Here is a 51,486-nt window from a genome sequence, read left to right on the forward strand (position 1 = left end):
CACCTGCTTCAGCGTGGCGACAATCTGGCTCTCGGTGAACTTGCTCTTGCGCATCGTTGGTCTCCTTGGTGGCTAGTGTGCCGGAGACCTCTAACTATGGATGGATCAATTTTACGGGGAGTCGACAATCTCTTTGGGGGTCTGTCCAAATAGAGAAAAGAGTGGTGCGGTCGATTCCGAGGTGGGCTTTTGAGGATTGGCGTTAAATTCCATAGCCGTACCGCCAATATGCCGGTGCGTCGGTCGCGCGAGTGTTGCTTTTTTTCGCCCTGCATGGAGCAGGGCTTTCGTTTTTAGGGCGTCTACAACTCCCGGCGTCCTTAAACTTCCAGCGACGCCAGATCGCCCTTGGCTTCCAGCCACTGCTTGCGGTCGCTTGCGCGCTTTTTGGCCAGCAGCATGTCCATCAACGAACGCGTCTGCTCGCCATCATCGATGGTCAGCTGCACCAGCCGGCGCGTGTCCGGGTGGATGGTGGATTCGCGCAGCTGCTGCGGATTCATTTCGCCCAGGCCCTTGAAGCGGGTGACGCTGATCTGCCCCTTCATCTTCTCGCGCGCGATCTTGTCCAGCAGCGTGGTCTTTTCTTCTTCGTCCAGCGCGTAGAACACCTGCTTGCCCACGTCCACGCGGAACAGCGGCGGCATCGCGACGAACACGTGGCCGGCGGCCACAAGCGCAGGGAAGTGCTGCAGGAACAGCGCAGTCAGCAGCGTGGCGATGTGCAGGCCGTCGGAGTCGGCGTCGGCCAGGATCACCACCTTGCCGTAGCGCAGCCCGGTGATGTCGTCCTTGCCCGGGTCGCAACCGATCGCGATCGCCAGGTTATGCACTTCCTCGGAGGCCAATACGCTGCCCGAAGCCACTTCCCACGTATTGAGGATCTTGCCGCGCAGCGGCAGGATCGCCTGGAAATCCTTGTCGCGCGCCTGCTTGGCCGAGCCGCCGGCCGAATCGCCTTCGACCAGGAACAGCTCGGTGCGCGACAGATCCTGGCTGATGCAATCGGCCAACTTGCCGGGCAGGGCAGGGCCCTGGGTGACCTTCTTGCGGACGATCTGCTTTTCGGTCTTCAAGCGTGCGCTGGCGCGGTCGATGGCAATCTGCGCAATCTTCTCGCCGATCTCCACGTTCTGATTCAGATACAGGCTGAAGGCATCGTGTGCAGCGCCTTCGATGAAACCGGCGGCCTGGCGCGAGGACAGACGTTCCTTGGTCTGCCCGGAAAATTGCGGGTCGGTCATCTTCAGGCTGAGCACGAAGGTGACCCGGTCCCACACGTCTTCTGGCGCCAGCTTGACGCCGCGCGGCAGCAGATTGCGGAAGTCGCAGAACTCGCGCAGCGCATCGGTCAGGCCCGAGCGCAGGCCGTTGACGTGGGTGCCGTGCTGCGCAGTGGGGATCAGGTTGACGTAGCTTTCCTGCACCAGCTCGCCTTCCGGCACCCAGGCGGCGGCCCAGTCGACGATCTCTGTGTCTTTTTTCAGGCTACCGACGAACAGCTCGGCCGGCAGCATCTCGTGCTCGGCCATCTCGCCTTTCAAGTAATCGCGCAGGCCGTTTTCGAAATACCAGCTGTCCTGCTCGCCGGTGGCTTCGTCGTGCAGCTTCACGGTCAGGCCGGGGCACAGCACCGCCTTGGCGCGCAGCAGATGCCGCAACGCGCGCACGTTGAATTTCGGCGTATCGAAATACTTGGGGTCGGCCCAGAACCGCAGCCGCGTGCCGGTGTTCTTCTTGCCGACGGTGCCAACCACTTCCAGTTTGGAAGCAGCATTGCCGTCGCGGAACTCCATGCGGTGCTCGCTGCCTTCGCGCTTGATGAACAGCTCGACCTTGGTCGACAGCGCGTTGACCACGCTCACGCCCACGCCGTGCAAGCCGCCGGAAAAGGTGTAATTGCGGTTGTTGAACTTACCGCCGGCATGCAGCCGGGTCAGGATCAGCTCCACGCCCGGAATCTTCTCTTCCGGATGGATGTCCACCGGCATGCCACGGCCGTCGTCGGACACCTCGCAGCTGCCGTCCTTATACAAGGTGACTTCGACCTGCTTGGCGTGACCGGCCAGCGCCTCGTCGACCGAGTTATCGATCACTTCCTGCGCCAGATGGTTCGGGCGCGCAGTGTCCGTGTACATGCCAGGACGGCGTTTGACCGGGTCCAGGCCCGACAGCACTTCAATATCGGCGGCGTTATAACGGGTGTTCATGCATCTCGTTGGCACGTGAAACGACGCGCAGTGTGGGGGCTGGGACGATTTTTTGCACGCGACAGGCGTTCAGTGCAGGGCTGGGTGCCACTGGATACCCTGGCGTTGGTTTCGGAACCAAACGTCCCCACCTGAGGATGTCACCGAAGCTAAAGAGGACGCCATGAAGTTCAAGCATATCCTGATGCTCACCCTCGGTGCGGCCGCAGTCGCAGCGCTTCCCGCCATGGCCCAGGCCGCTCCGCAGCAGACCGGGCAGGGCGCCACCGCGCAAAAAGCAGGCGACGCGAAGGCCAAGAGCGAAGCCGAGCGCAAGGCCGAACGCCGTGCCGCTGCTGCCGCGCAGAAGCCCAAGAGCGACGTGTCACCGCGCGAGGAAGAGGAAGAAGAGAAGCCGGCGCGCTGATTCTGCGCATCGATTGAGTGACACGCAGACGCCCTGGCTCCGGCCGGGGCGTCTGCATTTGCGGCTCGCGCAGCATGCACTTTTTCAGCGTGGAATGACTTGGCCGCCACGCAACCCTTGGGCATTCGCCCGTCAACCGCTAAACTATGGCTTTCCGGGAGGCTTCAAGCCCCATGACCCCCCTGATTTTTGTTACCGGCGGCGTAGTGTCCTCGCTAGGCAAGGGCATTGCCGCCGCTTCGCTTGCGTCCATTCTTGAAGCGCGTGGCCTGAAGGTCACGATGATGAAGCTGGACCCGTATATCAATGTGGACCCGGGCACGATGAGCCCGTTCCAGCATGGCGAGGTCTACGTTACCGACGACGGTGCCGAAACCGACCTGGATCTGGGTCACTACGAGCGCTACGTGCGCACGCGCCTGTCGCGCAAGAACTCGGTGACCACCGGCCGCATCTACGAGAACGTGATCCGCAAGGAGCGTCGCGGCGATTATCTGGGCGCCACCGTGCAGGTGATCCCGCATATCACCGATGAAATCCGCCGTTGCATCGATGAAGCCACGGCCGGCTTCGATGTCGCGCTGATCGAGATCGGCGGCACCGTTGGCGACATCGAATCGCTGCCGTTCTTGGAAGCGATCCGCCAGGTGCGCACCGAGCGCGGCGCCGAGAAAGCCATGTTCATGCATCTCACGCTGGTGCCGTACATCGCGGCGGCCGGTGAGTTGAAGACCAAGCCGACCCAGCATTCGGTCAAGGAATTGCGCTCGATCGGCATCCAGCCGGACGTGCTGCTGTGCCGTTCCGAGCAGGCGGTGCCGGATTCGGAACGCCGCAAGATTGCGTTGTTCACCAATGTCTCCGAGCGCGCAGTGATCAGTTGCCCGGATATCGACGTGCTGTACGGCATGCCGCTGGAGTTGCTGCGCCAGGGGTTGGATGAGTTGGTTATCGAGCAGTTCAAGCTGCGCGACAAGGTGGCTGCGGCGGATCTGTCCGAATGGGCGGCCGTGGTAGATGCGGTCAAGCATCCGCTGGACGAAGTCACCATCGCCGTGGTCGGCAAATACGTCGATCACCAGGACGCCTATAAGTCGGTGGCTGAAGCGCTGCGTCACGGCGGCCTGCGTCAGCGCACCAAGGTCAATTTGAAGTGGCTGGAAGCGCAGGATCTGGAAGGTAGCGACATGGCGGCGTTGCAGGACATCGACGGCATCCTGGTGCCGGGCGGGTTTGGCGACCGCGGTTTCGAAGGCAAGGTGCAGACCTCCAAGTTCGCGCGTGAGCACAAGGTGCCGTATTTCGGTATCTGCTACGGCATGCAGGCGGCGGTGGTGGACTATGCTCGGCATGTTGCCGATCTGGATGCGGCCAACAGCACCGAGAACGATCGCCAGTCGCCGCACCCGGTGATCGGCCTGATCACCGAATGGCGCACCGCGACCGGCGAAGTCGAAAAGCGCGACGAAAAATCCGATCTGGGTGGCACCATGCGCCTGGGCCTGCAGGAGCAGCGCCTGAAGCCGGGCACGCTGGCGCGCGAGGTGTACGGCAAGGACGTGGTAGCTGAGCGGCATCGTCATCGCTACGAATTCAACAACCGCTACCGCACGCAGCTGGAAGACGCTGGGTTGGTGATCTCCGGCAAGTCGATGGACGACACGTTGGTGGAAGTGGTGGAACTGCCGCGCGACACGCACCCTTGGTTCCTGGCCTGCCAGGCGCATCCGGAATTCCTGTCCACTCCGCGCGACGGCCACCCGCTGTTTATCGGCTTCGTGCGTGCGGCGCGCGAAAAGAAGGCGGGCGGGAAGTTGTTGAAGGAAGCGCGTGCGTGAGTATTGGCGAAGATGAATTCAAGGCTCTGCTTCGGAAGATTCTTGCGGATCCGGAAACCGAAGCCTTTGTTAAAAATATCGTTCTGAATCGGCCGCTGATTTTTGAGTCGGCCAACGGTTCCAATACGCTCCATATTGCGCCCACGGCGGTAGTGAATAACGCAACATTCAATCTTTCGTCAGGCAATATCCAAGTGCAAGACTGGGCTTTTTTCGGGCATGAGGTGAAACTGCTCACTGGTAGTCACGATGCGCGCGTGCTTAACCGAGATCGGCAGACCGCGGTTCCGAAAAGTGGGCGCGACATCGTGGTAGGGCAGGGTGCTTGGATTTGCACTGGAGCCATTATTTTAGGTCCGTGCACCATTGGCGAACATGCGGTCGTCGCAGCTGGTGCGGTTGTCAATCGCGATGTTCCGTCATTTGCGGTGGTTGGAGGCGTTCCTGCCAAGATCATCAAGATGGTTGATTCGCATCTCACGATAAATGGTGGAATTGATGAAACTGTGTGACTTTGAAGTTGGCCTGGATCAGCCGTTGTTCCTGATCGCCGGCCCCTGCGTGATCGAGTCGATGCAGCTGCAGCTCGACGTGGCCGGCAAGCTCAAGGAAATCACCGGCAAGCTCGGTGTCAACTTCATTTTCAAGTCGAGTTTCGACAAGGCCAACCGCACCTCCGGTACCAGCTTCCGTGGCCCGGGCCTGGAAGAGGGCCTGAAGGTGCTGGATGCGGTGAAGCAGCAGATCGGCGTGCCGGTGCTCACCGACGTCCACGAATACACCCCGATGAATGAGGTCGCGGCCGTCGTCGACGTGCTGCAGACCCCGGCATTTCTGGTGCGCCAGACCGACTTCATCAAGAACGTCTGCGCCGCCGGCAAGCCGGTCAATATCAAAAAGGGTCAGTTCCTGGCACCGTGGGACATGAAGCCGGTGGTGGACAAGGCCAAGTCGACCGGCAACGAGCAGATCATGGTCTGCGAGCGTGGTGCCTCGTTCGGCTACAACAATTTGGTCAGCGACATGCGCTCGCTGAGCGTCATGCGCGACACCGGCTGCCCGGTGGTGTTCGATGCCACCCATTCGGTGCAGTTGCCGGGCGGGCAGGGCAGCAGCTCCGGTGGCCAGCGCGAGTTCGTGCCGGTGCTGGCGCGTGCGGCGGTGGCGGTCGGTATTTCCGGCCTGTTTGCCGAGACCCACCCGGATCCGTCCAAGGCGCTGTCCGATGGCCCTAACGCGTGGCCGCTGGATCGCATGGAAGAACTGCTCGAAACCCTGATGGAACTGGATGCCGTCACCAAGAAGCACGGGTTCGCGCGCTTCGCATGAATTGCGATCCCTGGGTGGTGGCAGCGTTGCACCGCCCGAGTCGGCAATGGCGCCACTGCCCGTGGGGCTGGTTGGCGTTGGCTGCATCGATCGCGGCGTGGGCCTGCATGGCAGTGATGGTGGTGCTGTTCACCGTAAGCGTCGGTGTGCCCAGCGACGGCGACCATGTGATGCAGGCCACGCGGGTGCCGATGCTGATCACGCTGGTGGTGGCCGCGATCGCAACAGTCAGTTGCCTGGTCGCCGGCCCGGTCGCGTTGCGGTTGGCGCGCCAAACCGGCGCAGCGGTCCTTGCGCTGATCTTGCTGTTGCTCTTGCTGCTGCTGTTTGGTTTGTCGCTGCCGGGCTTGATGGCTTAGCAGCGCGCTCGCCTGCCTGTTGCATGCACCAGCTGTCTGCGATTTGGCAATGGGCCGGTGTGCAGCGATAATCCTGCAGCTTGTCTCCGGTGTCCTTCCCCCTCTACTGGTAACCGATCGACCTATGACCACTATTGCCAAGATCCTCGCCCGCGAAATCCTCGACTCCCGCGGAAATCCCACGCTGGAGGCCGAAGTCACGCTGGACGACGGCTCGTTCGGTCGCGCTGCTGTGCCCTCGGGCGCTTCGACCGGCACCAAGGAAGCGGTGGAACTGCGCGATGGCGACAAGACCCGCTACCTGGGCAAGGGTGTGCGTCACGCAGTGGACAACGTCAACGGCACGATTGCCGAGACGCTGAAGAACTTCGACGCTGCCGACCAGCAGGGCCTGGACCGTCGCCTGATCGATCTGGATGGCACCGATAACAAGGGCCGCCTGGGCGCCAACGCGCTTCTGGGTGTTTCGCTGGCTGCCGCGCATGCCGTGGCCGCTTCGCGCAAGCAGCCGCTGTGGCAGTACCTGTCCACCATCACCGAATCCGATGTGGCGCTGCCGGTGCCGATGATGAACATCATTAACGGCGGCGCACATGCCGACAACAACGTCGATTTCCAGGAGTTCATGGTGCTGCCGGTTGGCTGCAGCTCGTTCTCCGAAGCGCTGCGCGCCGGTACCGAAATCTTTCATTCGCTCAAGTCGGTGCTCAAGGGCCACGGCCTGAGCACCGCGGTGGGCGACGAAGGTGGCTTTGCGCCGGACTTCCGCAGCAACGTCGAGGCACTGGACACCATTCTCGAAGCGATCGGTAAGGCCGGTTACACCGCTGGCGAAGACATCCTGCTGGGCCTGGACGTAGCCTCCTCGGAGTTCTACGACAACGGCAAGTACAACCTGGTGGGCGAGAACAAGCGCCTGACCAGCGAGCAGTTCGTCGACTTCCTGGCCGACTGGGTGGCCCAGTACCCGATCATCAGCATCGAAGACGGCCTGGCCGAAGACGACTGGACCGGCTGGAAGCTGCTGACCGAGCGTGTCGGCAAGAAGGTGCAGCTGGTGGGCGACGATCTGTTCGTCACCAACCCGAAGATCTTCAAGCAGGGCATCGATTCGGGCACCGCCAATGCGATCCTGATCAAGGTCAACCAGATCGGCACGCTGACCGAAACGCTGGAAGCCATCGCGATGGCGCACGCGGCCAATTACGCGTCGATCGTTTCGCACCGTTCGGGCGAAACCGAAGACACCACCATCGCTGACATCGCCGTGGCCACTACCGCTACGCAGATCAAGACCGGCTCGCTGTGCCGCAGCGACCGCGTCGCCAAGTACAACCAGTTGCTGCGTATCGAGCAGGCGCTGGGCTCCGGCGCGCGTTACGCCGGTCGCGACGCGTTCGTTTCGATCAAGCGATAAGACGTGCGTAACTGGCGCTGGCTACTGCTGGTGCTGGCGGTATTGCTGGCTTGGCTGCAGTACCGCTTCTGGTTCGGGCCTGGGAATTCTGGCGAAGTCATGATGCTGGAAGCCCAGGTCGCGCATCAGACACAGGACAACGAAGGTCTGCGCCAACGCAACCAGGCGTTGGCAGCAGAAGTCAAGGACTTGAAGGATGGCGAGGCGGCAATCGAAGAGCGTGCACGCAGCGAGTTGGGCATGATCAAGCCGGGCGAAACGTTTTATCGCGTGGTCGAAGATGCGCCATTGCCGTCACCTGCATCGCCTGAAACAGCGGCTCCCGCACAGCAAACGCCTGCCTCCACCGATCCGGTGGATCACCCATGACCGGTTCAATCTGGGCAATCGTGCCGGCCGCAGGGCGCGGCACGCGTTTTGGCGGTCCGCTGCCCAAACAATATCTGCAGGCCGGCGCTCAGCCCTTGATGGCGTACACGCTGGCGGCATTGGCCGCGCATCCGGCGCTGGCCGGCATCATGGTGGCGATCGCCCCCGGCGATGCCGATTGGCCGGGCTGGACCGCGGTGCAGGCCAAGCCGGTGCTCACCTGCCTGGGTGGCGCAACGCGTGCTGCCTCGGTGCTGGCTGGCTTGCTGGCCTTGCCTGAGAGCGTGCGTGCCGACGATTTCGTGCTGGTGCACGATGCCGCACGGCCGAATCTGGCCCTGGCCGATCTGGACCGCCTGCTGGAAATCGGCCGCGGCGACCCGGTCGGCGCAATCCTGGCCGCACCTGTACGCGACACGCTCAAACGTGCCGGCGACGATGGCGGCATCGACGGCACCGAACCGCGCGAGCGTCTGTGGCGTGCACTCACGCCGCAGTTGTTTCGCCGGCATCAACTGATCCGCGGACTCACCGAAGCCTCGGCGGCCGGTGTGGACGTCACCGATGAGGCGATGGCGATGGAACGGATGGGGCTGCGCCCATTGCTGGTGGAAGGCGCCGAAGACAACTTCAAGGTGACCACGCCGGCGGATCTGGCGCGCTTCGAATTCGAATTGGCACGCCGCGGCATTACGGTCGACGCCGATGCGCTGGATGCGCAGGCCGACGATGCGCCGACCAATGCGCGCGACGCTGCAGCGCAGCTCACCACAGTCGGTCACGGCAACGGCAACGACGCCACTTAACAACGACAGGCTCTCCATGTCCTTCAATTTCCGAATCGGCCAAGGCTACGACGTGCATGCGTTCGGCCCTGGTGACCATGTGATGCTCGGTGGCGTGCGCGTGACGCACAGCCATGGCGTGCTCGCGCATAGCGATGGCGATGTGGTGTTGCACGCACTTTGCGATGCGATGCTGGGCGCGCTGGCGCTGGGTGACATCGGCCGGCATTTTCCGCCGTCCGACGAACGCTGGAAGGACGCCGACAGCGCGCAGTTCCTGCAGCATTGCGATAGCTTGCTGCGCGAGCGCGGCTGGCGCGTCGGCAATGCCGACATCACCGTGATCTGCGAGCGGCCCAAGGTCGGTCCGCATGCGGTGGCCATGCGCGAACGCATCGCCGGCCTGTTGGCGATCGAGCTGGACGCGGTCAGCGTCAAGGCCACCACGAGCGAACAATTGGGCTTCACCGGTCGCGGCGAAGGCATTGCCGCACAGGCCGCAGTACTGCTGGGCAGGATCGCTGCATAAGCTGCAGCAACACACGCACCGCTGCGCGCCGGGACCGGCGCTGATACAGCGAGATGTAATCATCACGCCGAGCGATTCGGCGCACAGCGCGCCACCTCCGGCGCGAAGGCGGCCACACCATGAGCGAGACCTCTTTGCTGCCACGTGCGCATGGCGCTGCCGTGCTCAGCGCGGCAATGCGCAGCACGCCGGACGACTTTCAGGTCGACGAACTCCCGGCATTCGAGCCATCCGGTGAAGGTGAGCATTTGCTGCTCACCGTGCGCAAGCGAGGTCAGAACACCGCCTATATCGCCAAAAAGCTCGCGCACTGGGCCGGCATCGCCGAAATGGGCGTCAGTTATGCAGGTTTGAAAGATCGCCATGCAGTGACCACCCAGCGCTTCAGTGTGCATCTGCCCAAGCGCATCGCGCCGTATATCGCCGCGCTGGATGACGCCGAGATGCAGGTGGTCGATAGCACCTGGCACAACCGCAAGCTGCAACGCGGTGCGCTGCATGGGAACCGTTTTGTGTTGACGCTGCGCCAGGTACAGGGCGAACGCGATGCGGTCGATCACCGCTTGCAGGCGATCGCCGCACGCGGCATTCCGAATTGGTTTGGCGAACAACGCTTCGGTCGCGATGGCGGCAACGTGGCGGGCGCGTTGGCGATGTTCGGCTATACGCAAGCTGCCGACGGCACATTGGCGCCGGCGCCAACATCCAAGCGGCGGCTGCGCAACGATCAGCGCTCGATGCTGCTGTCGGCGGCGCGCTCGGCCTTGTTCAATCGTGTCCTCGCTGCACGGGTGGCGCAGGGCAGCTGGGATAGGGCGCTGGAGGGCGAGGCATGGATGCTGGACGGCTCGCGCAGCGTCTTCGGCCCGGAGCCGTGGAGCGATGTGCTGGCCGAGCGCCTGGCGCGTTTCGATATTCATTCCAGTGGCCCGTTGTGGGGCGTTGGTGATTTGCGTTCGACCGATCAGGCCGCAACGGTGGAGCAGGGCGCGTTGTCCGATCCGCAATCTGAAGCGCTGCGCCAAGGCCTGGAAGCAGCAGGGCTGAAGCAGGAACGCCGCGCGCTGCGTTTGCGTCCACAAGGCCTGGACTATCGATGGCTGGAGGCGCAGACCCTGCAATTGGAGTTCGCGCTGCCGCCTGGTTGTTATGCCACCGCGGTGCTGTGGGAATTGGGTGAGGTCACCGACGCAGGCCGTTTCAACGTCGGTGTGCGTTCTGACGAGTGACTGCGTGCGGCCACCGGTCGGTCGCATTGCACAGCGTCGATCGCGATCTAATGCCGTTGCTCGCGTAGGAGCGGCCTTGGCCGCGACGGGTGCCATCGTGAGGCGGATAGCAGCGGCACTGACCAGGCTTCAACGGTACAAGGTTGCCAAACACTCATCACCTCGCGTCGCGGCCGCCCACACGTGCCAGACGTTCCCGTCAACGCATCAACGCGTGCAGTTGCAATTCAACGCCGCGAGTCATGCGCTCGCCGCAATCCGCCTAGGTTGCAATAGATAGGGATGGCGGTTGCGTTTTTGGGGACACAACCACTTGTTATCGCCGCGCCAGCAACACCAGCAGCGCCCCGGTGCCGCCCTGCGTCGGCGGCGCCGAATGAAACGCCAGCACATCGTTGCGTTGGCGCAGCAGCCGGTCCATCAGGTTCTTCAACACAGGCGCACCGTTGTCGGACTGCAGGCCCTTGCCGTGGATGATGCGCACGCAACCATGTTCGTGCGCATGCGCTTCCAGCAGGAATTGGCGCAGCAGCGATTCGGCCTGAGCGGCGGTGGCGCCGTGTAGATCCAGTTCGTCCTGCACCGAAAATTGCCCGCGCTTGAGCCGCTGAAACAATCGCGTAGGAAGATTCTCGCGCCGATAGCTGGCGGTATCGCCCGCTTCCAGCGGCGCGCTGTCGCGCAACAGCCGCGCAAATTCTGTGTGCGCTTCGGCATCGTCGCGCTCGGCCATGCGCGCGCGCGGTTTGGGGCGCGGCTTGGCATTGGCCGGTGGGTCGACTTCACGAATCGGCTTGACCGCGCCGATCGCTGCGCGGAACAACGCGGCGTCGTCTTCGTCTTCAGGATGCGACATCCGCACAGCGTACCCGGTCCAAGCGCAGACGCACGCGAAGATCAAGCGCGAAGGCGCGGGACGCATCCGGTATCATGGCCCGGTTTTCCGAGGAGTCTCATGCGCGTACTGGTTAGCAACGACGACGGTGTCGACGCCCCCGGCATCCAGCTATTGGCCGAGGCGCTGCGGCATGCCGGTCATGAAGTGATGGTGGTCGCGCCTGATCGCGACCGCTCCGGTGCCAGCAATTCGCTGACGCTGGATGTGCCGATCCGCACCCGCCGCATCGACGCGCAGACCTGCGCCGTGGCCGGCACACCGACCGACTGCGTGCATCTGGCACTCACCGGCATGCTCGATTACGACCCTGACATCGTGGTCTCCGGCATCAATAACTCGGCCAATCTGGGCGACGACGTGATCTATTCGGGCACCGTGTCTGCCGCAATGGAAGGCCGCTTCCTGGGCTTGCCGGCGGTGGCGGTCTCGTTGGTCACGCGCAACCACCAAGCGCATCACTACGACACCGCCGCGCGCGCTGCGGTGGAAATCGTGGCGCGGCTCAAGGCCGATCCGTTGCCCGCCGACACTATTCTGAACGTCAACGTGCCGGATCTGGCGTGGTCGGATGTGCTCGGTTTCGAAGTCACCCGTCTCGGCAATCGTCATCGCTCCGAACCCTGTGTGCCGCAACGCGATCCGCGCGGCCGCACCGTGTATTGGATCGGCCCTGCCGGTCCGGAGCAGGACGCAGGCGCCGGCACCGATTTCCACGCCGTGCGCACCGGGCATATTTCGATTACCCCGATCCATGTCGATCTCACCCGCTACCAGGCGCTGGAGACCGTTGCTGGTTGGGTAGGCGGGCTGACCGCAGCGCTGGACGGCCCGGCATGACGCCGAGGCTGCGCCTGCAACCAGAATCGGTCGGCATCGGCATGACCTCGCAGCGCGTGCGCGACCGCCTGGTCGAGCGGCTGCGCGAGGCCGGCATCCAGGACGAGGCCACCCTCAACGCGATGCGCACCGTGCCGCGGCACTTGTTTATCGACGAAGCGCTGGCCTCACGCGCCTACGAGGACACCGCGCTGCCGATCGGCCACGGCCAGACCATCTCCCAGCCGTGGGTGGTGGCGCGCATGACCGAAGCAGTGCTGCAGGTGGCGCCGACCAAGGTGCTTGAAGTGGGCACCGGCTCCGGTTACCAGGGCGCCATCCTGGCTGCATTGGGGCTGGAGGTGTACACCGTCGAGCGCATCGGTGACCTGTTGCGGCAGGCGCGCAAGCGCTTCCGGCATCTGGGCATGAATGTGCGCAGCAAGCACGACGACGGCCGCATTGGCTGGCCCGAGCATGGCCCCTACGACGCCATCGTGGTGACCGCCGCGGCACCGGCGTTGGTCGATGCGCTGGTCGATCAACTCGCCGTTGGCGGGCGCCTGGTCGCGCCGGTCGGTGGTGCTTCCTCGCAATCGTTGGTGCAACTCACCCGCGCGGCCGATGGCGCAATCGAACAACAGGTTCTGGCGCCGGTCACGTTCGTTCCGCTGTTGTCGGGCATGCTGGATTGAATCCATGAGAGTTTCTCGATGAAGATTTTTGGGCCGTTGTACGACGTGGCCATCCGTTGGTCGCGCCATCGCCGCGCACCCGCGCTGCTGACCGGCCTCAGCTTCGTGGAGGGTTTCATCTTCCCGGTGCCGCCGGAAGTGATGCTGGCACCGATGTCGCTGGCCGAGCCCAAGCGCTCGTTGTGGTTCGCCACCTTGAGCCTGCTGGGCTCGATCTGCGGCGCACTGGTCGGTTATCTGCTCGGCCATTTCGCGTTTGCGGCGTTGCAGCCGTTGATCGAATGGCTGGGCTGGAGTGCGAAGATCCAGCAGCAGATCGAAACGCTGCGCACGCTGGTCGCCGATTCGCCGTGGAAGGCATTTTGGGCCCTGGTGTTGGTTGGCTTCACCCCGATTCCGCTGAAAATCTTTACCTGGGCTTCGGGCGTGGTCGGCGTGCCGATCCTGCCGTTCATCGCAAGCATGTTGGTTGGACGCGGCAAGCGCGTGTACCTGGTTGCCGGTGCGATCCGCTTGGGCGGAGCGCGTGCCGAAGCGGCGCTGCATCGCTGGATCGAGCCGCTGGGCTGGGTTGCGATGGCGGTGCTGGCGGTAGGTGCAGGGTGGCTGGTGTGGAAGACAACGAACGGATGAGCAAGACGCAGATGAATTCGGTACGCAAGACAGCAGTCATGCTCGCAGTGGCCATCGGGCTGACCGCCTGCAGCAGTGCCACGGTGGTGCGTTCGCCTGGAGCCAGTGGTGGTTCGTCCTCGCGTCCAAGCGCGGCGCCACGCCCGTCGGTGCCACGCCCCGGTGCCACCGTGACCGTCCAGCGCGGCGACACTCTGTATGCGATCTCGCGCCGCACCAACATCACTGCGCCGGACCTGGCGGCCTGGAACGGCTTGTCTTCGCCGAACACCATCTATCCCGGTCAGACCCTCAAGCTATATCCGCCCGGTGCCAGCAAGCCGGGCAGTAGCTCGCCGGTTGCCGGCACCGTGGCTCCGCCGCGCCCGACTGCGCCGATCGCCGCACCGGTCAGCAGTGGATTTTCCTGGCGTTGGCCGGCCGATGGCGTGGTCGTCGGCACCTTCGTCACTGGCGAAACGACCAAGCAGGGCGTGGACATCGCCGGTGCCAGCGGCCAGGCCGTGCGCGCCGCCGCCGATGGCGTGGTGGTGTATTCCGGCGCCGGCCTGGTCGGCTACGGCGAGCTGATCATCATCAAGCACAACGACCAGTGGCTATCTGCGTACGGGCACAACCGCAAGCGTTTGCTTAACGAAGGCCAGAGCGTCAAGGCCGGGCAGCAGATCGCCGAAATGGGCCGCAGCGGTGCGTCCCGCGACATGCTGCACTTCGAGATCCGCTACAACGGCAAGCCGGTCGATCCGCTGCTGTATTTGCCGAAGAAGTGAGATTGGGGAGTTGGGATTCGGGATTCGCAACGGCCCTGGACTGTTCGTATTCGGGCAGAGCGTGCGTTTTTCCCCTCTCCACTTGGTGAATAATTGACGCTCTAGTCTGGGTGGCGATTAAAAGCGCAGCTTGCTAAAGCGCGCTCTTACGAGTCCCCAATCCCGACTCCCAAATCCCGTCCCAACCCGATCAGCCCGATCAGCCCGGCAACACCATCGCCAATGCTACCCGGCGGCCTTCGCTGGCCAGCACGTTGTAGGTACGTGCGGCGGCGGCATTGGTCATTGCTTCCAGGCCGATGCCGCGGGTCAGGCAGGCCGCCAGCACGTCGGTCTTGGGGAATAGCTGGCGCTCGCCGGTGCCGAGCAGGATGACGGCTGGGTTGAGCGTCAGGATCGCGTCCATATGGCGCACCTGGAGTTGCTCCAGGGTTTGCACCGGCCAGCGTTCCACCAGTTCGTCCGGCATCAAGATGAAACTCTGCTGCAGGATCTGGTCATTCACCTTGGCATGGCGGCCATCGGCCGCGCGCAGCGCATAGGCGTAATCGGGGTGTTCCTGACTTAAAGGCATAACGAACTCGTTGGTTCAGCCGCGCGGCAGCACGATCTGGCGCTTTTCCTTGCTGGGGCGGTACAGGATGGCGACGTGGCCGATGCGCTGCACCAGCGCACTGCCGGTTTGCTCGATCAACTCGGCAATCAGCGCATCCCGGGTCTCGCGATCCTCCGAAGCCACCTTCACCTTGATCAGTTCATGGCGCTCGAGCACTTCCTCGAGTTCAGCCAGAAATGCCGGCGTGACCCCTTTGCCGCCGGTCTGCAGCAAGGCCTTGAGATCGTGGGCCTGGCCGCGCAGGAAACGGTTCTGGGCGGAGGTGAGAACAATGGACATGCAGGATCGAAGGGAAGCAAAGGGTGTTCAGGGTATCATGGCGACCCGTTCGGACCCCTTTGCCAATGCCTTCCCGCAGTAAAAGCAGCCAGCGCTGGCTCAAGGAACACTTCGCCGACCCTTACGTGAAGAAGGCCCAGGCCGAGGGCATGCGCTCGCGCGCGGCCTACAAGCTGGAAGAGTTGCTGCAGCGCGACCGCTTGCTCAAGCCGGGCATGGTCGTAGTCGATCTGGGTGCGGCGCCGGGTGGCTGGTCGCAGCAGGTACGCAAGTCCATGGGCGACAGCGGCCGGGTCGTGGCGCTGGACATTCTCGACATGCCGGCCCTGGCGGGCGTGGAGTTCCTTCACGGCGACTTCAGGGAGCAGGCCGTCCTATCGCAATTCGAAGCGTTGCTGGGCGATGTGCCGGTGGACCTTGTTCTGTCCGATATGGCCCCCAATAAGAGTGGCATGGATGCGGTTGACCAACCGCGGATGATGCACCTGGCGGAATTGGCGATGGAATTTGCCGACACCCACCTCAAACCGGGCGGAGCGTTTCTGATCAAGCTGTTCCAGGGTGTTGGGTCCGACGACTACATTCGTGAGCTTCGCCGCCGCTATGAGAAGGTGACGATTCGCAAGCCGGCGGCCTCGCGCAAGCGCTCCCCGGAAGTTTACGCACTCGGTCAGGGCAAGCGTGTCCAGATCAAGTAAGCTGCCAATGACCACCGTATTTCAAGCTATTGAAGAGTAGAGGGCACCGGAGCCAATGAGGATGAACGACTTGACCAAGAATCTGCTGCTGTGGGTGGTCGTCGCAGTTGTGCTGATGGTTGTCTTCCAGAGCTTCTCGCCGCGGATGGCAGGCGGCGTCGGTCCCGACTCGATTACCTACACCCAATTCCTGAAGGAAGTGGACTCCGGGCGCGTCAAATCGGTCGATTACACCGATGAAACCAACCTGGCCGTCAACGCGATCCGCTTCAAGCGTACCGACGGTAGCGAAGCCACCGTGTACGGTCCGCGCGATGACAAGCTGGTCGACGTGCTGTACAGCAAGAACATCGAAATGACCCGCCAGAAGCCCTCGACCGGCCCTGGTTTCTGGTCGTTGGTGCTGAATTTCCTGCCCGTCATCCTGATCATCGGCTTCTGGCTGTTCATCATGCGCCAGATGCAAGGCGGCGGTGGCGGCGCCAAGGGTGCGATGAGCTTCGGCAAGTCGCGTGCCAAGCTGCAGGGCGAAGACCAGGTCAAGATCACCTTTGCCGACGTTGCCGGTTGCGACGAGGCCAAGGAAGAAGTCGGCGAACTGGTCGACTTCCTGCGCGATCCGACCAAGTTCACCAAGCTGGGCGGCAAGATCCCGCGCGGCGTGTTGATGGTCGGCCCGCCGGGTACCGGCAAGACCCTGCTCGCCAAGGCGATCGCCGGCGAAGCCAAGGTGCCGTTCTTCAGCATATCCGGTTCCGACTTCGTGGAAATGTTTGTCGGTGTCGGTGCCAGCCGTGTGCGTGACATGTTCGAGCAGGCCAAAAAGCATGCGCCGTGCATCATCTTCATCGACGAAATCGATGCGGTGGGCCGTCATCGTGGCGCCGGTCTCGGCGGTGGGCATGACGAGCGCGAGCAGACGTTGAACCAGTTGCTGGTTGAAATGGACGGCTTTGAAGGCGGCGAAGGCGTGATCGTAATCGCGGCGACCAACCGTCCCGATGTGCTGGATCCGGCGCTGCTGCGTCCCGGTCGTTTCGACCGCCAAGTCGTGGTTGGCCTGCCGGACGTCAAGGGCCGCGAGCAGATCCTGCGCGTGCATATGCGCAAGCTGCCGCTGGCCGACGACGTCGTACCGATGGTGATTGCCCGCGGTACCCCGGGGTTCTCGGGCGCCGATCTGGCCAACCTGTGTAACGAAGCGGCGTTGTTCGCGGCGCGTGGCAGCGAGAAGGAAGTCCGTATGGACCACTTCGACCGTGCCCGTGACAAGATCCTGATGGGTGCCGAGCGTCGCTCGATGGCCATGAGCGAAGACGAGAAGACGCTGACCGCGTATCACGAGGCAGGCCACGCCATCGTTGGCCGCCTGGTGCCGGAGCATGACCCGGTCTACAAGGTCACCATCATTCCGCGCGGCCGCGCACTGGGCGTGACGATGTATCTGCCGGAGGGCGATCGTTATTCGATGAATCGCGTGGCGATTGAATCCCAGCTGTGCTCGCTGTATGGCGGCCGCGTTGCGGAAGAGCTGATCTTCGGTGGCGACAAGGTCACCACGGGTGCGTCCAACGACATCGAGCGGGCCACCAAGATGGCGCGAAACATGGTCACCAAGTGGGGTTTGTCGGACGAGCTCGGCCCGGTGGCCTATGGCGAGGAAGAGGACGAGGTGTTCCTGGGTCGTTCGGTGACCCAGCACAAGAACGTCTCCGACGAGACTGCACGCAAGATCGATGAAGTGGTGCGTTCGATCCTGGACAAGGCCTACAGCAAGACCAAGACCATCCTCACCGAGAATCTGGACAAGCTGCATGCGATGTCGCAGCTGCTGCTGCAGTACGAAACCATCGACGTGCCGCAGATCGACGCCATCATGGAAGGCCGCGAGCCGCCGCCGCCGGCCGGTTGGGGCAAGTCCGATAAGGACGGTGGCAACAACAATGACAAGGGTAGCCCGCGTCCGTTGCCGCCCATCGCCGGACCCGCCGAGCAGATCTAAGCCGGCCGTGCACTGATCTGCAGGGGCATCCATCAAGGCCGGGAAGCGATTCCCGGCCTTGATGCGTTATCGGGCGTCGCAATGCCCACATGCAAGCAACACCCAGGAGACACCGCTGATGTTCGATACCACCCTCACACTGGATTGCGCCGGCCGCAACCTGCGGCTGGATGCGCCGCAGGTGATGGGTATCGTCAACGTCACGCCCGATTCGTTCTCCGACGGCGGCCAGTATGCGACCTGCGAAGCGGCGATCGCACATGGGTTGGCGCTGGTGGAGCAGGGCGCTGCGGTGCTGGATATCGGCGGCGAGTCCACCCGCCCGGGCGCCACGGCGGTTTCGGTTGAAGAAGAACTGCAGCGGGTGATTCCGGTGATTGAAGCACTGGCGCAACGCACCAGCGTGCCGATCAGTGTGGATACGTTCAAACCGGAGGTCATGCGCGCAGCGGTGGCGGCCGGCGCCGGCATGATCAACGATGTGTATGCACTGCGTTCGCCCGGTGCATTGGAAGCGGCGTCTGACCTGCGCGTGCCGGTGGTCTTGATGCATGCGCGCAGCGCGCCGCACGCCATGCAGGAGGCGCCGCGCTACGACGATGTGGTAGGTGAGGTGCATCGATTCCTGGCCGAGCGCATCTTCGCCGCCGAAATGGCCGGCATCGACAAGCGCCGGCTGGTTCTGGATCCGGGCTTTGGCTTCGACAAGACCACCACGCACAACCTCACCCTGCTTGCGCAACTGCAGCGCCTGCAGGAATTCGGCTTGCCGGTGCTGGCGGGACTGTCGCGCAAGCGCAGCATCGGCGAGCTGACCGGCCGCGAGATCGCCGCCGAACGCGTACACGGCTCGGTGGCGGCACATTTGATCGCCGCCCAGCATGGCGCGCTGCTGTTACGCGTGCACGATGTGGCAGCAACCGTGGATGCGTTGAAGGTGTGGCATGCGATGACGTCGATTCCCGTCCCGCGCGTCAGCGCACCGGCCGCACCGACGATCCGTTGGCCGGACGAGGACTGATGCCTACCGACCAACGCCCGCTGGCGATCGCCCTGATGGGCCCCACCGCTAGCGGCAAGACTGCGCTGGCCCTGGAAGCTGCAGAGCGCTGGAATGGCGAAATCGTCAGCGTCGATTCGGCCCTGGTGTATCGCGGTCTGGAGATCGGCGCGGCCAAACCGGACGCGGCAATGCGCGCGGCGGTTCCACATCATCTGCTAGACCTGCGCAATCCCTGGCAGGTGTATTCGGCAGCAGAGTTCGCCAGCGATGCGCGTCAGGCAATCGCGCAGATCGTGGCGCGCGGTAAATTGCCGATCCTTGCCGGCGGTACCGGATTGTATTTTCGTGCGCTGCTGGAAGGTTTGTCGCAATTACCTGAGGCCGACCAAGCCGTACGCGCATCCATTGCGGCCGAAGCCGAGCAGCTTGGTTGGGCCGGCTTGCACGCGCAGCTGGCAGGCGTGGACCCGGTCGCAGCTGCGCGCATTCATGCGACCGACCCGCAGCGGATCCAGCGAGCGCTCGAGGTCTACCGCATTAGTGGGCGGCCGATCAGTTATTGGCAGGCGCTACCGCCAGGGCCGCGTCTGCCAGTGCGTGTGTTGAAGGTGGTATTGGCGCCGCGCGAACGCGCGGTGTTGCATGCACGTATCGCACACCGGCTGGATGCGATGTTGGCGCAGGATTTTCTGGGCGAAGTGCAACGTTTGCGTGCGCTGCCGCAGATGCAAGCGGTGGCTGCCCCGCTGGATCTGCCAGCTTTGCGTGCGGTCGGCTACCGGCAAGCCTGGGAGTATCTGGACGGGGCTGGCAGCCTCGCCGAGTTCCGCGACAAGGCGATCCAGGCGACGCGGCAATTGGCCAAACGGCAGCTCACCTGGCTGCGTGGCGAGCTGGATGCGCGCTGGTTCGACCCGGAGCGTGACCGCCAACAGTTGGAGCACGCACTTGTCGGCTTCCTCGGTGATCGTTCCGCCGCGCGGCAGGCTTCAGGCGTGTAACATCCCGTTTCCGGGACCGGCTGGGGATGGCAGGTGTCGACCGGGACAATAAGAACAATAATGAAGAGGATTTTTCGATGGCTAAGGGGCAATCTTTACAGGACCCATTCCTCAATGCGCTGCGGCGCGAGCGGGTTCCGGTGTCGGTGTATCTGGTCAATGGCATCAAGCTGCAGGGCACGATCGAGTCGTTCGACCAATTCGTGGTCCTGCTGCGCAATACCGTGAGTCAGATGGTGTACAAGCACGCCATTTCCACGGTGGTGCCGGCGCGCAATGTGCGCGTGGGGCCGGGTGGTGGGTATGTGCAATCCAATGAAGGCAATCAGGCGGAAGATGACGACGTCGAGCAGTAACGGAGTAGTGCGTGTTTGATCGGTCCCGCAAGGGTGAACACGCCTTGTTGATACAGACCCACTCCGGTGGGCCTGCCGAAGACGATGTGATGGAGGAGTTCGCCGATCTTGCAAAGTCGGCGGGCGCCACGGTGGCGGCCACGCTCACCGCGCGCATCGATAAACCAAGCCCATCGACCTTGATCGGCAGCGGCAAGCTGGAAGAGGTCAAGGCGGCTGCCGAGGCCACCGGTGCGGATCTGGTGTTGGTCAATCACACCTTGTCGCCCGGGCAGGAGCGCAACCTGGAGAAGTATCTGGAGCGGCGTGTCATCGACCGCACCGGATTGATCCTGGACATCTTCGCGCAACGCGCGCGCAGCCACGAAGGCAAGCTGCAGGTGGAGCTGGCGCAGTTGCGTCACATGGCCACGCGTCTGGTTCGCGGCTGGACCCACTTGGAGCGTCAGCGCGGCGGCTCGATCGGCCTGCGCGGCCCAGGCGAAACCCAGTTGGAAACCGACCGTCGCTTGCTGCAAAAGCGTGTGGAGCAGTTGCAGCAGCGGCTGGAAAAAGTCGAGGTGCAGCGCACCCAGATGCGTCGTGCACGGATGCGCAGCGAATTGCCGCGGATTGCATTGGTCGGTTACACCAATGCCGGCAAATCGACGCTATTCAATGCGTTGACCGGCGCGGAGGCGTACGTGGCCGACCAGCTGTTCGCCACGCTCGACCCTACCGTGCGGCGCATCGCGTTGCCGGGCGGCAGTGCGATTCTTGCCGACACGGTCGGCTTTGTGCGCGATCTTCCGCACGAACTGGTCGCAGCGTTCCGTTCGACGCTGTCCGAAGCGCGCGATGCCGATCTGTTGCTGCACATCGTCGATGCGGCCGACCCGCTGCGCGAGGAGCGCATTCTGCAGGTGGATGAAGTGTTGCAGGCCGTCGGTGCCGGCGATCTGCCGCAGCTGTTGGTGTTCAACAAGATCGACAAGATCGAAGGCGCCGAAGTGCGCCACGACGCGCAGGACGGCATTCCGGACCCGGCACGTCGTGAGCGTGTGTGGGTGTCGGCGCGCGACGGGCGTGGCCTGGAAGAATTGCAGCATGCGCTCGGTCAGCGACTGGACCTGCGCCATCTGACCGGCCAGCTGCGGCTGCCGCCGTCGGCCGGCCGCCTGCGTTCGCGGTTGCATCAGCTGGAAGTGGTGCGCAACGAGCAATCCGACGAGGACGGCTGGTTGCTTCAGGTCGATCTGCCGATGGTCGAAGCCGAGCGGCTGGCCGCAGGCGAAGACGGTGCGCCACTGCGCGCGATGCTGCCGGATCGACGCGAAGACTGGGAGGCGTGATGCAAGCAGCGCAGTCTGCATAGCGCGATTGTGCTGCTTCAAGGCGAATGAGACGGATGTGTGGCCTCGTTATTTGGCAGTCGCCACGTCCCGTCTTGACTATTCGGAAATTCAAAAGTCATGGGCGATGACATTGGGGCTACGGTAGATCACAGTCGGGAGCTGACCTCTTGCACCACATCGTTCCTCAGTAACGCGGCGCCCTGGCTGCGGTGCTTTGGGTGATCTGGAGGTTGCAGTGCTGCATGTTGACCGCGTGCGGCCGACGAGTTGCTGCACATCCACGGCCGATCCAGACCCAAGACACCGCATGTCGGCCACACAGCGCCACTGAACCTCGGCCACCTCGCGCCTAGCCGGAATCGGCGCCAGCCGCAGACAGACGCGGCGAATTGGGCTAAAACGTCCGCTGCCCCCTCGTCGCCGTGCCCATGTCCTTGTCCGCCGATTCCGAATTGCAGCAGCTGGCCGAAGCCCTCGGGCAGCAATTGCTTGCCGCGCGCGAGCGCTTGGTCACTGCCGAGAGCTGTACCGGTGGCTGGATCGCCAAGGCGGTAACCGATGTCGCCGGCTCTTCGCATTGGTTCGACTGCGGCATGGCCGCCTATAGCTACGAGGCCAAACAGGCGTTGCTTGGAGTCCGCCCGCAGACGCTGGAAGTGCACGGCGCGGTCAGCCGCGAAACCGTGATCGAAATGGTCTCTGGCGCGCTGGTCAATTCCGGCGCGAGCATCGCGGTGGCGGTGACCGGCATTGCCGGGCCCGGTGGCGGCAGCGATGACAAGCCGGTCGGCACGGTCTGGATCGGTTGGAAACGTCGCGGTGGTTACGCCACGGCGCAACTGTTCCAGTTCAATGGCGACCGCGATGCGGTGCGCCGTCAAACGGTGGCCGCAGCACTGCGTGGATTGAGCGCGCTGCTTTAACTACCCTCAGATTCGCTGGATGGCGTCCGGCCCCAGACGCGTGGTGTGCGCCATTTTTAGCGTGATATCGCGCGCAGCAAAGCCGAAAGCGGCGAGGCAGTGCTGCATGCCCAAAGAAACCTACTGGCAGAGCGTCATCGACACGCCACTGCAGCCCGCGTCGTAGAACGCGTTTCTGCGCACACCGCTTAACGATGGTCTGACCATGCGACTGCACGATTGAGGTACATGTAACTGAAGAAAGCACGCTGCATTTTGGACATGCGCTACGCAGTGCGTTGCAACCTGCGCTGAGCTTGGAGCGGGCGAGGGCGCGACAGCGGCGGGCAGATCGGCTACAAACAAAGTCTCGTTATCGCCTAGTGTGCCAATGCGTTTGTTGCTTGCTCCTGTCCCATCATCCTCCGCACTGAAAACCGCTGCGCATCACAGCGTCGCGCAGCGCGTAATCGCGCCACACGCGCAGGCGGTGCACTGATGTGGGAAGCGCTTGGCACGGTGCGCGATCTTGGACGGCTGCAGGAAATCGCCTCGGTCCTGATCCGCTACGGCTTCGGCGATGTGGTGCGTCGTATCGGCATGGCCGATGTGCTGGAGCGCGCTGGCAGGTTGTTGCATTGGAATAACGTCGAAGGCCGCTTGCGCATGTCTGCGGCACTGCGCGTGCGGCGTGCGCTGGAAGAGCTCGGGCCCACTTTCGTCAAACTCGGGCAGGTGTTGGCCACGCGCGTGGATCTGCTGCCGCCGGAGTGGATCGAAGAATTAAGCGAGCTGCAGAACGCCGTACCGGCGCTGCCGTTCGAGCAGATCCGCCCGCAGCTCGTTGCCGCGCTGGGCATGGAGCCGGAAAGCGTGTTCGCGCGCCTGGACGAACAACCGCTGGCGGCCGCGTCGCTGGCACAGACGCATCGCGCGTGGTTGGTCGATGACACGCCGGTGGTGCTGAAGATCCGCCGTCCCGATATCGGCGACACCATCGATGCCGACCTGCGCTTGCTGGCGCGGCTTGCCGAAATTGTCGAAACCCGCGCACCGGATCTCAAGCGCTATCGCCCCGCCGATGTGGTGCAGCAATTCACCGTCTCGCTGCGACGTGAGCTGGATTTCGCTGCTGAGGGGCGCAATGCCGAACGTATCGCCGCCAACTTCGCGCACGACGCGCAGGTGGTGGTGCCGACGGTGTACTGGGAGTGGACTTGCGAGTCGCTCAACGTACAGGAATTCATCGACGGCATTCCGGGGCGTGATCTGCTCGCCGTCGATGCCGCCGGTCTTGATCGCAAGGCGCTCGCGCGCGCCGGTGCCGGCATCGTGCTCAAGATGGTGCTGCAGGATGGCTGCTTCCACGCCGACCCGCATCCGGGCAATATTTTTTATCTGCGCGACGGGCGCATCGCGGTCATCGATTTCGGCATGGTGGGGCGCGTCTCCGAGCAGCGCCGGTTTCAGGTCGCGCAACTGTTGCACGGCATGGTCAGCTACGACGCCGAAGCGGTAATCGATGTGCTGCTGGAATGGGCGGGCACCAGCCTGGACATCGACGAGCCACGGCTGCAGCAGGACATTGGCGCGTTCGTCGACGAGTATCGCGGCGTGCCGCTGAAAGAGCTGCGCATCGGCGCAATGCTCGGCGACGTGACCTCGATCCTGCGCGACCACGGGCTGACGCTGCCTTCGGATCTGGCACTGATGATCAAGGCCTTTCTCACTCTCGAAGGCATGGGCCGCCAGCTCGACCCGGATTTCGACATGGCCACCGAGGCGCGCCCGTATCTGGAACGCGTGGTGCTGCAGCGGTATGCGCCGCGCGCCATCGTGCGGCGTGGCCGGCGTACCGTAACTGGCGCGATCGACCTGATCGGCGATCTGCCACGCGACCTCAAGCGCCTGCTGCAGGCCGCGCGCCGCGGCAAACTGCAGCTGCAGATCGAAACACGCGCATTGCGCGAGTTCGGCGAGCAGGTCGACCGCGCGGCCAACCGCCTCACGATGGGCATTGTCACTGCCGCGCTGGTGATCGGCTCCTCGATCGTCATGAATAGCGTCGGCGGCAGCGCCAGCCGCTGGCTGCTCGCGCTGGGCGTGGGGGGCTTTATCGGCGCGGCGCTGTGCGGCATCTGGATCCTGTTCTCGATCTGGCGCAGCCGGCGCTAGCGCACCACGCACGCGACACCCGGGACGGCGTGCAGTTACAGTGTTGCGAAGCGCTTGCGCAAGTGTTCGTTAGTAGTAATACTACTAACCATGGACCTGACCGATACCCAGCAAGCAATCCTGGCCTTGATCGCCGAGCGCATCGACGCCGATGGCGTCCCGCCGTCGCAGACCGAAATCGCACGCGCGTTCGGCTTCAAGGGCGTGCGCGCCGCACAGTACCACCTGGAGGCACTGGAGCAGGCGGGTGCGATCCGTCGCGTCCCAGGCCAAGCGCGCGGGATCCGGCTAGCCGGGCAGGGTGTACAGACGCGCGCAGCGGCGGTGAGCGAACCCGTCCGCGACGATGTGCTGCGTCTGCCGGTGCTGGGCCGCGTTGCGGCGGGTCTGCCGATCGGTGCCGATATCGGCTCGGACGACTTCGTGGTGCTGGATCGCGTGTTCTTCTCCCCGTCGCCGGATTACCTGCTTAAGGTGCAAGGCGATTCGATGCGTGACGAAGGCATCTTCAACGGTGATCTGATCGGTGTGCACCGTACCCGCGACGCGCGCTCGGGGCAGATCGTAGTGGCGCGGATCGATGAGGAAATCACCGTCAAGCTGCTGAAGATCGGCAAAGATCGGATCCGCCTCCTGCCGCGCAATCCGGACTACGCGCCCATCGAAGTGCTGCCGGATCAGGATTTCGCGATCGAAGGCCTGTATTGCGGGCTATTGAGGCCGAACCGCTGAGGTCTGTGCCGATGGTCGTGCTGGCTTTTTCCTGAGCCGGTACCGCAGGATTTCCCGCTGCCACGGGACATGTGGTCTCCCTAATCTGAGTGTGTCGCCTGCAGTCTCAGCCTGTGCGATACACCGCCGCTACATTAGCCCCATACCGACATCACTGACGAGGATCACCCAGATGGACGAGAACAAGAAGCGCGCCCTTTCCGCCGCACTGAGCCAGATCGAAAAGCAATTCGGCAAGGGCTCGGTCATGCGCATGGGCGACCGTGTCATCGAAGCGGTCGAAGTCATTCCGACCGGCTCGCTGATGCTGGATATCGCTCTGGGGATCGGCGGCCTGCCGAAGGGTCGCGTGGTCGAAATCTACGGGCCGGAATCCTCGGGCAAGACCACGCTGACCCTGCAGGCGATTGCCCAGTGTCAGAAGCTGGGCGGCACCGCAGCCTTCATCGACGCCGAGCACGCGCTGGACCCGATCTATGCGGCCAAGCTGGGTGTCAACGTCGACGATCTGCTGCTGTCGCAGCCGGATACCGGCGAGCAGGCACTGGAAATTGCCGACATGCTGGTGCGCTCGAGCTCGGTGGACATCGTGGTGATCGACTCGGTTGCCGCACTGACCCCGAAGGCAGAAATCGAAGGCGAAATGGGCGACCAGCTGCCGGGCCTGCAGGCTCGCCTGATGAGTCAGGCGCTGCGCAAGCTCACCGGTAACATCAAGCGCTCCAATACGCTAGTGGTCTTCATCAATCAGCTGCGCATGAAGATCGGCGTCATGATGCCGGGCCAGAGCCCGGAAGTGACCACCGGCGGCAATGCCTTGAAGTTCTACGCCTCGGTGCGTCTGGACATCCGTCGTATCGGTGCCATCAAAAAGGGCGACGAGATCATCGGCAATCAGACCAAGATCAAGGTGGTCAAGAACAAGCTGGCGCCTCCGTTCAAGCAGGTCGTGACCGAAATCCTGTACGGCGAAGGCATTAGCCGCGAAGGCGAACTGATCGACATGGGCGTGGAAGCCAAGTTGGTCGACAAAGCCGGCGCCTGGTACAGCTACGGCGATGAGCGCATCGGTCAGGGCAAGGACAACGCGCGCACCTACCTGCGCGATAACCCACAGGTTGCGGTTCGGCTGGAAACCGAGTTGCGCGAGAAGTTCCAGCCTGCCGAAGCGCCGCGCGAAGCCGGCGACGACGAAGAGAAGGAATAAGTCGCAGCTGCACAACATTGCCCGTCGCCCTTAGGCGGTTCGCCGAGATTAGGTGACGGTAATGCTGTCAGTAAGTGATTGGATGGACTGTCGCGTGCCCGTGGTACGCGACGACTCCAGCAACGCTGGCGCTTGCCCGGCGTTGGCACAGCAGGTCCAAGCGCGTGAAGTTTTTCTATCGCGAGGACGGCGGAGTCAGTGCCGTCGGTTCTCGCGGTAGATCTATCGAAGGCCAGGAGGGCGGGCGCTATGGACGGCGCATTTAATGCAATACGATCTTCAGCGATTCAGGACATCTGACGATGGACGAGCAAGAGCCCGCACCAAAGCGGGGGCGCCGGTTCAAGGAGCAGACGCCGGTCCAGCGCGCACTCGGTCTATTGGTGCGGCGCGAACATTCGCGCAAAGAATTGAACCGCAAGCTGCTGGCCCGGGGGATCGAGCCAGATGCGGCGCAGGCCGCCGTCGATCGCCTTACTGGCGAAGGGTGGCAAGACGACGCCCGTTTCGCTGCTGCCGTGGTGCGCAATCGCGCCGGCTCCGGTTATGGCCCGCTGCATATCCGTGCCGAACTCGGAACCCATGGCCTGGATAGCGAGGCCATCAGTGCCGCTATGGCAACGTTTGAAGGCGATTGGACCGAAAACGCGCGCGACTTAATCCGCCGTCGTTTCGGCGAGCAGGGCCTAGTGGACCTTCCACAGCGGCGCAAGGCCGCCGATTTGCTGGCCCGGCGTGGTTTCGACGGCAACAGCATTCGCAGTGCCACGCGCTTCGACCTTGAGGACTGAGGGCGTCAGGCCTGCTACCCTTCGCGGATTCAGGTTGTTCCGCTCATCTGCGCCCACATCTCATTGGGTGAGCGGAACTGCCGCCCGCCCAATGCCAGCACATGAACGCACCTGCCAAATTCAGCACTTCCCAGATCCGTAGTGACTTCCTCGCGTTCTTCGAGGGGAAGGGCCACACCATTGTGCCATCCGCGCCGCTGGTGCCAGGCAATGACCCCACCTTGCTGTTTACCAACTCCGGCATGGTCCAGTTCAAGGACGTCTTCCTTGGCGCGGAGAAACGCAGTTACGTACGTGCCGCAGACGTGCAGCGCTGCCTGCGTGCCGGTGGCAAGCACAACGATCTGGATTCGGTGGGCTACACCGCGCGTCACCACACCTTCTTCGAAATGCTCGGCAACTGGTCGTTCGGCGATTACTTCAAGAAGGACGCCATCGCGTGGGCATGGGAGCTGCTGACCCAGGTCTGGAAGCTGCCGGCAGAACGCCTGCTGGTGACCGTCTACCACACCGACGAAGAAGCCTTCGCGTTGTGGCGCGACATGATCGGCATTCCGGAAAGCCGCATCGTGCGCATCGGCGATAACAAGGGTGCGCCGTACGCCTCGGACAATTTCTGGCAGATGGCCGACACCGGCCCGTGCGGCCCGTGTACCGAAATTTTCTTCGACCACGGCGATCACATCGCCGGTGGTCCGCCGGGGTCGCCCGACGAAGATGGCGACCGCTTCATCGAGATCTGGAACCTGGTCTTCATGCAGTTCGATCGCCAGCCCGATGGCACCCTGGTGCCGCTGCCGGCGCCATGCGTGGACACCGGTATGGGATTGGAGCGTCTGGCCGCGATCCTGCAGCATGTCCATACCAACTACGAAATCGACCTGTTCCAGGCGTTGATCGGCAAGGCCAGCGCATTGACTGGCATCACCGATCTGGAAAACAAGTCACTGCGGGTGATCGCCGATCACATACGCGCCTGTTCGTTCCTCATCGTCGATGGCGTGCTGCCCTCCAACGAAGGCCGCGGTTACGTGCTGCGGCGGATCATCCGGCGTGCGCTACGCCATGGCTGGATGCTGGGCGTGCGCCAGCCGTTCTTCAGCAAGATGGTGCCCACGCTGGTCGAACTGATGGGCGAAGCCTATCCCGAGCTGGTGGTGGCCAAGGACACCGTCGCGCGCGCCTTGTTGGCCGAAGAAGAGCGTTTTGCGGAGACGCTGGACGCCGGCATGAAAATCTTCGACGAGGTCGCGTCGCGCTCGCAGGAAAGTATCCCCGGCGCCGATGCGTTTCGCTTGTACGACACCTATGGTTTCCCAGTCGACCTGACCGCCGATATCGCGCGCGAGCGCGGCATGCGCGTAGACATGGAGGGCTTCGAGTTCGCCATGGAGCGTCAGCGCGAGACCGCGCGTGCGGCGGGCAAGTTCGGCGGCGGCGTGGCATTGCCGGCCGACCTGGTCGCCAGCATGTCGCCAACCGTGTTCCTGGGTTACGACGCGTACGATGCCGATGCGCTCAAGGTCGTGGCACTGCTCAAGCAGGGCCGCCCCGTCGAACGTGCAGAAGCGGGCGACGAGGTGATCGTGTTCACCGACCGTACGCCGTTCTATGCCGAATCGGGTGGCCAGGTTGGCGATAGCGGCCAGCTGAGCGGCCCCGGTGTCTCGATCGAAGTGGCCGACACGCAGAAGTTCGCCGGCCAGTTCCATGGCCATGTAGGTCGCATCAGCGAAGGCACGCTTGCGCTTGGCGATGTGCTTGCCGGTGGAATCGACGTGCAACGTCGCGGCAAGACCATCCTCAACCATTCGGCGACCCACTTGCTGCACGCCGCGTTGCGCGAAGTATTGGGGACGCATGTGCAGCAGAAGGGCTCGCTGGTCGCGCCTGATCGGCTGCGCTTCGACTTCTCGCACTTCCAGCCGATCACTGCGGATGAGCTCGCTGTGATCGAGCGCAAGGTTAATGCTGAAGTGCGCACGAACCATGGCGTGGAAGTGCACAACATGGCCATGCAGGAGGCGCTGGATTTCGGCGCGATGGCGCTGTTCGGCGAGAAATACGGCGAAAACGTGCGCGTGCTCAAGATGGGCGGTTATTCCACCGAGCTGTGTGGTGGCACCCATGTCACCCGTACCGGCGACATCGGCTTGTTCAAGATCACCTCCGAAGGCGGCGTGTCCTCGGGTGTGCGCCGTATCGAAGCGGTGACCGGGCAGGGTGCGCTGGACTATGTGGCCGACGAGGAGCGTCGCTTGCTTGAAGCCGCCCATCTGCTCGGCGGCAACGCCACCGAGGTGGTCGACAAGGTGCGCGCACTGACTGAGCGCCAGAAGCGGCTGGAGCGCGAGCTGGAATCGCTCAAGGCCAAGCTGGCGTCGGGTGCAACGGCTGATTTGGGTGCTGGTGCGATCGATGTGGCCGGGGTCAAGGTGGTGGCAGTGCGTCTGGAAGGCTTCGATGCCAAGGCGCTACGCGATGCGATGGATCGCCTGAAGCAACAGCTCGGCGACGCGGTGATCGTGCTGGCTGGCGCTTCAGGCGGCAAAGTTGCGCTTGTCGCTGGTGTGAACGGCAGCCCAACTGGCAAGGTGAAGGCAGGGGAACTCCTCGGCTATATCGCCAGTCAGATCGGCGGCAAGGGCGGTGGCCGTCCGGATCTCGCCCAGGGTGGTGGCGAGGACGGGCCCGCCCTTGCGACCGCACTCGACGGTGTGCCCCTCTGGGTCAAGCAACACTTGGGCTGAACACTTGTCCTGCTATGCCTTGCTGGCTAGCAGGATGTCCCGCTACCATTTCTGGTCTATTCCCTTTACGTAGGGCGCGTCTCACTCAGGAGGCCGTCGATGCTGGTGGGGAAATCCACCGGTTACAGGAGATTTGCAAAATGTTGATCCTCACTCGCCGGGTAGCCGAAACCTTGATGATCGGCGACTCGGTCACCGTGACCGTTCTCGGCGTCAAGGGCAATCAGGTGCGCATCGGTATTACCGCACCCAAGGATGTCGCTGTGCATCGCGAAGAAATCTATCAGCGCATCCAGCGTGGGGATGAGCCGGTCGCTTCCGGCGCACATCGCGGTGACGATTCTTCGAATTGATCGTTGTAAAGGGTTTACGTTAGCCCCTCTTACCCGGTATTCTTCGCGGCCTGCCACAGACATCGCGGCAGGCAGCAAAAACTGGAGCGATGCCCGAGCGGCTGAAGGGGCTCCCCTGCTAAGGGAGTATAGGGTCAAAAGCTCTATCGAGGGTTCGAATCCCTCTCGCTCCGCCAGTGTTCTAGACGCCCGCAAATCACTGATTTGCGGGCGTTTTTATGTGTGTAGCTATGGTCCTTGATTCAACGAAGGTTGGCTGATACTGGCGTGTGCTCGCTGCAGCAATACGCATTGCCTGGGCTCTTGCGAGACCCTCTTGGATTGGGGCTAGCAGTGGTTCGCCTCCGCAGAGACGTTCCCAAGACGCACTCAGCTTGAACGAGCGTGTGTGCAACTACATCGCCGCACGCTGTACCGCGTGGTCGGTCTCGACAGCTCCTGAGCGGAGTGCAGCTTTCCGGCTTTGGTCGCATCCGCGGCTTGCCGCGATTCTTCGCATCTACGGCTAGCTCATAGCTCGGGAACAAGAGCTGGCTTGCGGCATGGGCACTTGGCTTGCTCGCTTCGTCCGAATGCTTGGGAGCTACTCGTTTTACGCGCGCCTGCATCGCGACCCCAATCGTGCGAAGAGGTTTGCACTGACTGCTTCCTGCGAATCCATTGGTTTGCGGCGCGCGCATGCGGTGTGCCATTACATGCGCATTGCTATGGCCCGCGCCCGCAAGCATGCGCGCAACGCGGGGCGATGCTTTACTCCATCCGGCTGCGCAAGCGTGTTGCACGACATATCAAGCCAGACGCATCGACGTAAGCCAGAGGGTCTCGGATGGATGCGTTTTGGGCGCTTCCGGTTTTCCTGTCTTTTGCATACGCGGTCGGGTAGTGCATGACAGCGCTGCTTCTACGCCAGGGTGCATCGTTCGGTCTGTCGCTGTTTCAGCTAGGCCAGTGCGCCAATCCGCTCGTACTAATCGTCAAGGGGCGAAGCCCAATACTGCGAACGAGGGGCAAGTATGGAAGGCTTATCAATCTTCGCGGTGGATGTCGCCAGTGCAGCTACTACCGATATCTTGCACCGCAGTCGGTCGCCTCCCCGGCATGCCGCACAGAGACTCGGAGCGGGTGTCGGAAGCGCTTCCCGGCGGGGCGCGTTGCCTCTCCATGACAAGATCTGAACCGCCTTGGAGATGCCGTGCGCAGCGGGGTTAAGTAACCGGCGCATGGGTCGCTAAGGACGTGAACCAAATCTCGGATTTTGACGTGATGCGCCTATCGCACCTGCTTGGACGCGTGTTCTCTTTCTGGGGCCGTGGGCTGCAACACAAGGCCGCGGCGGTGGACCGGGTGATGGCGGTGATCGAGTTCGATCTGGATGGCCGCATTCTGCATGCAAACCCAAATTTCCTAGGCTTGATGGGGTATCGACTGGACGAGGTGGTCGGCCAGCATCACCGCATGTTCGTGACGCCTACCGATCGCGACAGCGAAAGCTATCGGCAGTTCTGGGAGGCGCTGCGTCGCGGCGACTTCAATGCCGGGCGCTTCTGCCGCCTGGACAAGCACGGGCGCGAGGTGTGGATCAACGCATCGTACAACCCGTTGCTGGATCGATCCGGCAAGGCCTATCGCGTGGTGAAGTACGCCACCGACATCACCGCACAGGTACGCCAGACCGCTGATTTTGAAGGGCGCATCGACGCCATCGACAAGGTGATGGCGGTCATCGAATTTTCTCTGGACGGTACCGTGCTCGCGGCCAACCAGAATTTCTTGCACGTGATGGGTTATCGGTTGGAGGAGATTGTCGGCAAGCACCATGGCATGTTCGTGGATACGACGACGCGTCAGTCGGCTGCATATCGCGCGTTCTGGGATTCGCTCGGGCGCGGCGCCTTCGACGCGGGGCGTTACCGGCGCATCGGCAAGGACGGCAGGGCGGTGTGGATCCAGGCGTCCTACAACCCGGTGCTCGACGAGCACGGGCGCCCGTACAAGGTGGTCAAGTACGCGACCGACGTGACTCGTCAGGTGGTCGATTCGGCCGACGCAGACGGGCGCATCCGGGCGATCGACAAGGTGATGGGCGTGATCGAGTTCGACCTGAAAGGGAACGTGCTCGGTGCCAACGAGAACTTTCTAAACATCCTGGGGTATCCGGCTGCTGAGGCGATCGGTCAGCACCACAGCGTGTTCGTGGACGCGGCCTATCGTGCGTCAGCGGAATATCGCCAGTTCTGGGCGAAGCTGGCAAGCGGCCAGTTCGATGCCGGGCGTTATCGCCGGCTGCGCAAGGATGGCGGTGCGGTGTGGATCCAGGCTTCCTATAACCCGATCCTGGATGTCTCCGGGCGGCCGTACAAGGTGGTCAAGTACGCAACCGATGTGACCGAGCAGGTGCGTTCGGCCGAGCGCATGCGCGATTTGATGCGGCAGACCATGAGCATTGCGCAGAACGTACAGCGCGAGTCGCACCATATTTCGGCCAGCAACCAGGAGTTGGTCAGCCGCGTATCCACGCAATCGGCCGCGGTGGAGCAGACGTCGCGCACGATCGATCAACTTGCTGCCACAGTGCGCACCAACTCCGAGAACGCGGGTTCTGCGCGTCGCATGGCCGAAGACTCGACCGCGGTGGCGCGGCGCGGCGCGGATGTCATTGCCGACGTGGTCAAGACCACCGCCGGCATTCGCTCGGCGACCGACCGTATCGGTCAGATCATCGAGGTGATCGACGGCATCGCGTTCCAGACCAATATCCTGGCCTTGAACGCTGCGGTGGAAGCTGCGCGTGCTGGCGAGCAAGGGCGTGGCTTCGCTGTCGTGGCGACCGAAGTGCGCAGTCTTGCGCAACGTTGCAGCGTCTCGGCCAAGGAGATTCGCTCCTTGATCGACAACGCAACCGATCAGGTCGGCGATGGCTCGCGCCTGGCCGAGCAAGCGGGTGTAGTGATGCAGGACATGGTGACCTCGGTCCTGCGCGTCACTGCGACCGTGGAGCAGATCGCCGCTGCCAGCCGTGACCAGGCTCAGGATATTTCCACGGCCAACGTGGCGTTGCAGTCGATCGGTGTGCAGGCACGCGATCAGGCGCAGATGGTCGACGATCTGGCGCGCTCGGCGCACGTATTGGAAGGCGATGCCGATGCGCTGTTCGCGTTGGTTAATGGCGATGCCAATGGCGATGCCAATGGCGAGACGGATGGCACTGCTGTGCAGGCCGCTGCGCAGGCTACGCGGAACGCTGCCTCGAAGGCGGCGTGATTACGTTCACTGCGTTCCGCATGCGGCACGGAGCGGTTCCCTTGGTCTTGCGACTGCTCTGCGGGTGAATCTCGCAATGAGTTGCCTGACGTGTGGTGGTGAGACCTTCGCTCTCATCAGCGCCGCCGAGATGACACGTCAGCCGGCACGATGATGATGTGAGTTGTCAGCCGCACCTCACAACTCACACCTCACAAGCCGACCTTTGCAGGTCGGCATTTCAATCCGCAAACCGCAAACCGCAGGTGGCTTTCTAGATCCCTATATGCAGCACGTAGGCCACAAGCCATTCCTACGCCGCTGGCCAGTCCGCTAGCAAATCCGCACAAAACAAAGCCCGCATCAGCGGGCTTTGTCTGTTTCGGCGCTAGCTAACGCATCGCACGCCAGCGCCGCGCAGTACGCCATCCATCCAGGGGTTGGCAATTACTTTGGCAGGTCGAATACCAGCACTTCGGCATCGCTTGCATCGGCCAGTACGATCTCCGGCTCGCCGATGATCTGCACCGCGTCGCCGGCCGAGAGCACCTGACCGTTGACGCTCAGACTGCCGCGGGCCACCTGCACGTAGCCGATGCGGCCTTCAGCCAGTGGCTGCTGGAAGCCCACTTCGCCATCCAGGATCGAGGCGTACAAGCGCGCATCCTGATGCAGGCGCAGCGAGCCATTCTCGCCACCGGGCGAGGCGATCAGGCGCAACTGGTTGCGCTTGCTGTCGGCATCGAAGTGCTTTTCTTCGTAGCTCGGCTCGATGCCTGCGCGCTCGGGCATCACCCAGATCTGCAGGAAGTGCACCGGCTCGCTGGACGAGTGATTGAACTCGCTATGGGTCACGCCGCTGCCGGCGCTCATGCGCTGCACATCGCCGTAATGCAGCACCGAACCGGTGCCCATGCTGTCCTTGTGCTCCAGCGCGCCGCCCAAGACATAAGAAATGATCTCCATGTCGCGGTGTGCGTGGGTGCCGAAGCCTTCGCCCGGGTGCACCTTATCCTCGTTGATCACGCGCAGCGGGCCGATGCCCATGTGGCGCGGGTCGTGGTAACTGGCAAAGGAGAAGGTATGGCGCGAAGACAACCAGCCATGTTCGGCGCGGCCACGGGTTTCGCTCTTGCGGACATTCAACATGCTGCTTCTCCTTGAAAGATTCGAATTGGCGCTGGGGGTTGAATCGGTGTCCCAGCGGCTTGATGCGTAGTCTCCGCTTCTGCGTCTGAGAGAAAAAGCGAGTAGATTTGCCCGCTACCATCGAAAATTTCGAACAATGAAAATCAGCCTGGAAGCGCTGCAAATTCTCGACGCCATCGACCGCCGTGGCTCGTTCGCTGCTGCAGCCAAAGTGCTGTTCAAGGTGCCGTCGACGATTTCCTACACGGTGGCCAAGCTCGAAGAGGATCTGGGCGTGCAGCTGTTCGAGCGGGTGGGGCCGAAAGCCACGCCCACTCAGGCTGGGCGCGAGTTATTGCGCGAAGGGCGCCATCTGTTGCGTGCCGCGCAAGAGCTTGAGTTGCGGGTGCGGCGCGTGGCCTCCGGGTGGGAATCGGACTTTGCGATCGGGCTGGATGCGGTGCTGCCTGCGGCCTTGCTGCAGCCGCAGATTCTGGACTTCTACACCGTGGCCGACAGCACGCGGCTGCGTGTGCTGAGCGAGTCGTTGTCGGGTAGTTGGGAGGCGCTGCTGGACAGGCGCGTGGACCTGATCGTGGCGGCGGGCGAGGGGCCAAGTGGCGGTGGCTATGTGGCCGAGCCGATCGGCACCCTGCGCTTCGTGTTTGCGGTGGCATCCACGCATCCGCTGGCGACGGCCGGCCTGCTGGGCGCGGCCGAGCTGGCCGAACATCGCGCGATCGCCGTGGCGGACTCGGCGCGGCGCCTGCTGCCGCGCACGGTTGGGCTGTTGTCCGGCCGCGATGTGCTTACCGTGTCGGACATGCGCACCAAGCTGCTGCTGCAACTGGCCGGCGCCGGTTACGGCTTTCTGCCCGAGCCCTACGCACGCGGGGCGCTGCAGGACGGCCGGCTGCGCGAGGTGCAGGTGGAAACACACAAGCCCGACGAAACCTTTTACCTGGCGTGGCGGCCAGGCGAGGAGGGCGAGGCATTGGGCTGGTGGCGACGTGCCTTGCGCAGCGAAGGCCTGTTCCACAGCTGGTTGCACACCTTGGCCGCAACGTATCGCTCCGTCGCTGCCGGGCAGTCGCCGTTGTGACGGAAGGCGGATAATGGCCGCTCGCCGTCGCGCAGGGTCGTCGCATGCAAGGCTTGATCGAACAGTACGGATTGGCGCTGGTGTTTGCCAACGTGCTGGCGTTGTCGCTCGGGCTGCCGGTGCCGGCATTGCCGACCCTGGTGCTGGTCGGTGCGAGCTACGCACTGCAGGGCGGTAGTGATGCCTGGTTGGCCGGGCTTGCGGCGTTGGCGGTCTCTGTCTCGGCGAGTTTGTTGGGCGATCTGGCGTGGTATCTGGCCGGTCGCCGCTTCGGCAATCGCACCTTGCAGTCGCTGTGTCGGCTCTCGCTATCGCGCGATAGCTGCATGAAGCAGACTGAGCGCTTTTTTTCCCGCTGGGGCGTACGGGTGCTGGCAGTCGCCAAGTTCGTGCCGGGCTTGTCGATGGTGTCGGTGCCGATGGCCGGTGCGATGAGGGTGCGCCCTGCGGCATTCCTGCGTTACGACGCATTCGGGGCATCGCTGTGGGCGCTGGTCGGCCTGAGTGTAGGGGCCGTGTTCGCGCATCAGGTGCAGGACGTGCTCGTCTTTCTGTCAGAACTCGGCTCGGGCGCGGTCGTGGTGCTGGCCGCGTTGCTGGCGTGCTATGTCGGTTGGCGCTGGTGGCGGCGGCACAGCCTGTTGCGATCGCTGGAACATGCGCGCATCGCGGTGGACGAACTGGTGCCGTTGCTGGATGGCGACGAGAGCCTGCGGCCGACCGTGCTGGATATCCGTGCGCCGGGCTATCGCGAGCTGCAGCCGTACACGATTCCTGGCGCCGTGTTCGCCGACGAGCGCCAGCTGGCGCAGATCCTGGCCAGCGTGCCGCGCGATCGCAGCGTGGTGATCTATTGCGCGTGTCCGGACGAAGTATCTGCAGCGTGGTTGGCCGCGCGGATGCGCGAGCGCGGGTATCGCGATGTGCGGCCGCTACTGGGCGGTCTGGATGCATGGCGCGATGCCGGGCATCCGGTGACCTCGCTGGTGCCGATGGTCGTCGCCGCTGACGTCAGCGCTGCTGCCACTGTCTGAGTGCAGCGGATGCGGTGCGCGCGGTGGCGTCGGCGAGCGTTGCGCTAAAGATCGGCATTGCCTGATGACGCGGCACACTGCAATGCAGTGCGATACACAACGTCATCTGCGCAAGCAAAAACGACAGGCAAAAAAAAGACCAGCAAGCTGGTCGTTTTCTTCAAGATTGGTGCGCCCGGAGAGATTCGAACTCCCGACCGCCTGGTTCGTAGCCAGGTACTCTATCCAACTGAGCTACGGGCGCATATCTTGTTCGACTTGCAGATCTGACGCAGTGCGATCGGATCTTTTTAACTGAAAAAACAGCGGTTGAATGCTGTCTTTTTCTTGTTCTGAAGATGGTGCGCCCGGAGAGATTCGAACTCCCGACCGCCTGGTTCGTAGCCAGGTACTCTATCCAACTGAGCTACGGGCGCCTCGTCAGGAGCGGAATTATGCGGATGAGCGGCGGGCCCGTCAATCCCTTTGTGAAATTCGATCGCCGTTAATGGCATTGTCAGACGCACTGCGCAGCGCAGCGACCACGGCCGCAGGCGTTTTCATCCAGGCGAAATGATCGCTGCGCGTGCCCAGTTGCCTATCGTCCAACGTCACGTGGTTCGCGCGTGCCTGCGGCATCTTGTCGAGTAATGCACGTAGCGGACCTGCCGGACCTAACGTGTCGCACGCAAGCGTCACCGCGCGGATCGGCACGCGCAATTGGCTCAGTGCCTGTTCCAGATCCCATGGCGCACCTGCCGCGCGATAGCGACCGCTGCGGCCGACTTGCGCCCAATCGGCAATCAGGCTGCGTGCTTCAGTGCCGCCGAAGCCGAGCTTGCGACCGTGCAGCACGCCTTGCCTGCGTGCCAGCCACGGCAACAACCGGAATGCCACCGGCAGGCCGTAGCGCATTGGCGAGGGAAAATTGCGCCAGTACGGCGAGCCGCTGGCCACCAGCCAGAGCTGTGCAAAATGCGCCGGATCCAGCGCGGCATGGCAGCACGCGAGCTGGCCGCCAAGGCTGTGTCCGCCGATGACACGCGGCAGCTGCGGGTCGTGCAGATCGAGCAGGGTGTGGCTGGCGGGCAGATCGTCTGCAATCAGCGTGCGATAGCCCCAATCGTGCTCACGCGAGGGGCGCAGCGTGCTGCTGCCGTTGCCGCGCCATTCGTGCAGATATACCGCGACGCCGGTGGACGCGAGCGCCTGTGCGAAGGGTTGGTAATGCCGCGCTGCCACGCCCAACGCGGGCAGCCACAGCAGGGTTGCAGTCGGTCGCGGTGGCGCGCAACGGGTCACCTGCCAGCGATGTCCATCTGCAGCGCTGGCGCGCAAGGTATCGGTCTGCACGCTCATGCGCTGGGTGCTGCGCCGAAGTGGTCGAGCACCAGCACATTGCTATGGCCAGGGCATTGGCCAAGGCGGATGGCACGTGCAACGTAATCGATCGCCGCTTCGCAGGCGTTGAGTAACGACAGGCCCTGACACAGCTGCGCGGCAATCGCCGCCGACAGGCTGCAGCCGGTGCCGTGTGCGTCGACCTGCAGGCGCGGATGCATGAACACATCCTGGGTTACGCCGTCATCGAAGCGATCGAGCACGCGTGTACCCTCGTGCAGATGGCCGCCTTTGAGCAGTACCGCATTCGCGCCCAGGTCGAGCAGGGCGGCAGTGGCGCGTTCGGCGGCATCGGCGCTGTCGATGCGGCGGCCGATCATCAGCTCGGCTTCGGGCGTATTGGGCGTGATCAACGTGACCAGCGGCAGCAGACGCGTGCGCAGCGCCTCCAGCGCGGCATCTTCGAGCAGGCGCGCGCCGCTGGTAGAAACCATCACCGGGTCGAGCACCACGAATGGCGGGCGATGCTGCTCGAGCAGATCGGCGACGCAATGAATGACGTCGGCATTGGCCAGCATGCCGACTTTGACCGCCTGGATCTCGAAATCGGCGAAGCAGGCATCCACCTGCGCCTGCAAAAACGGCAGCGGTGGAATATGCACAGCGGTGACGGCGCGGGTGTGTTGAGCGGTCAATGCGGCAATTGCCGATAACCCATGCACGCGGTGTGCGGCAAAGGTCTTGAGGTCGGCCTGGATACCGGCGCCACCGCCTGAATCTGAGCCGGCGATGGTCAATGCAGACAGCGTGCTGGGCGTGGTCATCTGCCGATTCTGCACTGCTGGCCGGAGGATGTGCGCATCATCCTATGCGCCAGCGACGCCATTGCAGGTAGGCAACATAACCGGCACCGGTCAATCCGGTGAGGCTGGCGGGCAGGTAGAGCGCGTCGTACTGCCAGCGCTGGAACAGCAAGGTACCGAGGATGCTGCCGCTAAGAAAGCCGCTGATGATCAGCGCGCTCAGCGTGAGGCGGCGCACCTGCAGCGGGCGCCCGCGCAGCATGTGCCCCAGACCGATGCCCAGGTCGGTGAACATGCCGCTCAAATGCGTGGTGCGAACCGCTGCACCGCTGAGGGTGGTCGCCATCGCATTCTGCAGGCCGCAGGCGCCAGCGGCGCACAGGACGCCGCCGACATGATGCATTTTGAACAGTGCAATCGCGCCCAGCAACAGCAGCGCCTCGATCAGTAGTGCAGCGCCGTAGCGCTGTCCAGGCTGTAAGACATCGTCCTCAATGATCAGTCCGCTGAGCATGGCGCCTGCGCAGAAAGCGATGAGGACACCGCCGAGAAAACCGATGTTCGGGGCTCCATCTTGCGCCAGCGCAACGCCGAGCAGGCTGGTCGTGCCGGTGAGGTGGCTGACCACCTGGTGCTCTGAGCCCAGGTAGCCCACCACATTGACCATGCCGGCTACGGCCGACAATGCCACCGCGCCAATCCAGACCCAGCGCGGTAGCAGGATTCCCATCTCGGGTCAGGGACTACCGTTCACCGCAATCTGCGAAAACGCGCCGGTCTGCGGGTCGTACAGCGCACCCCAGAACATGCTGCCACCGTCGCAGACCTGGATCGCCTCGGTGGCCGGTTTCACCTCCGGCGTATTCGGCAGCTTGAAGGCGTTGATGTAGATCAACTGCTGGCCCTGGATCACCACACCCACGTATTGACGGTCGAACGCGCGCGGCTGGGCAATGGTGGGCGTCAACGCATCCTGCCGCGCTTCGAGCTGTTCGACCTGCTGATGGCTCGGCGCCCAATAGCCGCTGATCTGGCCGGGATGCTTCGCCGGGCTGTCGCGCGAACAGGTTTGCAGTACCTGCTCGGCGACGCCCTGCCGGGTGATGATCCACGACTGCCCGTTCTTGAGATTGGTCGGCACGCTGGTCGGCCCCTGCGTGGTGGCGCAGCCAGCCAGCGCGATCACGGCAAGCGCCACTGCGCCGCGAAGTGCGCGCATCACAATACCTCCGAGGCGAAGTCGGCCAGACGCGAACGCTCGCCACGACGCAGCGTGATGTGTGCGCTATGCGGCCATGCCTTGAAGCGATCTACCGCATAGGTCAGGCCCGAGGTGGTTTCGGTGAGGTAGGGGGTGTCGATCTGTTCGACATTGCCCAGGCACACGATCTTGGTGCCGGGGCCGGCGCGTGTGATCAGCGTTTTCATCTGCTTGGGGGTGAGGTTTTGCGCCTCGTCCAGAATCAGATACCGCGAAAGAAACGTGCGGCCGCGCATGAAGTTCATCGAGCGGATCTTGATGCGGCTGGCGAGCAGGTCGTTGGTGGCCGCGCGGCCCCACGAGCCGCCTTCCTGGTTGTGGGTGAGCACTTCCAGGTTGTCGGTCAGCGCGCCCATCCACGGGGTCATCTTTTCTTCTTCGGTACCGGGCAAGAAGCCGATGTCTTCGCCCACGCTGACGGTGGCGCGGGTCATGATGATTTCGCGGTAACGCTGCTGATCCATCGTCTGCGCCAGCCCCGCAGCCAGTGCGAGCAAGGTCTTGCCGGTGCCGGCGGTACCGAGCAGGGTGACGAAATCGATCTCCGGGTCCATCAGCGCGTTGAGCGCGAAATTCTGCTCGCGGTTGCGCGCGGCAATGCCCCACACCGCGTGCTGGCTGTTGCGGAAGTCGTCGACCAGGCACAGCGTGGCCTTGCTGCCGCCGACCTTGGCCACGCGCAGCTCGACCTCGTCTTCGCCGGGCAGGTACAGGTACTGATTCGGGTACCAATCTTCATCGTCTGCCAGCACGATTTCGTAATGAGTGCGGCCGCGTTCGTTCCAGCTGCGCAGATCCTCGTTGTGCTTCTGCCAAAAATCTTCCGGCAGCTCGATGGCGCCGGTGAACAGCAGGCTGAAATCGTCCAGCGCACGATCGTTCTGGTAGTCCTCGGCGACCAGGCCGCTGATGTAGGCCTTGATGCGCAGGTTGATGTCCTTGGACACCAGGATGACCGGCACATCCGGATTTTCTTCGCGCAGCGCCAGCACCGAGGCCAGGATATTGTTGTCCGGCAGCATCGCGCCGAAGGTGCGGCCCGGATCGATCGGCTTGATCTGGAAAAACAGGCGGCCGATTGCGGCCTGGCCCTTGAGCTGGATGCCCTGCGGATGGCTGAGCAGGATGCCGGTCTGGATCTGCTCGGCGTTGGTGTTTTCCAGCAATTCGTCCAGGAAACGGCTGACCTGGCGTGCATTGCGACTGACTTCGGAGGTGCCCTTCTTGGCGTTGTCGAGCTCCTCGATCACCTGCATCGGCAGGAACACATCGTGTTCCTCGAACTTGAACAGCGCGGTGGGATCGTGCATCAGCACGTTGGTGTCCAGCACGTAGATGCGCTTGCCTCGGGTCATTGGGTCTTCCAAGTGATGGAGCAGGGGCGAGCCATCACGCCTGCAGGTGCAGGGTGATGGAGGACGCGGGAAGCGAGGGGTGTCACTGTTTGGCGTGCGCCTTTACTGCAGCCAGCACGGCCTCGGCATGGCCGGCCACCTTGACCTTGCGCCATTCCTGCACGACATGCCCCGCGGGCGACAGCAAGAAGGTGCTGCGCTCGATGCCGAGCACCTGTTTGCCGTACATGTTCTTTTCCTTGATCACGTCGAAGGCGCGGCACAGCGCTTCATCGCTGTCGCTGATCAAGGGGAAGGTGAAGCCTTGCTTGGCGCAGAAGTTGTCGTGCGATTTCACCGAATCGCGCGAGACGCCCAGCACCACTGCGCCTGACTTTTTAAATTGTGGCAGCAATGCGTTGAAGTCCAGGCCTTCGGTGGTGCAGCCAGGCGTGCTGTCCTTCGGATAGAAGTAAAGCACCAACCACTTGCCGGCGTAGCCGCGCAGTGTGGTCTGGGTGCCGCCGGACAGCGCCAGCGGCAGATCGAATGTTGCAGCGGGTAATTCCAGCACAGCGTCGGTCATCGTTGCTCAGCCCAAAGTGGAGTGGCGTACGGCGCGGTCATGCCGGGCCGACGTCCATCCCATCATAAGCAGCCACATGGAAACGTTTGGCAAGTGCATCGAACTGCGCATTGCGCTGATTCAGCGATTCGATGGTGTGGTGCTCTTTCTTGTCCACGTGCAGGAAGTACGACTCTTCATCGTCGCCATCGTCTTCGTCGCGTTCGCCGAGAAAGATATCGATGACGCGGTAGCCGTCCTGGGTCAGTTGCTCGGCGAGTTTCTGCAGCGGTTCCTGCGCAGGGTCGGCGAAGAAATATTCCCAGCGCAGCGGGCCGTCGAGATTCCAGTCGGTCTCGGAGCGGATGTGGTCGAACATCTGTTTCAGCGCGGAAATCGCGATGGCCATGGATGGGTGCCTTAGAACTTCATCGGGTCCATGATCGCGTCGAGATTGAGGTGATCACAGAATTCCAGAAAATCATCGCGCAAGGCGGCGATGTGCATGTTGGCCGGCACGCCGATCGTCACCTGCGCAGAAAACATCTCCGCGCCGGTCTGCATGGCGCGGTAGCGCGTGCTCTGCAGGTTTTCGATGGTGATGCCCTGGCGGTCGAAGAAATCGGCCAGCTGGAACAGGATGCTCGGCTTGTCGGCGGCGATGACCTCGACGATGTAGGGCAGCAGGTTGGACTGGGTCTGCTTGGGTCCGGTGCGGTACCACACCAGCTTGAGGCCTTCTTCGCGTTCGAGCCGGGTCAGCATGGCTTCGAGCTTGGCGACCGAATCCCAGGAGCCAGTCGCCAGTGCGGTGACCGAGACGTCCCGCCCAACCGTGGCCAGGCGGGCGTCCACGAGATTGCAGCCGCTGTCGGCGATGCGGCGGGTGACGGGCAGCAGGGGGGACTCCGGATGCGTCGTGTAGGCGTTGATCAGGAGGTGATTTTCGGTCGGCGAAGGCCGGGGTGTAGAGTCGGTCAAAGGGGCTTCCGGCATTGCATCAGGCTGAATGGCCGCCCGGGCAGGCGCCCTGGCGGTGACCAGCATACTTGCCCGTGGTTTCGCGCCGCAAGTAACATGCAGACGGTTTCAACCCGCGCGCGCGGGCCTTTTCTTGTCACGTAAGAGCAGCAGAATCTTGTCCCTTTCCGGCATCATCACCGCGCTCGCGACCCCCTTCGGTCCCGATGGAGCACTCGACCTGGATGCCTGGCGGCGGCTGCTGGAGCAGCAGCTGCATGGTGGCGTGCAGGGAATTGTGGTCGCCGGCTCCACCGGCGAAGCGGCGGCATTGAGCGACGACGAATACGACACGTTGCTGCGTGCTGCTATTGCACAGGTGGCCGGCCGCGTGCCGGTGCTGGCCGGTACTGGCTTGTCCGGGACGGCAAAGACCATTGCGCAGACCCGTCGCGCTGCCGCGCTGAGCGCGCAGTACGCGTTGGTGGTGACGCCGCCGTACGTGCGTCCGACCCAGGCTGGGTTGAAAGCACATTTTCTGGCGGTGGCCGACAACGGCGGCCTGCCGATGGTGCTGTACAACGTGCCGGGCCGTACTGGTTGCGACCTGTTGCCGGAGACCGTGGCCGAGCTGGCGGGGCATCCGAATATTGTCGGCATCAAGGAAGCGCGTAGCGAGCCCGAGCGCGTGGCCGCGCTGGTGGCGCTGCGCAGCGACAGTTTCGTGGTGCTCAGTGGCGACGACGGCAGCGCAGCGCGATCGATGCTGTCCGGCGCTGCCGGGCTGATTTCGGTGGCCTCCAACGCCTTGCCGACGGCGTACCGGCGGCTGTGCGATCTGGCCCGCAACGGTCAGCGCGACGCTGCCATTGCGTGGGATGCGCGTCTGAGCGAGTACCACAGCTTCTGCGGTATCGAATCCAATCCCATCCCGGTCAAGGCGCTGCTGCAGCGCGCCGGGATCGGCCATGGCCTGCGCTTGCCGCTATTACCCCTTTCTGCGGCGCACCAGCCTGCCGCCGACCGCCTTGCCGCCGACGCCATTGCGTTGGAAGCGCTTTCCAGCCGCGAAATGCTCGCGGCCTGACCCAGGAGATCTATCGATGCGTCATTCCGTTTCCCCCGTCCGCGTGCTGTCGCTCGCGTTGCTGGCGACCGCCACTGTCGCTGCCACGAGCGGTTGCAGCTGGTTTCACAAGGGCGCGCGCGGCGACTATGCGCTGGCCCCGGAAGCCCGTCCGCTGGAGGTGCCGCCGGATCTGAACCTGCCCGACACCTCCGGTGCGATGAAGGTGCCGACGCTGGCTTCGACCACGCAGCAGCAGGCCAACACGCCGCCGTCGGCAAGCGCCAATAGCGGGTTCACCGTGCCAGGCGAGCGCGATGAAGTGTTCGGCAAAGTGGGCGCAGCACTGGCCGAGATCCCGGGCCTGACCATTGCCAGCAAGGCGCAGATGCTCGGTTCCTATGACGTGAGCTACGAGGGTTCCAGCTTCCTGGTGCGCGTGGTCAAGGTCGAAGCCGGCAGCTACGTGTCGGCAGTGGATCCGCGTGGCATGCCGGCAACGGCGGCAGCGCCGGTGGCCGTGATCACCGCGCTCAAGGGCAAGCTGGGCGGCTGAGGCCGGTTCAATGCGCTGGAAGCAAAACGGGCGCTTTGGGTGCCCGTTTTGCGTTGGTGCGGAGTTACTGGCGATCGATTGCTCTGCAGAACGTGCGCGGCGGTGTCAACGCGGCGCGTCTGATCGTGCAGCTCAGCGCTGCAGCAGCGGCAATTTGTTGGGCTTGCCATCCCATTCGGCGGCATCGGGCAGCGCTTCCTGGCGCACGGTCAACACCGGCCAGGCCTTGGCAAGTTCGGCGTTGAGTGCGACGAAGCCTTCCTGACCTGCCGGCACGTCGTCTTCCGGATAGATCGCGTTGGCCGGGCATTCCGGTTCGCACAGGGTGCAGTCGATGCACTCGTCCGGGTCGATGACCAGGAAGTTCGGGCCGACGTGGAAGCAATCCACCGGACAGACCTCGACGCAGTCGGTGTATTTGCACTTGATGCAGTTTTCGGTGACAACAAAAGGCATGGCGGAATCCGGCGTTTAGCCTTCCAATTCTAAATCAGTCGCGTGATGGGTGTGGGGTTGTCGACGTTTAGGCTGGCTGGTCAGGCCAGTCCGCGCTGCCTGGCCAGTGCGAACAGCCCCGTCGCAGCCAGATCTTCCGGATGCAGCTGGCGTTCGACGCCCAGGTGCTGCAGCGCCAACGCGTAGCGTTGCGCCAGCCCAGGGCTGCCGACCAGGTGCACGGTGGCGTGGTTGCCGCGGTGCTCGCGCAGTTCGTGGCCGATCAGCAAGCCCGATAGGTAAGACGGCAGCGCCGCAGAGGACAGCCGTTCGAACAGGCCGAGCGTGCGGGTGCCGAACAAGTGGTGACTGAGTCCACCGGGCTCGCTGCTGCGGTCGACACCTTGGAGGAATGCTGCAGTGTCAGGCTCGGCGTGGTCGTCATCCATCAGCTTGCCGAGGATGCTGTGCTGACGCAGCACTGCGTACAGCTCGCCGGTCATGACGGTGGCAAACCCGGTCAGCTGATCGTTGTCGATGTACGCCCATTTGCTGTGCGTGCCGGGCAGGCAGGCGACATGCGCGCCATTGCCGAGAGCGCTCATCAGGCCGACCAACTGGGTTTCTTCGCCGCGCATCACATCCGGCACGCTGGCCTGTTCGCCGGTGCTGACGCCGGGTACGAACCACAGCGTGCGACCGGGCAGCAGGTCCTCGTAACTACGCATCGCCTGGGCGAGCGCGGCAGTGTCGGCCGGGCAGGGCAGATAGGCTTGTTCGACCCAGCCATTGCGACTACCGATCATGCCCGAAAGCAACAGCGGGCCGTCCCAGCCGTCGACCAAGCTAGCCAGTACCGCGGCAAAGCGGCCCTGGCAGGCGAGGATGCCGTCGCTGTCGCGCCGCTGCTCAAGCACTTTGCCGTCGGCATCGAGCAGATAGCCGCGCAAGCTGCTGGTGCCCCAATCGATAGCGATCACGCGCTGGCCACCAGGCTCTCTGGCAGGCCCGCGACAGGCAGATCGCACAGGTACAAGCCGCCGGCCTCAGGGGTACGGGCTAACTCTTCGGCGCTGTGGTCCAGACGCGAGCTGATCACGTGCAGACGGTCAAGCGCGGCGCCACCGAAGGCGCTGCAGGTGGGGTGCTTGACCGGCAGTTGCACGATGCGCTCCACGCTGCCGTCGGGGCGATAGCGCACTACGCGCCACGCACGCCATTGCGCATTCCACAGGTGACCTTCGGCATCGATGATCGAACCGTCCGGTTCGGCATCGTCGCGGTCCAATGTGGTGAACACGCGGGTGTTACTGGTCTGCGCAGTCTGGGCGTCGTAGTCGCAACACAGGATCTGCGGGCGCACCGAGTCGCAGTAATACAGCGTGCGGCCGTCGGGGCTGAAGCAGATCGAGTTGGGAATGGACACGCCCGGCAGCGGCAATGCGCGCAAGCCGTGTTTCAGCGAAAACTGGTACATCGCCCCGCGCGCACTCTTGGTGTCGTGTTCGTCCATGGTCCCGAACACGAAGTTGCCGTTGCGATCGGCGCGGCCATCGTTGCTGCGCGTGAGCGGGTTGTCCGCTTCCACATCGGCCAGTTTTTCGAAGGGCAGCACGTCTTCTTCGACGTTATCCGGATCGACAATGCCGATCGCCTCGGCCAGCGCGATCAGCACGCGACCATCGTCCATCAGGCCGATGCAGCCGGGGCGGTCGGGCAGCGTCCAGTAGCGCGTGTGCGCAGTGCCCGGATGATGCCGCCACAGGCGTTTTTCGCTGATGTCGACCCAGTAGAGCGCCTCGCGCTGCGTGCACCACAGCACGCCTTCGCCATGGGTGCAGCGGCTGTCGACCGCCAGCACGGCGGTGTGTTCGGGCGTGCTCACCATTCGGCGATGCTGCCGTCAGCGTGGCGCCACACCGGGTTGCGCCAGTCGGGCGGGTTTTCGTTTGCGCGCTTGAGCATCTCTTCGTCGATCTCCACACCGAGCCCGGGTTTGGGCAGGGCGGCAATGCTGCCATCCACGCAGTGAAAATCGTCTTTGTTGATGACGTAATCGAGCAGGTCCGCGCCTTCGTTGTAATGGATGCCGATGCTCTGTTCCTGCAGCACGGCGTTGTGCGAGACGAAGTCCACGTGCAGGCATGCAGCCAGCGCGATCGGGCCGAGCGGGCAATGCGGCGCGAAGCCGACATCGTAGGCCTCGGCCATCGCGGCGATCTTGACGCATTCGGTGATGCCGCCGGCATGCGACAGGTCTGGCTGCACCATGCCGATACCGCCGGCGCACAGCACGTTCTTGAATTCGAAACGCGAGAACATGCGCTCGCCGGCTGCGAGCGGAATCGAGGTGCTTGCGGCCAGGCGCGGGTAGTACTCAGCCTGTTCGGCCAGCACCGGTTCTTCGACGAACAACGGCTTGAACGGTTCGAGCTCGCGCAGCAGCGCCTTGGCCATCGGTGCGCCGACGCGGCCGTGGAAGTCGATGCCGAAGTCGATGGTGTTGCCGAAGGCTTCGCGGATTTCAGCGACCTTGACCACCGCCGCGTCGACGGCGCGCGCGCTGTCGATCAGCTTCATTTCTTCGGTGCCGTTGAACTTGAAGGTGTCGAAACCCAGCGCGCGGTAGTCGGTGATCTGCTGGATGATGGCGCCCGGGCGGTCACCGCCGACCCAGCGATAGGTCTTCATGCGATCGCGCACCAGCCCGCCCAGCAGCTCGTACACCGGCACGCCCAGCGCCTTGCCCTTGATGTCCCACAACGCCTGGTCGATACCGGCGATGGCGCTCATCAGGATGGCGCCGCCACGGTAGAAACCGGCGCGGTACATGGTCTGCCACAGGTCGTTGATGCGCGACGGATCCTTGCCGACGACATAGCCGGCCAGTTCGTGCACGGCGGCCTCCACCGAACGCGCGCGGCCTTCGATAACCGGCTCGCCCCAACCGGTGATGCCCTCGTCGGTTTCGACCTTGAGGAATAGCCAGCGCGGCGCAGCGTGGTAGGTGGTGAGGCGGGTGATCTTCATCCTTGCAGTTCCTGGTAGGCCTGCACGAAGGCGCGTGCATGTGTCTGGGTTGTTTCGAGCGATTGCGCAGGTTTGTACAGTTCGCCGCCGATGCCGGCGCCGGCGGCGCCCTGGGCGATGAAGCCGGCCAGGGTCTGCGGGCTGACGCCACCGACCACGTAGACCGGGATGTGCTTGGGCAGTACCGAGCGCAGGGCGCGTACATGCGCGGCGCCATAGGTGGCTGCCGGGAACAGCTTGAGAATGGTTGCGCCGGCGTCGATGGCGTCGAACGCCTCACTGGCGGTGGCGAACCCGGCCACCACGGTCAGGCCGCGGGAGACCGCATGGCGGATCAGCGACGGGCGCGTGTTGGGGGTGACGATGAAGCGCGCGCCGATCTCGACCAAGGTGTCGACGTCTTCATTGCGCAGTACGGTGCCGGCACCGATCCAGGCGCGTTCGCCGAAGGTCTGCTGGGCCAGCGCGATGCTCTCGGCCCAGCGCGGCGAGTTGAGCGGGATTTCGATTGCATCGAAACCAGCCTCGATCAGCGCGCCGACATGGTCGAGCGTCTCTTCCGGCGTGATGCCGCGCAGGATGGCGACCAGGGGCAGGGCGAACGGGTTGGCGGTGGTATCTGAAGTCATGCGGTTACTCGCGGTAGAGCAGAAAGCGGCCGTTGGCGACCGGGTGGCCGGCAACGTCGGGGGAGGGTTGCGCGATCGCGCGCGGCGCTGCACGACGGCTGACGCGCAGATCGGGACCAGGACGTGGCAACGAAGGCCATGGATTCCGACCTTGACGCCGTGCCGCCCGCGCCCGCGTGCGCTGTCTTACGGCCTGCATTAGTGGGCAAGATGCCGTCATCGTCGTCCACCTCCGCGTGTTGGCGTGCGTGGTACCGCCCAGGCCCGGGCAAGTCACGTCTGTTTCACCGCGCCCGGGAGGTAGGGGCTCCTGCTGCGGCGGTCGATAGCCTCGCGCGGGGAGATATGTGCTGCAAATGAAATTTTCGGCATATTCTATTCCTTCGACGAATACACGGCCGCAATCGCACGCTATGGCAAATTCCGGTACTCCCTGGTTTAACGCAGCCCGGCTCAAGACCCGCCAGCTCTTGCTACTGCTGCATTTGCACGAACAGCGCTCGGTCTTGCGTGCGGCTGAGGCCGCTAGCATGACGCAACCGGCGGCGTCCAAGCTGCTGGCGGAAATGGAAGACATGCTGGGCGTGAAACTATTTGAGCGGCACGCCCGCGGCGTGGAGCCCACCTGGTACGGCCACGTGCTGATCCGGCGTGCGCGCGCCGCGATGTCGGAGATTGGCCGGGCGCAGGAAGAAATCGCCGCGCTACTGGCCGGGCGCATGGGCCAGGCCTCGATCGGCACGGTAGTCAATCCGGGCACCAACCTGGTGCCGCAGGCGATCGCCGAGGTAAAGCGCGAGTTCCCCGACATCCTGGTGCGGGTGGAAATGGACTACAGCCGCCCGCTGGTGGCCAAATTGCTGGATGGGCAGTTGGACATCGTGATCGGCCGCATCCTGGGGCCGGAAGGGGTGGGCGAGTTGGAGTTCGAACCACTCGCCGACGAGCCGCATTCGGTGATCGCACGTGCCGGCCACCCGCTGGCCAGCCGCGCCGGCCTGCAACATGCCGATCTGGTGCGGCATGGCTGGATCCTGCCGCCGGCCGATAGCGTTCTGCGCGCGCGGCTGGACTCGATGTTCATGGAGCACGGTGTGCAGACGCCGACCAACGCCATCGAAACCTCGTCGCTGCCGGTGACCTCGACCTTGCTGCGCGGCACCGACATGCTGACCGCCTTGCCGGTGGAATCGGTAGCGCCGCTGATCCAGGCCAAATTGCTCACCGTGCTGCCGATCGAGCTGGGCGTGCGGATGGAGTCGTTCGGCATCATCCGTCGGCGCGATTACATCCTGCCGCCGGGTGCCGAGCGCATTTTGCAGGCGTTGCGTACCACTGCCCGGCGTTTGTATCCGGGTTTGCGGGCGCCGGAGTCGCCGGTTTAGCCGGTCTTGGAGAACTGCGTCATCGGATGACCATGGCAACCGGTGCCGATGTGAGGGTATCGCGGCCGCAGTATGACGGGCCGGAACCAGATCCGTCGCAATGCGATGATGCGCAGCGGCCAGTGCAAGATATCGCCGACAGGGGCGCAATGGCGCGCATGTCATCGTCCCGATACCTGGGACGGCGGGAGCGCGGCATCGTGGACTTGGCCTCCGGAATCAGCGCGGTTTGACCTGCCGATATTGCCGGCGATCGCCGTAGGCTGCGCCCTTGGTCTCGACATTGGCACACAACCGGTTGCCACAGAGCGTCACGTCGGCGGCGTTGTAGGCGCGCAGCAACTCCGCACGCACCTGGTTGTCTTCGATTTGCTGGCGATAACGGGTCAGCAACCATCCGCCGCCGCCCAGCAACACCAGCAGACTTCCGACCACCACCGCGGCGCCTTTCCACAGCAACAGGCGCTGCGCCCGCTCGATACGCGTGAGTTGATCGGACAGCGATTGCGCCCCTTCGGCGATCAAGCGACCGGCCTGCTGCAGCCGTTTCTCGAACCCGGCAACCGACTGGTCCATCCCCTGCTGTACATTTTTCACCAACGTGTCGGGAACGCGCTGCAAGGTCTGCTCTGCCGAACGGGTCATCACCCCGGGCAAGGACTGCGCCACCTGTTCCAACTGCTGCGCGAGGCGGCGTTGTTGTTGTTCCATCTCACTGCAGCGGCGCTCGAACTGCTCCATGAGTGCGGCGGTCTTGTTGACCAACGTCAGTGGGTCTTTTGTATCCATTGTGCATCCTGCCTTTGTTGTTGCCCGTTGTTACATGCTGCGCCCACCGATGCGCACCGTTTCTTGTTGCTGTTGCTGTTGCTGTTGTTGCTGCGCCTGCATCGCCTGCTGGGCGGCCTGCTGTTCCTGTCGGTTTACCGTCTCGATAGCCTCGGCGCGCAACGCGCGGCCGGCTGGTTCATTGGCAAGGATCTGGGTCATCAGACGGAACTGATCGCGGTTGTCGTTCTGTCCGGCGGACAACATGCGGTCCAGGAATGCTTCCGGGTCGTCATGCAGGGAGGGCAGTTTATCGGCCGCTTTCTGGGCATCGGGCTTCATCGGGACTTGCCACTGCTGCGGATCATGGCTGTGCTCACGCTCATGC

General features: G+C 63.5%; 52 protein-coding genes, 3 tRNA genes and 1 pseudogene. 34 read left to right on the forward strand and 22 right to left on the reverse strand.

The genetic code is table 11. From position 1 onward, the window contains the following. Window positions 1-320: 320 nt before the first annotated feature. A complete protein-coding gene (gene parE / locus NX05_RS02650; RefSeq protein ID WP_010365664.1) occupies window positions 321-2,210 on the reverse strand; it encodes a DNA topoisomerase IV subunit B in 1,890 nt (629 codons plus the stop codon). 163 nt (window positions 2,211-2,373) lie between these two features. Here parE and NX05_RS02655 point away from each other — a divergent pair, with 163 nt between their 5' ends. The 10 genes from NX05_RS02655 to truD all read left to right on the forward strand — a co-directional run bounded on the left by NX05_RS02655 (window position 2,374) and on the right by truD (window position 10,471). Continuing rightward, window positions 2,374-2,616: a hypothetical protein gene (locus tag NX05_RS02655; protein WP_010365665.1), complete on the forward strand. Its 243-nt coding sequence runs from the start codon at window positions 2,374-2,376 to the stop codon at window positions 2,614-2,616. 173 nt (window positions 2,617-2,789) lie between these two features. Continuing rightward, complete coding sequence (pyrG, locus tag NX05_RS02660) at window positions 2,790-4,454, forward strand: CTP synthase (RefSeq protein WP_010365666.1); 1,665 nt, start codon at window positions 2,790-2,792, stop codon at window positions 4,452-4,454. Continuing rightward, the gene (locus NX05_RS21570) at window positions 4,451-4,966 is read left to right on the forward strand and encodes an acyltransferase (protein ID WP_080764620.1); all 516 of its coding nucleotides are present in this window, start codon (window positions 4,451-4,453) and stop codon (window positions 4,964-4,966) included. The genes pyrG and NX05_RS21570 overlap by 4 nt, the downstream gene beginning before the upstream one ends. Beyond that, entirely contained in the window at window positions 4,953-5,783 is an 831-nt protein-coding gene (kdsA, locus tag NX05_RS02665) for a 3-deoxy-8-phosphooctulonate synthase (RefSeq protein WP_010365668.1), read from the forward strand. The genes NX05_RS21570 and kdsA overlap by 14 nt, the downstream gene beginning before the upstream one ends. After that, window positions 5,780-6,142, forward strand: a complete 363-nt coding sequence (locus tag NX05_RS02670) for a hypothetical protein (protein WP_230597801.1) — start codon at window positions 5,780-5,782, stop codon at window positions 6,140-6,142. The genes kdsA and NX05_RS02670 overlap by 4 nt, the downstream gene beginning before the upstream one ends. A 124-nt stretch (window positions 6,143-6,266) precedes the next feature. Then, the gene (eno, locus tag NX05_RS02675) at window positions 6,267-7,559 is read left to right on the forward strand and encodes a phosphopyruvate hydratase (RefSeq protein ID WP_010379637.1); all 1,293 of its coding nucleotides are present in this window, start codon (window positions 6,267-6,269) and stop codon (window positions 7,557-7,559) included. A 3-nt stretch (window positions 7,560-7,562) separates the two neighbouring features. Next, window positions 7,563-7,928: a cell division protein FtsB gene (gene ftsB, locus NX05_RS02680; protein WP_010365672.1), complete on the forward strand. Its 366-nt coding sequence runs from the start codon at window positions 7,563-7,565 to the stop codon at window positions 7,926-7,928. After that, complete coding sequence (ispD, locus tag NX05_RS02685) at window positions 7,925-8,734, forward strand: 2-C-methyl-D-erythritol 4-phosphate cytidylyltransferase (RefSeq protein WP_039437779.1); 810 nt, start codon at window positions 7,925-7,927, stop codon at window positions 8,732-8,734. The genes ftsB and ispD overlap by 4 nt, the downstream gene beginning before the upstream one ends. Before the next feature lie 16 nt (window positions 8,735-8,750). Continuing rightward, window positions 8,751-9,242 carry a 2-C-methyl-D-erythritol 2,4-cyclodiphosphate synthase gene (gene ispF / locus NX05_RS02690; RefSeq protein WP_039437776.1) on the forward strand — a complete coding sequence of 164 codons (492 nt, stop codon included), beginning with the start codon at window positions 8,751-8,753 and terminating at the stop codon, window positions 9,240-9,242. 119 nt (window positions 9,243-9,361) lie between these two features. Further along, window positions 9,362-10,471, forward strand: coding sequence for a tRNA pseudouridine(13) synthase TruD (truD, locus tag NX05_RS02695; RefSeq protein ID WP_039437773.1), 1,110 nt, complete (start codon window positions 9,362-9,364; stop codon window positions 10,469-10,471). A gap of 316 nt (window positions 10,472-10,787) precedes the next feature. On the opposite strand, the gene NX05_RS02700 is transcribed toward truD, so the two are convergent. Then, complete coding sequence (locus NX05_RS02700) at window positions 10,788-11,327, reverse strand: Smr/MutS family protein (RefSeq protein ID WP_010365680.1); 540 nt, start codon at window positions 11,325-11,327, stop codon at window positions 10,788-10,790. 99 nt (window positions 11,328-11,426) lie between these two features. On the opposite strand from NX05_RS02700, the gene surE reads away from it, so the two are divergent. The 4 genes from surE to NX05_RS02720 are packed head-to-tail and all read left to right on the forward strand — an operon-like array spanning window position 11,427 to window position 14,283. Further along, the gene (gene surE, locus NX05_RS02705) at window positions 11,427-12,206 is read left to right on the forward strand and encodes a 5'/3'-nucleotidase SurE (protein ID WP_010365682.1); all 780 of its coding nucleotides are present in this window, start codon (window positions 11,427-11,429) and stop codon (window positions 12,204-12,206) included. Further along, complete coding sequence (locus NX05_RS02710) at window positions 12,203-12,880, forward strand: protein-L-isoaspartate(D-aspartate) O-methyltransferase (protein ID WP_010365684.1); 678 nt, start codon at window positions 12,203-12,205, stop codon at window positions 12,878-12,880. The genes surE and NX05_RS02710 overlap by 4 nt, the downstream gene beginning before the upstream one ends. A gap of 18 nt (window positions 12,881-12,898) precedes the next feature. Then, the gene (locus NX05_RS02715; RefSeq protein ID WP_039437768.1) at window positions 12,899-13,513 is read left to right on the forward strand and encodes a YqaA family protein; all 615 of its coding nucleotides are present in this window, start codon (window positions 12,899-12,901) and stop codon (window positions 13,511-13,513) included. Further along, window positions 13,510-14,283 (forward strand): peptidoglycan DD-metalloendopeptidase family protein, encoded by a 774-nt coding sequence (locus NX05_RS02720; protein WP_010379644.1) that lies wholly within the window; start codon window positions 13,510-13,512, stop codon window positions 14,281-14,283. The genes NX05_RS02715 and NX05_RS02720 overlap by 4 nt, the downstream gene beginning before the upstream one ends. 199 nt (window positions 14,284-14,482) lie before the next feature. Here NX05_RS02720 and NX05_RS02725 read toward each other — a convergent pair whose 3' ends face one another. After that, on the reverse strand, window positions 14,483-14,857 hold the full coding sequence (locus tag NX05_RS02725) for an Mth938-like domain-containing protein (RefSeq protein ID WP_010365690.1): 375 nt from the start codon (window positions 14,855-14,857) through the stop codon (window positions 14,483-14,485). Window positions 14,858-14,872: 15 nt separating this feature from the next. Beyond that, window positions 14,873-15,178: a ribosome assembly RNA-binding protein YhbY gene (gene yhbY / locus NX05_RS02730; RefSeq protein WP_010365692.1), complete on the reverse strand. Its 306-nt coding sequence runs from the start codon at window positions 15,176-15,178 to the stop codon at window positions 14,873-14,875. A gap of 65 nt (window positions 15,179-15,243) precedes the next feature. On the opposite strand from yhbY, the gene rlmE reads away from it, so the two are divergent. The 15 genes from rlmE to NX05_RS02805 all read left to right on the forward strand — a co-directional run bounded on the left by rlmE (window position 15,244) and on the right by NX05_RS02805 (window position 33,743). Continuing rightward, window positions 15,244-15,876: a 23S rRNA (uridine(2552)-2'-O)-methyltransferase RlmE gene (gene rlmE, locus NX05_RS02735; protein WP_010365694.1), complete on the forward strand. Its 633-nt coding sequence runs from the start codon at window positions 15,244-15,246 to the stop codon at window positions 15,874-15,876. 61 nt (window positions 15,877-15,937) lie between these two features. Further along, entirely contained in the window at window positions 15,938-17,878 is a 1,941-nt protein-coding gene (ftsH, locus tag NX05_RS02740; RefSeq protein ID WP_010365695.1) for an ATP-dependent zinc metalloprotease FtsH, read from the forward strand. Window positions 17,879-17,996: 118 nt separating this feature from the next. Continuing rightward, a complete protein-coding gene (folP, locus tag NX05_RS02745) occupies window positions 17,997-18,899 on the forward strand; it encodes a dihydropteroate synthase (protein ID WP_039437797.1) in 903 nt (300 codons plus the stop codon). Further along, window positions 18,899-19,882 (forward strand): tRNA (adenosine(37)-N6)-dimethylallyltransferase MiaA, encoded by a 984-nt coding sequence (miaA, locus tag NX05_RS02750; protein WP_039437760.1) that lies wholly within the window; start codon window positions 18,899-18,901, stop codon window positions 19,880-19,882. The genes folP and miaA overlap by 1 nt, the downstream gene beginning before the upstream one ends. A gap of 77 nt (window positions 19,883-19,959) precedes the next feature. Then, entirely contained in the window at window positions 19,960-20,238 is a 279-nt protein-coding gene (gene hfq / locus NX05_RS02755) for an RNA chaperone Hfq (RefSeq protein WP_005915027.1), read from the forward strand. Window positions 20,239-20,249: 11 nt separating this feature from the next. Beyond that, on the forward strand, window positions 20,250-21,569 hold the full coding sequence (hflX, locus tag NX05_RS02760; RefSeq protein ID WP_039437757.1) for a ribosome rescue GTPase HflX: 1,320 nt from the start codon (window positions 20,250-20,252) through the stop codon (window positions 21,567-21,569). Window positions 21,570-22,000: 431 nt separating this feature from the next. Next, the gene (locus NX05_RS02765) at window positions 22,001-22,495 is read left to right on the forward strand and encodes a CinA family protein (protein ID WP_010379652.1); all 495 of its coding nucleotides are present in this window, start codon (window positions 22,001-22,003) and stop codon (window positions 22,493-22,495) included. A gap of 477 nt (window positions 22,496-22,972) precedes the next feature. Further along, window positions 22,973-24,649 carry a 2-polyprenylphenol 6-hydroxylase gene (ubiB, locus tag NX05_RS02770; protein ID WP_039437754.1) on the forward strand — a complete coding sequence of 559 codons (1,677 nt, stop codon included), beginning with the start codon at window positions 22,973-22,975 and terminating at the stop codon, window positions 24,647-24,649. A 90-nt stretch (window positions 24,650-24,739) separates the two neighbouring features. Beyond that, on the forward strand, window positions 24,740-25,381 hold the full coding sequence (gene lexA, locus NX05_RS02775; RefSeq protein ID WP_039437750.1) for a transcriptional repressor LexA: 642 nt from the start codon (window positions 24,740-24,742) through the stop codon (window positions 25,379-25,381). Between the two features lie 172 nt (window positions 25,382-25,553). Beyond that, a complete protein-coding gene (recA, locus tag NX05_RS02780; RefSeq protein ID WP_039437748.1) occupies window positions 25,554-26,588 on the forward strand; it encodes a recombinase RecA in 1,035 nt (344 codons plus the stop codon). A 302-nt stretch (window positions 26,589-26,890) separates the two neighbouring features. Beyond that, on the forward strand, window positions 26,891-27,379 hold the full coding sequence (gene recX / locus NX05_RS02785; protein WP_039437745.1) for a recombination regulator RecX: 489 nt from the start codon (window positions 26,891-26,893) through the stop codon (window positions 27,377-27,379). A 101-nt stretch (window positions 27,380-27,480) separates the two neighbouring features. Beyond that, on the forward strand, window positions 27,481-30,129 hold the full coding sequence (gene alaS / locus NX05_RS02790) for an alanine--tRNA ligase (protein ID WP_039437742.1): 2,649 nt from the start codon (window positions 27,481-27,483) through the stop codon (window positions 30,127-30,129). 140 nt (window positions 30,130-30,269) lie between these two features. Then, window positions 30,270-30,482, forward strand: coding sequence for a carbon storage regulator CsrA (gene csrA / locus NX05_RS02795; protein ID WP_010365721.1), 213 nt, complete (start codon window positions 30,270-30,272; stop codon window positions 30,480-30,482). A gap of 83 nt (window positions 30,483-30,565) precedes the next feature. Next, window positions 30,566-30,658: transfer RNA gene (locus NX05_RS02800), tRNA-Ser, on the forward strand. 1,114 nt (window positions 30,659-31,772) lie between these two features. Next, window positions 31,773-33,743 (forward strand): methyl-accepting chemotaxis protein, encoded by a 1,971-nt coding sequence (locus NX05_RS02805; RefSeq protein WP_172645769.1) that lies wholly within the window; start codon window positions 31,773-31,775, stop codon window positions 33,741-33,743. 426 nt (window positions 33,744-34,169) lie between these two features. Here the strand turns inward: NX05_RS02805 and NX05_RS02810 are convergent, their stop codons facing one another. Beyond that, the gene (locus NX05_RS02810; protein ID WP_039437740.1) at window positions 34,170-34,871 is read right to left on the reverse strand and encodes a pirin family protein; all 702 of its coding nucleotides are present in this window, start codon (window positions 34,869-34,871) and stop codon (window positions 34,170-34,172) included. A 136-nt stretch (window positions 34,872-35,007) separates the two neighbouring features. Here NX05_RS02810 and NX05_RS02815 point away from each other — a divergent pair, with 136 nt between their 5' ends. Beyond that, window positions 35,008-35,952 carry a LysR substrate-binding domain-containing protein gene (locus NX05_RS02815; protein WP_039437738.1) on the forward strand — a complete coding sequence of 315 codons (945 nt, stop codon included), beginning with the start codon at window positions 35,008-35,010 and terminating at the stop codon, window positions 35,950-35,952. 44 nt (window positions 35,953-35,996) lie between these two features. Further along, complete coding sequence (locus tag NX05_RS02820) at window positions 35,997-36,986, forward strand: DedA family protein/thiosulfate sulfurtransferase GlpE (protein WP_039437735.1); 990 nt, start codon at window positions 35,997-35,999, stop codon at window positions 36,984-36,986. Window positions 36,987-37,153: 167 nt separating this feature from the next. On the opposite strand, the gene NX05_RS02825 is transcribed toward NX05_RS02820, so the two are convergent. The 10 genes from NX05_RS02825 to NX05_RS02870 all read right to left on the reverse strand — a co-directional run bounded on the left by NX05_RS02825 (window position 37,154) and on the right by NX05_RS02870 (window position 43,316). Next, a tRNA-Arg gene (locus NX05_RS02825) sits at window positions 37,154-37,230 on the reverse strand. A 95-nt stretch (window positions 37,231-37,325) separates the two neighbouring features. Then, a tRNA-Arg gene (locus NX05_RS02830) sits at window positions 37,326-37,402 on the reverse strand. Window positions 37,403-37,442: 40 nt separating this feature from the next. Continuing rightward, on the reverse strand, window positions 37,443-38,324 hold the full coding sequence (locus tag NX05_RS02835; protein WP_010365733.1) for an alpha/beta hydrolase family protein: 882 nt from the start codon (window positions 38,322-38,324) through the stop codon (window positions 37,443-37,445). Further along, window positions 38,321-39,130 carry a bifunctional hydroxymethylpyrimidine kinase/phosphomethylpyrimidine kinase gene (thiD, locus tag NX05_RS02840; protein WP_010379666.1) on the reverse strand — a complete coding sequence of 270 codons (810 nt, stop codon included), beginning with the start codon at window positions 39,128-39,130 and terminating at the stop codon, window positions 38,321-38,323. The genes NX05_RS02835 and thiD overlap by 4 nt, the downstream gene beginning before the upstream one ends. A gap of 37 nt (window positions 39,131-39,167) precedes the next feature. Beyond that, window positions 39,168-39,839, reverse strand: a complete 672-nt coding sequence (locus tag NX05_RS02845; RefSeq protein WP_039437732.1) for a YoaK family protein — start codon at window positions 39,837-39,839, stop codon at window positions 39,168-39,170. A gap of 6 nt (window positions 39,840-39,845) precedes the next feature. Beyond that, window positions 39,846-40,328 (reverse strand): hypothetical protein, encoded by a 483-nt coding sequence (locus NX05_RS02850; protein ID WP_039437729.1) that lies wholly within the window; start codon window positions 40,326-40,328, stop codon window positions 39,846-39,848. Next, the gene (locus NX05_RS02855; protein ID WP_039437725.1) at window positions 40,328-41,725 is read right to left on the reverse strand and encodes a PhoH family protein; all 1,398 of its coding nucleotides are present in this window, start codon (window positions 41,723-41,725) and stop codon (window positions 40,328-40,330) included. Before NX05_RS02855 ends, NX05_RS02850 begins: the two co-directional genes overlap by 1 nt. Before the next feature lie 82 nt (window positions 41,726-41,807). Then, window positions 41,808-42,290: a peroxiredoxin gene (locus tag NX05_RS02860; RefSeq protein WP_010365744.1), complete on the reverse strand. Its 483-nt coding sequence runs from the start codon at window positions 42,288-42,290 to the stop codon at window positions 41,808-41,810. 37 nt (window positions 42,291-42,327) lie between these two features. Then, window positions 42,328-42,678 (reverse strand): ribonuclease E inhibitor RraB, encoded by a 351-nt coding sequence (locus NX05_RS02865; RefSeq protein ID WP_003481909.1) that lies wholly within the window; start codon window positions 42,676-42,678, stop codon window positions 42,328-42,330. Between the two features lie 11 nt (window positions 42,679-42,689). Continuing rightward, entirely contained in the window at window positions 42,690-43,316 is a 627-nt protein-coding gene (locus NX05_RS02870) for a glycine cleavage system transcriptional repressor (RefSeq protein ID WP_104607773.1), read from the reverse strand. Between the two features lie 91 nt (window positions 43,317-43,407). Between NX05_RS02870 and dapA the strand changes: the two genes are divergently transcribed. After that, window positions 43,408-44,316, forward strand: a complete 909-nt coding sequence (gene dapA, locus NX05_RS02875) for a 4-hydroxy-tetrahydrodipicolinate synthase (RefSeq protein WP_039437722.1) — start codon at window positions 43,408-43,410, stop codon at window positions 44,314-44,316. A gap of 16 nt (window positions 44,317-44,332) precedes the next feature. Then, window positions 44,333-44,851 (forward strand): hypothetical protein, encoded by a 519-nt coding sequence (locus tag NX05_RS02880; RefSeq protein ID WP_017112600.1) that lies wholly within the window; start codon window positions 44,333-44,335, stop codon window positions 44,849-44,851. A 132-nt stretch (window positions 44,852-44,983) separates the two neighbouring features. Here the strand turns inward: NX05_RS02880 and fdxA are convergent, their stop codons facing one another. From fdxA to NX05_RS02905, 5 genes are all read right to left on the reverse strand, one after another. Then, window positions 44,984-45,307: a ferredoxin FdxA gene (gene fdxA / locus NX05_RS02885; RefSeq protein WP_010379675.1), complete on the reverse strand. Its 324-nt coding sequence runs from the start codon at window positions 45,305-45,307 to the stop codon at window positions 44,984-44,986. Window positions 45,308-45,387: 80 nt separating this feature from the next. Beyond that, window positions 45,388-46,266, reverse strand: coding sequence for a 2-dehydro-3-deoxygalactonokinase (locus NX05_RS02890; RefSeq protein WP_017118074.1), 879 nt, complete (start codon window positions 46,264-46,266; stop codon window positions 45,388-45,390). Then, window positions 46,263-47,174: an SMP-30/gluconolactonase/LRE family protein gene (locus tag NX05_RS02895; protein WP_039437718.1), complete on the reverse strand. Its 912-nt coding sequence runs from the start codon at window positions 47,172-47,174 to the stop codon at window positions 46,263-46,265. The genes NX05_RS02890 and NX05_RS02895 overlap by 4 nt, the downstream gene beginning before the upstream one ends. Continuing rightward, a complete protein-coding gene (gene dgoD / locus NX05_RS02900) occupies window positions 47,168-48,316 on the reverse strand; it encodes a galactonate dehydratase (protein WP_039437715.1) in 1,149 nt (382 codons plus the stop codon). Before dgoD ends, NX05_RS02895 begins: the two co-directional genes overlap by 7 nt. After that, on the reverse strand, window positions 48,313-48,945 hold the full coding sequence (locus NX05_RS02905; RefSeq protein WP_010379684.1) for a 2-dehydro-3-deoxy-6-phosphogalactonate aldolase: 633 nt from the start codon (window positions 48,943-48,945) through the stop codon (window positions 48,313-48,315). The genes dgoD and NX05_RS02905 overlap by 4 nt, the downstream gene beginning before the upstream one ends. Window positions 48,946-49,358: 413 nt before the next feature. Between NX05_RS02905 and NX05_RS02910 the strand changes: the two genes are divergently transcribed. After that, entirely contained in the window at window positions 49,359-50,330 is a 972-nt protein-coding gene (locus NX05_RS02910) for a LysR family transcriptional regulator (RefSeq protein ID WP_010365771.1), read from the forward strand. A gap of 219 nt (window positions 50,331-50,549) precedes the next feature. Here NX05_RS02910 and NX05_RS02915 read toward each other — a convergent pair whose 3' ends face one another. Next, window positions 50,550-51,119 carry a hypothetical protein gene (locus tag NX05_RS02915; RefSeq protein WP_053012825.1) on the reverse strand — a complete coding sequence of 190 codons (570 nt, stop codon included), beginning with the start codon at window positions 51,117-51,119 and terminating at the stop codon, window positions 50,550-50,552. A 30-nt stretch (window positions 51,120-51,149) separates the two neighbouring features. Next, a pseudogene (locus NX05_RS24105) lies at window positions 51,150-51,486 on the reverse strand (DUF2235 domain-containing protein); the annotation flags it as partial.

It is taken from the genome of Xanthomonas vasicola (assembly GCF_000772705.2).
In the GTDB taxonomy this organism is placed as follows: domain Bacteria; phylum Pseudomonadota; class Gammaproteobacteria; order Xanthomonadales; family Xanthomonadaceae; genus Xanthomonas; species Xanthomonas vasicola.

What these genes read in the sequence shown, in the direction of transcription:
- NX05_RS02715 (WP_039437768.1), top strand. Translation starts at nt 12,899, where the DNA reads ATGAAGATTTTTGGGCCGTTGTACGACGTGGCCATCCGTTGGTCGCGC.
- NX05_RS02835 (WP_010365733.1), bottom strand. Translation starts at nt 38,324, where the DNA reads ATGAGCGTGCAGACCGATACCTTGCGCGCCAGCGCTGCAGATGGACAT.
- miaA (WP_039437760.1), top strand. Translation starts at nt 18,899, where the DNA reads ATGCCTACCGACCAACGCCCGCTGGCGATCGCCCTGATGGGCCCCACC.
- NX05_RS02855 (WP_039437725.1), bottom strand. Translation starts at nt 41,725, where the DNA reads ATGACCCGAGGCAAGCGCATCTACGTGCTGGACACCAACGTGCTGATG.
- NX05_RS02710 (WP_010365684.1), top strand. Translation starts at nt 12,203, where the DNA reads ATGACGCCGAGGCTGCGCCTGCAACCAGAATCGGTCGGCATCGGCATG.
- NX05_RS02905 (WP_010379684.1), bottom strand. Translation starts at nt 48,945, where the DNA reads ATGACTTCAGATACCACCGCCAACCCGTTCGCCCTGCCCCTGGTCGCC.
- fdxA (WP_010379675.1), bottom strand. Translation starts at nt 45,307, where the DNA reads ATGCCTTTTGTTGTCACCGAAAACTGCATCAAGTGCAAATACACCGAC.
- ubiB (WP_039437754.1), top strand. Translation starts at nt 22,973, where the DNA reads ATGTGGGAAGCGCTTGGCACGGTGCGCGATCTTGGACGGCTGCAGGAA.
- hfq (WP_005915027.1), top strand. Translation starts at nt 19,960, where the DNA reads ATGGCTAAGGGGCAATCTTTACAGGACCCATTCCTCAATGCGCTGCGG.
- recX (WP_039437745.1), top strand. Translation starts at nt 26,891, where the DNA reads ATGGACGAGCAAGAGCCCGCACCAAAGCGGGGGCGCCGGTTCAAGGAG.
- eno (WP_010379637.1), top strand. Translation starts at nt 6,267, where the DNA reads ATGACCACTATTGCCAAGATCCTCGCCCGCGAAATCCTCGACTCCCGC.
- thiD (WP_010379666.1), bottom strand. Translation starts at nt 39,130, where the DNA reads ATGACCACGCCCAGCACGCTGTCTGCATTGACCATCGCCGGCTCAGAT.
- NX05_RS02820 (WP_039437735.1), top strand. Translation starts at nt 35,997, where the DNA reads ATGCAAGGCTTGATCGAACAGTACGGATTGGCGCTGGTGTTTGCCAAC.
- NX05_RS02815 (WP_039437738.1), top strand. Translation starts at nt 35,008, where the DNA reads ATGAAAATCAGCCTGGAAGCGCTGCAAATTCTCGACGCCATCGACCGC.
- NX05_RS02765 (WP_010379652.1), top strand. Translation starts at nt 22,001, where the DNA reads ATGTCCTTGTCCGCCGATTCCGAATTGCAGCAGCTGGCCGAAGCCCTC.
- ispD (WP_039437779.1), top strand. Translation starts at nt 7,925, where the DNA reads ATGACCGGTTCAATCTGGGCAATCGTGCCGGCCGCAGGGCGCGGCACG.
- pyrG (WP_010365666.1), top strand. Translation starts at nt 2,790, where the DNA reads ATGACCCCCCTGATTTTTGTTACCGGCGGCGTAGTGTCCTCGCTAGGC.
- lexA (WP_039437750.1), top strand. Translation starts at nt 24,740, where the DNA reads ATGGACCTGACCGATACCCAGCAAGCAATCCTGGCCTTGATCGCCGAG.
- NX05_RS02850 (WP_039437729.1), bottom strand. Translation starts at nt 40,328, where the DNA reads ATGCGCGCACTTCGCGGCGCAGTGGCGCTTGCCGTGATCGCGCTGGCT.
- NX05_RS02845 (WP_039437732.1), bottom strand. Translation starts at nt 39,839, where the DNA reads ATGGGAATCCTGCTACCGCGCTGGGTCTGGATTGGCGCGGTGGCATTG.
- truD (WP_039437773.1), top strand. Translation starts at nt 9,362, where the DNA reads ATGAGCGAGACCTCTTTGCTGCCACGTGCGCATGGCGCTGCCGTGCTC.
- parE (WP_010365664.1), bottom strand. Translation starts at nt 2,210, where the DNA reads ATGAACACCCGTTATAACGCCGCCGATATTGAAGTGCTGTCGGGCCTG.
- NX05_RS02810 (WP_039437740.1), bottom strand. Translation starts at nt 34,871, where the DNA reads ATGTTGAATGTCCGCAAGAGCGAAACCCGTGGCCGCGCCGAACATGGC.
- yhbY (WP_010365692.1), bottom strand. Translation starts at nt 15,178, where the DNA reads ATGTCCATTGTTCTCACCTCCGCCCAGAACCGTTTCCTGCGCGGCCAG.
- NX05_RS02880 (WP_017112600.1), top strand. Translation starts at nt 44,333, where the DNA reads ATGCGTCATTCCGTTTCCCCCGTCCGCGTGCTGTCGCTCGCGTTGCTG.
- NX05_RS02865 (WP_003481909.1), bottom strand. Translation starts at nt 42,678, where the DNA reads ATGGCCATCGCGATTTCCGCGCTGAAACAGATGTTCGACCACATCCGC.
- alaS (WP_039437742.1), top strand. Translation starts at nt 27,481, where the DNA reads ATGAACGCACCTGCCAAATTCAGCACTTCCCAGATCCGTAGTGACTTC.
- NX05_RS02895 (WP_039437718.1), bottom strand. Translation starts at nt 47,174, where the DNA reads ATGGTGAGCACGCCCGAACACACCGCCGTGCTGGCGGTCGACAGCCGC.
- NX05_RS02725 (WP_010365690.1), bottom strand. Translation starts at nt 14,857, where the DNA reads ATGCCTTTAAGTCAGGAACACCCCGATTACGCCTATGCGCTGCGCGCG.
- NX05_RS02700 (WP_010365680.1), bottom strand. Translation starts at nt 11,327, where the DNA reads ATGTCGCATCCTGAAGACGAAGACGACGCCGCGTTGTTCCGCGCAGCG.
- NX05_RS02870 (WP_104607773.1), bottom strand. Translation starts at nt 43,316, where the DNA reads ATGCTGGTCACCGCCAGGGCGCCTGCCCGGGCGGCCATTCAGCCTGAT.
- NX05_RS02915 (WP_053012825.1), bottom strand. Translation starts at nt 51,119, where the DNA reads ATGGATACAAAAGACCCACTGACGTTGGTCAACAAGACCGCCGCACTC.
- NX05_RS02655 (WP_010365665.1), top strand. Translation starts at nt 2,374, where the DNA reads ATGAAGTTCAAGCATATCCTGATGCTCACCCTCGGTGCGGCCGCAGTC.
- NX05_RS02670 (WP_230597801.1), top strand. Translation starts at nt 5,780, where the DNA reads ATGAATTGCGATCCCTGGGTGGTGGCAGCGTTGCACCGCCCGAGTCGG.
- NX05_RS02910 (WP_010365771.1), top strand. Translation starts at nt 49,359, where the DNA reads ATGGCAAATTCCGGTACTCCCTGGTTTAACGCAGCCCGGCTCAAGACC.
- NX05_RS02720 (WP_010379644.1), top strand. Translation starts at nt 13,510, where the DNA reads ATGAGCAAGACGCAGATGAATTCGGTACGCAAGACAGCAGTCATGCTC.
- folP (WP_039437797.1), top strand. Translation starts at nt 17,997, where the DNA reads ATGTTCGATACCACCCTCACACTGGATTGCGCCGGCCGCAACCTGCGG.
- dgoD (WP_039437715.1), bottom strand. Translation starts at nt 48,316, where the DNA reads ATGAAGATCACCCGCCTCACCACCTACCACGCTGCGCCGCGCTGGCTA.
- rlmE (WP_010365694.1), top strand. Translation starts at nt 15,244, where the DNA reads ATGCCTTCCCGCAGTAAAAGCAGCCAGCGCTGGCTCAAGGAACACTTC.
- kdsA (WP_010365668.1), top strand. Translation starts at nt 4,953, where the DNA reads ATGAAACTGTGTGACTTTGAAGTTGGCCTGGATCAGCCGTTGTTCCTG.
- ispF (WP_039437776.1), top strand. Translation starts at nt 8,751, where the DNA reads ATGTCCTTCAATTTCCGAATCGGCCAAGGCTACGACGTGCATGCGTTC.
- ftsH (WP_010365695.1), top strand. Translation starts at nt 15,938, where the DNA reads ATGAACGACTTGACCAAGAATCTGCTGCTGTGGGTGGTCGTCGCAGTT.
- surE (WP_010365682.1), top strand. Translation starts at nt 11,427, where the DNA reads ATGCGCGTACTGGTTAGCAACGACGACGGTGTCGACGCCCCCGGCATC.
- recA (WP_039437748.1), top strand. Translation starts at nt 25,554, where the DNA reads ATGGACGAGAACAAGAAGCGCGCCCTTTCCGCCGCACTGAGCCAGATC.
- NX05_RS02860 (WP_010365744.1), bottom strand. Translation starts at nt 42,290, where the DNA reads ATGACCGACGCTGTGCTGGAATTACCCGCTGCAACATTCGATCTGCCG.
- csrA (WP_010365721.1), top strand. Translation starts at nt 30,270, where the DNA reads ATGTTGATCCTCACTCGCCGGGTAGCCGAAACCTTGATGATCGGCGAC.